38 protein-coding genes (2 of these 38 running past the window's edge) are annotated in these 57671 nt (G+C 60.0%); 32 read left to right on the plus strand and 6 right to left on the minus strand.

What is annotated here, in order from left to right; genetic code table 11:
* Positions 1–93, plus strand: a protein-coding gene (locus CFB47_RS03740; RefSeq protein WP_089460453.1) for an IS3 family transposase; it begins 1130 nt to the left of the window's first position. Within the gene, positions 1–93 belong to an annotated coding region that runs on past the window's edge; the region does not span the whole gene.
* A gap of 104 nt (positions 94–197) precedes the next feature.
* Here the strand turns inward: CFB47_RS03740 and CFB47_RS03745 are convergent.
* The 4 genes from CFB47_RS03745 to CFB47_RS03760 form a co-directional block, all read right to left on the minus strand.
* A complete protein-coding gene (locus CFB47_RS03745) occupies positions 198–1625 on the minus strand; it encodes a mannose-1-phosphate guanylyltransferase/mannose-6-phosphate isomerase (RefSeq protein WP_089460454.1) in 1428 nt (475 codons plus the stop codon).
* A gap of 122 nt (positions 1626–1747) precedes the next feature.
* Positions 1748–2560, minus strand: a complete 813-nt coding sequence (locus CFB47_RS03750; RefSeq protein ID WP_089460455.1) for a mechanosensitive ion channel family protein — start codon at positions 2558–2560, stop codon at positions 1748–1750.
* Between the two features lie 254 nt (positions 2561–2814).
* Complete coding sequence (locus tag CFB47_RS03755; RefSeq protein WP_089461339.1) at positions 2815–4827, minus strand: capsular polysaccharide biosynthesis protein; 2013 nt, start codon at positions 4825–4827, stop codon at positions 2815–2817.
* A 27-nt stretch (positions 4828–4854) separates the two neighbouring features.
* Complete coding sequence (locus tag CFB47_RS03760; protein ID WP_089460456.1) at positions 4855–6006, minus strand: glycosyltransferase family 1 protein; 1152 nt, start codon at positions 6004–6006, stop codon at positions 4855–4857.
* 451 nt (positions 6007–6457) lie between these two features.
* Between CFB47_RS03760 and CFB47_RS03765 the strand changes: the two genes are divergently transcribed.
* From CFB47_RS03765 to CFB47_RS03845, 17 genes are all read left to right on the plus strand, one after another.
* Complete coding sequence (locus tag CFB47_RS03765) at positions 6458–7642, plus strand: polysaccharide biosynthesis/export family protein (RefSeq protein WP_089460457.1); 1185 nt, start codon at positions 6458–6460, stop codon at positions 7640–7642.
* A gap of 11 nt (positions 7643–7653) precedes the next feature.
* Positions 7654–8751 (plus strand): hypothetical protein, encoded by a 1098-nt coding sequence (locus tag CFB47_RS03770; RefSeq protein ID WP_256946638.1) that lies wholly within the window; start codon positions 7654–7656, stop codon positions 8749–8751.
* Complete coding sequence (locus CFB47_RS03775) at positions 8741–9535, plus strand: ABC transporter permease (RefSeq protein ID WP_089460459.1); 795 nt, start codon at positions 8741–8743, stop codon at positions 9533–9535. Before CFB47_RS03770 ends, CFB47_RS03775 begins: the two co-directional genes overlap by 11 nt.
* Before the next feature lie 8 nt (positions 9536–9543).
* A complete protein-coding gene (locus CFB47_RS03780; protein ID WP_089460460.1) occupies positions 9544–10197 on the plus strand; it encodes an ABC transporter ATP-binding protein in 654 nt (217 codons plus the stop codon).
* A gap of 260 nt (positions 10198–10457) precedes the next feature.
* Entirely contained in the window at positions 10458–16022 is a 5565-nt protein-coding gene (locus CFB47_RS03785) for a glycosyltransferase (RefSeq protein ID WP_089460461.1), read from the plus strand.
* A gap of 128 nt (positions 16023–16150) precedes the next feature.
* Entirely contained in the window at positions 16151–18397 is a 2247-nt protein-coding gene (locus CFB47_RS03790) for a glycosyltransferase family 2 protein (RefSeq protein ID WP_089460462.1), read from the plus strand.
* Positions 18398–18417: 20 nt separating this feature from the next.
* Positions 18418–20799, plus strand: a complete 2382-nt coding sequence (locus CFB47_RS03795; RefSeq protein ID WP_256946639.1) for a glycosyltransferase family 2 protein — start codon at positions 18418–18420, stop codon at positions 20797–20799.
* Positions 20800–20846: 47 nt separating this feature from the next.
* Complete coding sequence (locus CFB47_RS03800; protein WP_105749888.1) at positions 20847–24506, plus strand: glycosyltransferase; 3660 nt, start codon at positions 20847–20849, stop codon at positions 24504–24506.
* A gap of 79 nt (positions 24507–24585) precedes the next feature.
* Entirely contained in the window at positions 24586–25545 is a 960-nt protein-coding gene (locus CFB47_RS03805; protein ID WP_218829421.1) for a phytanoyl-CoA dioxygenase family protein, read from the plus strand.
* A gap of 1144 nt (positions 25546–26689) precedes the next feature.
* Complete coding sequence (locus CFB47_RS03810; protein ID WP_256946640.1) at positions 26690–28327, plus strand: hypothetical protein; 1638 nt, start codon at positions 26690–26692, stop codon at positions 28325–28327.
* Between the two features lie 654 nt (positions 28328–28981).
* Positions 28982–30187 (plus strand): capsule biosynthesis protein, encoded by a 1206-nt coding sequence (locus CFB47_RS03815; protein ID WP_179258916.1) that lies wholly within the window; start codon positions 28982–28984, stop codon positions 30185–30187.
* Positions 30180–30971: an SDR family oxidoreductase gene (locus CFB47_RS03820; protein WP_089460466.1), complete on the plus strand. Its 792-nt coding sequence runs from the start codon at positions 30180–30182 to the stop codon at positions 30969–30971. Before CFB47_RS03815 ends, CFB47_RS03820 begins: the two co-directional genes overlap by 8 nt.
* Positions 30968–32497, plus strand: coding sequence for an LTA synthase family protein (locus tag CFB47_RS03825; protein ID WP_089460467.1), 1530 nt, complete (start codon positions 30968–30970; stop codon positions 32495–32497). The genes CFB47_RS03820 and CFB47_RS03825 overlap by 4 nt, the downstream gene beginning before the upstream one ends.
* Before the next feature lie 3 nt (positions 32498–32500).
* Entirely contained in the window at positions 32501–40114 is a 7614-nt protein-coding gene (locus CFB47_RS03830) for a type I polyketide synthase (protein WP_089460468.1), read from the plus strand.
* On the plus strand, positions 40111–41028 hold the full coding sequence (locus CFB47_RS03835; RefSeq protein WP_089460469.1) for a UDP-3-O-acyl N-acetylglycosamine deacetylase: 918 nt from the start codon (positions 40111–40113) through the stop codon (positions 41026–41028). The genes CFB47_RS03830 and CFB47_RS03835 overlap by 4 nt, the downstream gene beginning before the upstream one ends.
* Positions 41029–41092: 64 nt before the next feature.
* Positions 41093–42421: an aminotransferase class I/II-fold pyridoxal phosphate-dependent enzyme gene (locus tag CFB47_RS03840; protein WP_089460470.1), complete on the plus strand. Its 1329-nt coding sequence runs from the start codon at positions 41093–41095 to the stop codon at positions 42419–42421.
* On the plus strand, positions 42418–43092 hold the full coding sequence (locus CFB47_RS03845; protein ID WP_089460471.1) for an N-acetyltransferase: 675 nt from the start codon (positions 42418–42420) through the stop codon (positions 43090–43092). Before CFB47_RS03840 ends, CFB47_RS03845 begins: the two co-directional genes overlap by 4 nt.
* 24 nt (positions 43093–43116) lie before the next feature.
* Here the strand turns inward: CFB47_RS03845 and CFB47_RS03850 are convergent, their stop codons facing one another.
* Positions 43117–43950 (minus strand): class II glutamine amidotransferase, encoded by an 834-nt coding sequence (locus tag CFB47_RS03850; RefSeq protein WP_089460472.1) that lies wholly within the window; start codon positions 43948–43950, stop codon positions 43117–43119.
* Between the two features lie 210 nt (positions 43951–44160).
* Entirely contained in the window at positions 44161–44490 is a 330-nt protein-coding gene (locus tag CFB47_RS03855) for a carboxymuconolactone decarboxylase family protein (protein WP_011351062.1), read from the minus strand.
* Between the two features lie 128 nt (positions 44491–44618).
* Here CFB47_RS03855 and CFB47_RS03860 point away from each other — a divergent pair, with 128 nt between their 5' ends.
* The 14 genes from CFB47_RS03860 to CFB47_RS03925 form a co-directional block, all read left to right on the plus strand.
* Positions 44619–45566, plus strand: a complete 948-nt coding sequence (locus tag CFB47_RS03860) for an AraC family transcriptional regulator (RefSeq protein ID WP_089460473.1) — start codon at positions 44619–44621, stop codon at positions 45564–45566.
* A 103-nt stretch (positions 45567–45669) separates the two neighbouring features.
* Positions 45670–46113 carry an inner membrane protein YiaA gene (yiaA, locus tag CFB47_RS03865; protein ID WP_089460474.1) on the plus strand — a complete coding sequence of 148 codons (444 nt, stop codon included), beginning with the start codon at positions 45670–45672 and terminating at the stop codon, positions 46111–46113.
* A 111-nt stretch (positions 46114–46224) separates the two neighbouring features.
* A complete protein-coding gene (locus tag CFB47_RS03870) occupies positions 46225–47289 on the plus strand; it encodes a glycosyltransferase family 2 protein (protein ID WP_089461341.1) in 1065 nt (354 codons plus the stop codon).
* Positions 47290–47354: 65 nt separating this feature from the next.
* On the plus strand, positions 47355–48368 hold the full coding sequence (locus tag CFB47_RS03875; RefSeq protein ID WP_089460475.1) for a hypothetical protein: 1014 nt from the start codon (positions 47355–47357) through the stop codon (positions 48366–48368).
* Positions 48365–49114, plus strand: coding sequence for a hypothetical protein (locus tag CFB47_RS03880; RefSeq protein WP_089461342.1), 750 nt, complete (start codon positions 48365–48367; stop codon positions 49112–49114). Before CFB47_RS03875 ends, CFB47_RS03880 begins: the two co-directional genes overlap by 4 nt.
* Positions 49111–50268 carry a hypothetical protein gene (locus tag CFB47_RS03885; protein WP_089460476.1) on the plus strand — a complete coding sequence of 386 codons (1158 nt, stop codon included), beginning with the start codon at positions 49111–49113 and terminating at the stop codon, positions 50266–50268. Before CFB47_RS03880 ends, CFB47_RS03885 begins: the two co-directional genes overlap by 4 nt.
* On the plus strand, positions 50244–50882 hold the full coding sequence (locus tag CFB47_RS03890) for a phosphatase PAP2 family protein (RefSeq protein WP_256946641.1): 639 nt from the start codon (positions 50244–50246) through the stop codon (positions 50880–50882). Before CFB47_RS03885 ends, CFB47_RS03890 begins: the two co-directional genes overlap by 25 nt.
* Positions 50879–51856, plus strand: coding sequence for a fatty acid desaturase family protein (locus CFB47_RS03895; RefSeq protein WP_089460477.1), 978 nt, complete (start codon positions 50879–50881; stop codon positions 51854–51856). The genes CFB47_RS03890 and CFB47_RS03895 overlap by 4 nt, the downstream gene beginning before the upstream one ends.
* A gap of 888 nt (positions 51857–52744) precedes the next feature.
* Complete coding sequence (locus tag CFB47_RS03900) at positions 52745–53425, plus strand: RNA polymerase sigma factor (RefSeq protein WP_009238814.1); 681 nt, start codon at positions 52745–52747, stop codon at positions 53423–53425.
* Positions 53426–53447: 22 nt separating this feature from the next.
* Positions 53448–54059 carry a hypothetical protein gene (locus tag CFB47_RS03905; protein WP_256946642.1) on the plus strand — a complete coding sequence of 204 codons (612 nt, stop codon included), beginning with the start codon at positions 53448–53450 and terminating at the stop codon, positions 54057–54059.
* An 8-nt stretch (positions 54060–54067) separates the two neighbouring features.
* Positions 54068–55507 (plus strand): caspase family protein, encoded by a 1440-nt coding sequence (locus CFB47_RS03910; RefSeq protein ID WP_009238816.1) that lies wholly within the window; start codon positions 54068–54070, stop codon positions 55505–55507.
* Positions 55508–55651: 144 nt separating this feature from the next.
* Positions 55652–55966, plus strand: coding sequence for a hypothetical protein (locus CFB47_RS03915; protein ID WP_009238817.1), 315 nt, complete (start codon positions 55652–55654; stop codon positions 55964–55966).
* Positions 55967–56006: 40 nt separating this feature from the next.
* The gene (locus CFB47_RS03920; protein ID WP_009277308.1) at positions 56007–57059 is read left to right on the plus strand and encodes a hypothetical protein; all 1053 of its coding nucleotides are present in this window, start codon (positions 56007–56009) and stop codon (positions 57057–57059) included.
* A 110-nt stretch (positions 57060–57169) separates the two neighbouring features.
* A protein-coding gene (locus tag CFB47_RS03925) for a hypothetical protein (RefSeq protein ID WP_009238819.1) crosses the window boundary here: on the plus strand, positions 57170–57671 show its beginning. It continues 713 nt past the right edge of the window; 502 of the gene's 1215 nt are visible here — the first part of the coding sequence; it begins with the start codon at positions 57170–57172; its stop codon lies off the right edge, out of view.

The following is a 57671-nucleotide window of genomic DNA, read 5'->3' on the forward strand; positions in this document are numbered from 1 at the left end:
ATGGTCGAACAGTCGGTGCACATCTACAACCATGAGCGACCGCATACGGCTCTGAAATACAAAACGCCCGATGCGGTGCATCGGGCGTTCTAGTGCCTGGATACTGTCAACCTATTCCAGGACTTGACAGGTGCCGCCGTTACGCGTTGCGATGCGAGATCGGCGCCGGCTGCGCTTTGAGCCGGAAAATGTCCTAGTTACGACGCTGCGCGGCCGTAGGTGTCTTCGAAGCGGACGATGTCGTCCTCGCCGAGATACGAGCCTGACTGGACTTCGATCAGTTCGAGCGGAATTTTGCCCGGGTTTCTGAGCCGATGTGGGGTGCCGAGGGGGATGTACGTTGACTGGTTCTCGGTAAGGATGATTTCTGCATCGCCATTCGTCACAAGCGCCGTGCCCTTCACTACAATCCAATGTTCGGCGCGGTGATGATGCATCTGCAGGCTCAGTTGTGCTCCAGGAGCGACGATGATCCGCTTGACCTGGAAGCGATCACCGGCATCAATGCTTTCATAGGAGCCCCACGGCCGCGGGACACGACGGTGCGTGACTGATTCGAGCCGTCCCGAACGATTCAGTTGTTCGACGACCTTCTTGACGTCCTGGACGTGGTCGCGATGCGCGACCAGGACGGCATCTGCAGTTTCGACTACAACGACATCACGGACGCCGATCGCCGCGACCATCCGGTGTTCCGCACGGATGTAGGAGTTTGCGACAGTATCCGTATAGATGTCGCCGTAAACAGTATTGTTTTGGTCGTCGCGCGCGGCAATATCGGCGAGCGCGTTCCACGAACCGACATCGCTCCAGCCGAGTTCGGGAGCCGCGACCACGGCGGCGCGTTTCGTCTTTTCCATGACGGCGTAGTCGATGGAGATGTCCGGACAAGCGCCGAATGCTTCGATATCGAGACGCAGAAAATCATAGTCCTGCTGCGCGTGATCGAGTGCCGGTGCTGCATGTCGGGCGATGTCAGGGGCATGTTGCGCGATCTCGTCGAGATAGACCGATGCATTCAGCAGGAACATGCCGCTGTTCCAGTAATAGCGGCCGTCATTGACAAATTCCGCGGCACGTTCACGGTCGGGCTTTTCGACGAATGCGTCGACGGCGTGAGCGCCGTTGCCGGTTTCAAGCGCTTCGCCGCGGCGGATATAACCGTATCCAGTATGCGGCTCGTTGGGGGGAATCCCGAATGTGACGAGATGTCCGCGCTTTGCGACCGTGGCCGCAGTGTCGACGGCCGTGATAAATGCCGGCAGATTCTGGACGATGTGGTCCGACGGCAACACCAGAAGCAACGCGTCCGGATCGTCGCGCAACGCGATGCGTGCCGCGATGGCAATCGCTGGTGCAGTGTTGCGGCCGAGCGGCTCCAGCACGATCGCCCGTGGCTTGATACCGGTGTGCTGAAGTTGCTCCGCAATCATGAAACGGTGCGCGTGGTTCGCGACAATGACTGGAGGCGCGACCCCCGGCACTTCGCTCGCGCGAAGGACGGTCTGCTGAACAAGGGTTTGTTCTCCCGCCAGCTTCAGATATTGCTTCGGGTAGTTGCTGCGGGACATCGGCCACAGCCGGCTGCCGTTGCCGCCGCATAGGAGGATCGGATGGAGACTCATGCGGGGATGCCCAGGGTAGGGCGAATGGGTGACGGCTCGGTTGCCGGGGGAGTTATTCTAACAAAGCGGGGTAACGAAAAAGCGTGGCGGGTGCCACGCTTATTTTTCGTCCGGTGCCGCCGTTACGCGTTGCGATGCGAGATCGGGGTTTCGGGCGTCGGGTATTGCGCGTCGCGGAACGTCTCGAGGATAACGCGGTTGGTGTCGCAATACACCTGCCAGTAGTTCTCGGGTGCCGTGGACGGGCGCACGAACAGCAGCGGGCCTTCCGGCGTGAACTGCAGCACACCGACGTCCGGCGCCGGGGCGGTCAGCACGTTCGGGATCTGCTGGATCGACGTCTTCAGGCGGTTGATCGCGTCGACCGCATCGACGCTGTTCGCGATCTTCGCGGTCAGATCGACGCGGCGGTGCGGCGTGGCACTGTAGTTCGCGATGTTGTCCGAGAAGATCTTGTTGTTGCCGACGATCGTCACGATGTTGTCGGCGGTGACGATCGTCGTGCCGAACAGGCCGAGCTCCTTCACCGTGCCCGTGACGCCGCCTGCGCTGATCACGTCGCCGATCTTGAACGGGCGCAGCACCTGCATGAACACGCCCGCGGCGAAGTGCGCGAGCAGGCCGCCCCAGGCGGTACCGATCGCAAGGCCGAGGCCGGCGAGGAGGGCGGCGAACGAGGTCGTCTGCACGCCGAAGATCTGCAGGATCGCGAGGATCAGCAGGATCGTCAGCAGTACGCCGACGACGGAGGTCAGGTAGTCGGTCAGTGTCGGGTCGACCTTGCCGCTGCGGCGCACGACCTTGCCGAGCAGGCGCGTGCCGATACGGATCGCCCAGCGGCCGACGAACCACAATACGATCGCGGCGAGGAGGTTGAGTCCGAAGTCGAGACCGCGGGTCATCAGGAATTGCTGGGCTGTGGCGAGATCGATCATGCGTTCTCCGAAGTCAGGGGTAGAAAGGGCGGCGCATGCACCGGATGGGTGGCGCTTTTATAACCTGAGGTGGGAGGGGCGGGCAACCGGGCTGACATTGGTTGACGTAATGGAAAGCGGGCAGGACGCGTGTGCGTGCTGGCAGCGGCGGGTGCCGGTCCCATGCAAAATGACATCTGAACCGGGTCGAGTAGAAGATGCTTGACGATTCCGTGAGTGCTTATGTCGTCAGGCAGCGGACGTACCGATCGTCGTTAGCGTATCGTTCGATCGCGAAAATATTGCCGCCCCTGCCACCCGGCATAACGTATCGCGTTGCGCGTCCAGCGTATTGCCTTGACGAGCGGGCGGGCGCGGTTTCCGCGTATTTTCTCAAGCGGCCGAGCTGCATCCGGTGCGAGTTGCCGGGCGATTGCTTCAGGCGTTGTGAACAACGAGAGCTGCCAGTCCCAATAAATGGCGTAACGGAGCAGCACTCCCGCCGTCAGCATGTCGAGCGATAGTCGGCGTTCGCGCCACGGCTGTTCCAGCGCATCGTGCGTCAGCCCCCAGCCAGCATAAAAGGGCAGACCATAGGTATGGACTTCCTTCCCACGCATCAATGCATCGAAGCCGGCGAGCGACGAGAGCGTATGCAACTCGTCCGTCACGTCGATCAGCGAAATGAGATCCGCGTCCGCATCGACGATGTCCGCAAGGTGTTCTGCATCGACGAGCCCGGCGCGATTGCCGGACAGTACGTCCGGATGCGGTTTGTAAATGATGAATGCGTCCGGTCGGCGAGCACGCACTTCCTTTAACAAGGCTTCCGATGTGGCTATCGTGCCGGTTCCCAGTCGGATCGACGCGTCGTCCGCAACCTGGCCGGCGACGAGCACTACACGCTTGTCATGAGGGATGTGCCATGTCGGTGCCTGGCGGCCGAGATTGTATTTCGTGAGGCCGAGCCGCACGATGTCCTGCCTGAGCGCTGCCGCGCGCCGCAATTCCGCTCCGTCGAACGTGGTCTGGTTAAGGATGACGGTCAGGTCGCTCGGACGACTCGCGTCGAAATACAGGCCGCGGCGGTCGATGACCTGGCTGCACGGTGGCGACATGTCGGAGCCGAGTCCTGTCGAATGGAGAAAGCCGTCTTCGATCCGGACATGGGCGACGCCAGCGGGCAGGCCTTCGGCTGACCGCCCCCCCCATATCGCCGCGTGTTCGTCGGTGTGGGCGCCGCGCGGATCTGCGATCCAGCGCAACGTTCCGCCTCCCGCCGACAGGTAGGGCGTGGCGTAAGGCCGCTTCCACCACTGGAAGCGCACGCCGGCCACTTGGCTGAGATCCCTGTATCGGTCGGCTACGGCGTGCTGCAGCTCGACGCAGTCGAGTGCAGTTTCGAGCGTGCCTTGTGTGCCGTGTGCCGGGTCAAGGTAGCGCGCGAGCTGAAGGAACGCGGCATCGAATAACGCTGATGCCGAGGGCCGCGCACGGCGCTCTGGCATGGCGGTGTGGTCATGCGTCAGTCCCCAGCCTGCGTAGTAGGGCGTGCCGAACACATGAACAGGGACGCCGGCCAGAAGCGCCGCCATCCCCTCAGATGCACCCACGACATGGATGGCGTCGGCGCGCCGCAGCACGTCCCGCAAGGAATGCGCGACGTCGAGAATCCTTGCATTCCCGTGCAGTGGCGTTTTCGTCGAAAGCCAGTTGCCAGCACCTGCATCGGCGGAACGCAAGATCCAAAGGTCGGCATCGCGGTGCGCTGCACGTGCTGCATCCGCCATTGCAGCAAAATTCTGGCGGCGGAGTGTTGCCGGCGTGCAGATATCGGTATGGGACGTTTCGCGTTCATCGATCAGCACAATGCGTTTGCCACCGCCGGATTCGTGCCATGCATCCGGCAATTCGGCTAGCTGATGGCGAACGTGCAACGCGTCGCTGTCGAGCACGCGGCGCATTAGATCGCGACATCGCCCGTCCGTGTCGGTGACAGGCGTGGCCGCCAGCAGGCGTTCGAGTGCGGCGACCAGTCCACCGCGGGCAACCAGATCCGGCGGAACGCAGAACCACGAAAGAGGCGGAGCGTGGGTTGCGTGCCGGGCGAAGACCGGACCGGGGCATGCGGGGTACACGGTACGTCCGATCGACTCGGACGTTCGGGCAAGCGCGACGCCAAGCCACGAATCGATCCACACGAACGGCGACTTTCCGGTCAGCCAGCCGATCATGCGTTTGCCGCGTGCGGTTGCACTTGCGTCGAATGACCGGGATTCGGACGTCATCGAGTGCTCAGTGGGTGTCGGAATCATTTACCGGAGCGAATCGAGGAAGCCATCGATGCGATCGAAGTGCTCGGCCCAGGTCGGTGCTCGAAAGCGCTCGATCCGCGTGAGCTGACTCGCCCGCTCGCTGCTGTCCGAGCGAGCGTACTCGCGAATCCGTGCAAGCCATCCCGGCCCGTCGAGCGGGTCGAGATAATCGGGAATGTCCGATGCAATCTCGTGAAAGACCGGCAAGTCGCTGGCGAGTACCGGCACGCCCAACATCAGTGCCTCGACGAGCGGCATCCCGTAGCCTTCGGCGAACGATGGGAAGATGAGCGCTCGTGCATGTTGCAACCACGCATGCAGTCGTTCGTCGCTGCAATCCGATTCTTCGATAACCGCACCGCGAATCGTTGCGCAGCGCTCCAGCATATCGACGACGTTCTCGCATTCCCAGCCGCGCCGGCCGATGACCACGAGCTTGGGGGCGGTTTCCCCCATCTGTTCGACCAGGCGCCGCCAGACATGCAAGATGAACCAGTGGTTCTTGCGCGGCTCGATCGTACTGAGCATCACGAAGTACGGGCCATCGATCGGAGCCGGGCTCGGTGGATGAGGTTCCACGGCAGGTGCGAGTGGAGCGACGACGACTGGCGGGAGCGGCAGCGACGCTTGCCGGGCCTCGTTCGCCAATTCGTCGTAGGTCGCCTGTGAATTGCTGATCAGGCCACTCGCATGTCGGAGTGCTGTATGGATGCGGGCACGATGCGATGCGTCCACGCCAGGGCGGCAATACTCCGCGTGGGTTAGCGGAATGAGATCGTGGACCATGAAGACCGAGCGCGCGTTGCGTTGCGCCATCGCCCGGTAGTAACGGGTGAACTCCATCCCGTTGTGACTTGTATGCAACAAAATTGCGCGATCGAATTTTACCGATCGAAGCCGGTTTAGCAACGCAGAAGCAATTATTCTGCGCAGCGCCCATCGGTCGCGATCGGACGACAGTAGCAGCGAGAACATCTTCTGCGAGTGTTTTTCCGTCAAAACGGTGGAAAAACCGCGTTCGCTCAGGACTGCGCGTGCACGGTTCCCATATCGGCGGATGTAAGCCAGTCCAACTCTGTCTACCCCGGTGGGGATCAGGCCGTCATAAAATCGGGTGGCAAGACGAGTGACGTCTAGAAGTATTTTTGTCACGCAGGTGCAATGTGGTTGTGCGTACGGAAATGAAAAATGTTTCCGTTTGCCGAAGCCCGATGGCTCATGCAACAATTCCGCCGGGTAATTCTATGGCATCTCGGATGGCGGGACAATTCGCGCGTGTGCGTCTCGTGTGCGCGTCTGTCGATCAGCCCAAATGCCGAGCGTGCCAAATAATTGATGCTAGATGTCAGATTTACCGATCCGCTCGCAGCCTTGCGCGCGGTCGCAATGGATCATTGAACCCGTCCCAGTTTGCGCCAAGCCGGCCCACGTTTTAGCGTGGCAAGGGATTGGCTGCGCGAAAACAAGGGAGGCTCGACTGCGAGAAGTCGAGGAACCGCGAGGTGGTCTACCGGTGTTTCGGACACGTCACGCCGGTAAGTTCTCCGGTACATCTTACATTGTGCGGTAAAATCCGGCGGCCTTTGAATGACTGGATTGTTAAATGCAGAGTTTAAAACGCAGTGTATGGTTGGCTGCTGCCATCGGCGGCACCATTGGATTGGCTGCGTGCGGGGCCATTCCCACGTCCGGGCCGAGTCGTTCCCAGATTAATGCTAGTGGTGCGGGCACAAATCAAGTCAGTACGCAAGGAATCCAGGTCGTCGATGTGACCGATCAGGTAGCGCGGCAACTTTACGCGGGCCGCAAAAGTACGGATTTTGCAGCGACATTAGGTGACAGTTCGGCATTTCAGCAACAGTTGGGCGTGGGTGACGTGGTCGAGGTGTCGATCTGGGAGGCTCCCCCTGCGACTCTGTTTGGCGGTGGCACGAGTGATGTCCCGACGCCCAGCGGTGTACCGACTGGCGCGCGGCTGACCAAATTGCCGACGCAGGTGATCGACGGCAACGGCAACATCCATGTGCCGTTCGTTGGCGCTATCAAGGCAACGGGCCGTTCGCCAAGCCAGTTGCAAGCCTATATCGCAGCGCGTCTCAAGAATATCGCGCACGACCCGCAGGTTCTCGTGCAACTGGCGCGGAACGAAACCTCATATGTCACCGTTGTGGGAGACGTATCGAGCAGCACGCGCATGCAATTGAGCGCGCGCGGAGAACGCGTGCTCGATGCGGTTGCCGCGGCCGGCGGTGTGAAGCAGCCGATCAGCAAGACCATGATCCAGGTGACGCGCGGCGAAACCGTCGCGTTGGAGCCTCTGGAAACCGTGATCCGCGATCCACGCCAGAACGTGCCGCTCAAGGCGGGTGACGTCGTCACCGCAATGTTTCAGCCCTACAGCTTTACTGCGTTTGGTGCAACGGGCAAGAACGAGGAAATCAATTTCGAGGCGCAGGGTATTACGCTGGCGCAGGCATTGGCGCGGGCGGGTGGCCTGCAGGACTCGCGTTCAGACGCACAGGGCGTGTTCATTTTCCGGCTGGAAGATCATCAGGCACTCAACTGGCCCAACCAACCGGTGCGAACGACTGCAAACGGCAAAGTCCCGGTTATCTATCACATCAATTTGAAAGACCCGGATTCCTTCTTCGTGGCGCAGAGCTTCATGATGGACAACAAGGACGTGCTCTACGTCTCCAATGCGCCGGTGTCGGAACTGCAGAAAGTGCTGAACCTGGTGTTCTCCGTGGCCTACCCGATCGTGTCTGGCGTGCAGACGTTTAAATAATTATGAAATTTATGAAGCGTATTAGCCGTTTGTTTTTGATAACGGTGGTCATTCCAACCAGCATTTCGATTATTTATTTCGGTTTAATTGCCAGTGATCAATACACGTCGGTCAGTAGCTTTCTAATTCGTAGCCCGCAGCAAACTAATGCTGCCGGATTGGGGGGGATATTGAAGGGGGTTGGGGGATTTTCTCAGTCCGATGGCGATGCATACACGGTTCAGAAGTACATTCTTTCTCGTGATGCGATGATGGTGCTGGACAAGGAGCAGCATATTAAATCTGCCTTCCAGAAAGCGACGATCGATTTTGTCAATCGTTTTTCGGTTTTTGGCCTGAATGACAGTTTTGAGAAATTTTATATCTACTATGGTAAGAACATAGTGGACGCCAAGGTCGAGGCCGAGTCTCCGATTGTGACCCTGAGCACCAATGCATATGATGCTCATCTTGCATGGAGTATGAACAAGCGACTATTGGAGCTTAGCGAGCAGATCGTCAATCAGATGAACAAGCGTGCCCGGGCCGATTTAATCAATACCGCTCAGCACGATGTTGATCTGGCCAAGGAAAATGATCGGATTGCCACACTAGCTCTGGCGCACTACCGGAATACGGCCGGCGTGATCGATCCCGAGCGACAGTCCACGATCCCGTTGCAACAAGTCGGAAAGCTGCAAGATGACTTGATTTCTACCCGCGTACAGATTGCTCAGATGGAGCGACTGTCGCCGAGCAATCCGGGATTGCCGACTTTAAAGGATCGCGCCAAGTTGCTGCAGCAGGCTATTGACCAGGTAAGCCAGCGTGTTGCGGGTGCGCAAGGTGCATCGCTGGCTAGCAAGGCTGCTGAATTTCAACGTCTTACGCTGGAAAAGGAAGTGGCCGATAAGATTCTTGCCGGCGCAATAACCTTGTTGGATCAGGCGCGAGTCGAGGCTGAGCGCAAGCAACTTTACCTGGAGAGAATTTCCGAACCCAGCCTGCCAGACTACGCAATGAGTCCGCATCGTGGGCGAGCGATTCTCGCTACATTCCTGCTCGGTCTGATTCTCTGGGGCGTATTGACCATCGTTATCGGTGGGGTGAAAGAGCACTATGACCGTTGAATATCGACCTCCGACATTCTGGGAGCAACTGCGTATCCAGGGCCGGGTTATCTGGGCGCTGGTCATGCGCGAGATGATTACGCGCTTCGGCAGAGAAGGGCTCGGCGTCTTGTGGATCATGGCAGAGCCAGCCATGTTTGTGGTCGGTGTGATGATCATTTTCAGTCACACCGAAACGAAGGCTAAATATTCCGTAGCCGAATATCTAGCTGTCAGCTATCCCACGTTGTTGTTCTGGCGGAATGCGACGGGGCGCGTTCTCAAGGCGATTGAATCAAACCGGTCGTTGCTGCATCACAAACCGATTCGTCCGGTCGATATTCTCTATTCGAGAATTATCCTTGAATTTGCGGGAGCGACAGCCTCGTTCCTGGCGTTGTACGTGGTATTGGTTGTGATCGGTATTTGTCAGCTTCCTGCTGATATGCTGAACATGATTATTGGATATTTTTTGATAGTGTGGTTCTCATTCAATTTTGTGATGACCATGGCTGCATTGTCTGAGTTGAGTGACTCGATAGAGCGAATTTCTCATGTGATTCTTTATCTGATGATTCCGTTTTCAGGGGTTTTTTTACCGACCTACGCATTGCCGCCGAAAATTGGGGAGCTGTTGACCTATTTCCCGCTGATTGATGCCGTTGAATTTTTTCACCACGGCTATTACGGAGATCGTATGCATACCCTGTACTACATGGAGTATACGGTGGTGGTGTTGTCGTTCTTCACATTGTTCGCACTGTCGATTACTCACTTCGCCATTCGGCGAGTGCAATTGAACTGAGGCGGGCCATGATTGAGCTACGCAACGTCACCAAGCGTTATGCGATCCATCACGGGCGATCACAACGGGAAATACTCAAGGGCGTCAACCTACGAGTCGAGGCTGGAGAGCGATGGGGCATCCTAGGACGTAACGGTGCAGGGAAGTCCACGCTGATCCGTATCATCAGCGGTTCGGACCGTCCGCATTCTGGGGACGTCATCAAGAATATGTCCGTGTCCTGGCCTCTGGCATTTGGCGGCACATTTCAGGGAAGCCTAACGGGTAAAGACAACGTTCGTCTGATTTCCCGCGTGTATGACGTCGACTACCGCAAGACGCTAGAACTGGTCGAGGATTTTGCCGAACTGGGGGCGTATCTCGACGAGCCAGTTAAGTCGTATTCATCAGGGATGGCTTCACGGCTGGCGTTTGCCATATCGATGTCTATCGAGTTCGATTGCTTTCTGATCGACGAGGGTATGTCGGTGGGCGATCATCGATTCCATCAGAAATGCAATGTGGAGTTGTTTGAAAAACGAGGCGATCGAGCCATGATCATCGTCGCTCACCAGACAGATCTGATCCGCAACCATTGCAACCGCGCCGCGGTTCTCGAGGACGGCGTACTTAGAGCCTGCGAGACGGTCGAGGAGGCGATTCAGATTTACGAGTCGATGTAGAGAACGACTGTTGTCGTGAGGTGGCGATGTCGTAGATCGTTGAATGCAAACTTGTGCTTGTTATGCGGAAGTTCGGTAGTACCTGTTCGTTGCACTGATTTTCGAAGCTGTAGCTTGGTATTGATGTAAGAGTTGTAAGTGGTGGATTGATTTTTTATTGGTTACATGGGCGTGCTGCTGTGTGGTCCGGCAATGAGAGTAATGCTGGATTTGCGCGTGAGGCAATTTTAAATTTTGATGGGCGTTTGATCGAGGGTCGTATGGAAAAGATTAGTTCAATTGGGGATTTCTATTTATATTGCTCGAACTATTCTTATGTCTCGTTTGACGTCTTTGATACGCTGATCCGGCGCCGGTTGCTCAAGGTCAACGAGGTGCACGACACGGTCAGCGCGTACGCGCTTGCTCTGGTGGGCCGTCGCAAGGACAGCAGCCCGTTCGATCTTACCTTGCTGCGATATAGAATGTCGGACTCTCTGAAGAGCTTCGACGGCGGGGGTACGCAAGAGCCGCTCATCGAAGACGTCTGGGATCGCATCATCGCTCAATATGTGTCGGACAAAGTCGAGCGCGCACGGATCGTCTCAAAGATCGTCGATTTCGAGGTGTCGATCGAATCATCCAATCTCGAGTTGATTGACGGCGCACGGGATCTGCTGGTTAAGCTCAAGACCAGTGGCAAGGTAGTGACTGCTATTTCGGACATGTATTTCTCGCGGTCCGTGATGGAGAAGATTCTCGGGAATCTCGGGATTCTCGATCTGTTTGATCACGTCTATATCTCGGCGGACAGCAAGCTGACCAAGCAGACAGGCGATTTGTTCCGCCAGGTTCTGAGCGATCTGGCGATTGAGCCATGCCAACTGCTGCATGTTGGCGACAATCCGCATTCTGATGTCGCGATGGCAGAAAAGGTGGGGATGGATTGCGTGCTGGTCGAACAGCACCACTTGCTCGAACTGAAAAGGCCCGCATACGGTCAGCGTGTCCGGATCGAAGAAGAGGTCTCGGATCTACTGAAGCTTCATTTGATATCGCTTCTGCTCGATGCCGCGGACAATCGTGTCGAGCATCTCTATTTCATGGCCCGAGACGGTTGTGCAATCAACGATTTTCTCGCAGCGTGGGATAGCGGTTTCGTGCATGACTTCCTGGGTGTGCCAACGCACAGCAACCTGTACCTCAACCGGCTCTTGTCATGTTGGGGGGGGGTCGATTTTTCGGGTGACTGGCTGATTCAGGCCATCGGGTTGGTGTTTTGGCTCAACCATGGAGAGGCATCACCCAAGGAAATGTGCGAGCGGCTGGGCGTCAAAGCTATCCCGGCAGCCTTCGGAACAGAGCTTTTGCGCGCCGAGTACGATACATTCAGGGTGGCCGATATTTTCATTGAAGCCGGCTTGAAGGAGCAGATCAAGGACGCGATCCTTGGCAAGCGACACGACCTGATTCGCTACCTTCGCGACATCGGATTCTTCAAGCATAAGAATGTTGCATTTTCGGATGTGGGCTATTCGGGTACCGTCCTGAGAGATCTGAACAGCCTGTTCGTGAATCATCTGCTTGGCGAGGCAGTGGGCGTGCCGCCGGCCATGCATCTTCATCTTGTCGCGACCAACGGCAACTACGCGTCAAATCAATCGCGTGCTTATCCCTTTGTGCGTTTTTCGCCGCAGGTGGTCCTGCCCGTCGAGAAGCTGCCAGTGCCATTGCTCGATTCATTTGCATGGCTCGAATTCTTTTTCAAGCATCCGACGCTCAAGCCTATCCTGAAATTCGTCGAGCGTGAGGGGCAATTGCATCCCGAACTCCGGCATGACGAATCGAGCAAGACGCTGACTCCGTCACAACGGGTTGTTAGCCACGCAACGGCGCGCGACGAGGACATCGTGTTGCTGTGGATGGCGGCCGTCAACTTCCAGGGACAGCTGACGGATGCGGTAATCCACCGGTTCGCGCATCCTGACGTCGAGACCGTTGCACAGATGTCCGATGAGGTTTTCGAGTTACATTCGGTCCAGGGGGATCGTCGGTCGATCCTGTTGCGGATTCCCAATGGGAGCGTTGAAGCGATTTCACTCGCGGCCAAGAAGGGCGACTATTGGATTCCCGGATCGATCGTAGCGTCCCGAACACCCGTCGCCGCGCTTGTGCCGGTGGAACCGACTGTCGTGGCCGGACGCAATCTGACTGGAAGGTTGCTGGACTTGATTCGTGGTCGCAAATCCGCGTCGAACACTTCGCCGCTGGAATTTGATCCGAAGTTCTATCGGGCGTTCTACCCGGATCTTCGTCAATTCAATGACAATCAGGCACTCTGGCAGCACTTCTTTTCGCACGGAAAACGAGAAGGGCGCGTCGGAACTTATCAGGCGCTGGTTGATAAGCTTTCGACGGAATGTGGTCTGATTCCTTCGGATTTCGATGCCCACGCCTATTTGCGGTTGAATCGTGATGTTGCCGCGCACGTGGATACTCCCGAACGAGCGCTGGATCACTATATGCGTTCGGGACGCAACGAGGGGCGTATCTATCGATGGACGAATTCCGATCTGGCACGGGAATTCGATGTTTTGCTGGCGTCAGGCGTGGTCGTCCTCGACGGTGACGAATTGCGTGACTGGAAGCAAGGCGAGACCGTTCTCGACCTGTTCCTGCGGCGGCACGGCTTGCGTCAGGCGCCATGGATCGATGAAATCGATGTCGCGGAATTTCGCGCCCTGCATTTCGAATGGGCTGGCCCCGTTCGAAGCAAGGCGGAGTGCATCGTGGCCCTTCTTGAGCGCGGGCTCGCGCATCAACCGCATCTGTCGTTGACGAATCCCTTCGATCCCGAGTTTTATCGGCGACAGCTTGCGTCGCCGCAGCAGCGTTCTTCCGCCGAACTGTATTGGCATTACCTGTCGGAGGGGGCCGCCCGTGGACTGGCGCCATCGGAAATCGCCGCGTTGCGGCGGATTTGGGGGCTTTCGGAGTTCCCGGAGAGCTTCGACTACCGGGGTTTTGCCGCAAGTATCGGTATGTCCGGGGACTCGCTGGAGCGTACAGATGTGTTGAGCCGCTTCATCGATACGTTGGGTTTGCAGCGCTTGCAATTTGTGTCCGGTCCCGAGGCCGGACACTTTACCGAATATCTTGCTAATCGCGCTTGGCGCGTATACGGGCATCTCGATGAGGCCAGGGCCTTGTTCGAGGCCGCGCTGGAGGTATCAGCCAATCCCGGGCGCATTCATCATCACCTTGGCGATCTTGCACTGCAGTCCGGGATGAAGGACTTGGCGCTCCAGCACTTCCGTCTCGGTATCGAAAAGCCGAGTACCGATCGCTGGAGTTTCATCAATGCAGCTAACCTGCTCGTCGAGCGGGGCGACTATGTCGCAGCCCTGAGTATTCTTGAAGAAGGCAAGGAACGTTGGCAGCAACGGGCGCCGTGGCGTCGTGTTCGCGATCGTGCGTTGCACATGCGAAGCCGCGCGGTGTTGAACCAGGTCATTCACCGTCGTCCGGGATCCCTAAATCTCGCGGTAGCCGATCGGCTGTACGAGGACCTCGCATCGACGACGCCTACGTCAATGAAGCTTTTGCCAGGAGGACGGGGGGCACTTGTATTGACGATGCGACCGGCTTCGTCGGCGCGATGGGATCGCGCAGTCCTGGATCAGGTGACGGTCTACGATCTGCTGTCGATCGAACAGGGGGATTATTTCGCGGCCTTGCTGACGCACGAGACGGTGATTTTCCATGAGGTGCCGTTCACCTCCGAGGTCCTGCAGGCGATCGCGCTGGCTCGTAGTCTGGGACGACGGACCGTGGCATGGATCGGTGACTTTGCGGAGTGGGAAGGACTACCGCTCTCATATTGCGAGTGGAACGATGCCGGCGCCAATCCGTCACCACTCGGCCTTGAGCAATTCCCGGAGATCATGCTGCCGGCGCGTTACTGCAACGATGTGGTGACGACGATTGCCGGTTGCGTTCCGCTGCTTGAGCGGGTCGCAACCGATGCGAGCGTCCGGCTGGTGATGCAAGACGGTCCGATGGCACTGGAGATCGACCGCAAGCAGCAACTGGTGGTGGTTGTGCCAGCGAACGATATTCCCGTGGCCGACATGCGGGTGCTGGCTGGGAGTCTGCGAGATACCGTCCGGGCTCATCCGGAAATGCGCATCCTGATCGATCAGCGTCTTGCCGCCCGCGAGGAGCTCAGGGACGTTGCAGGGCGCTGGTCTGTGTTGCCGGACAACATCACCTTGTCCTCGCTTGCCAAGCTCATCGCCAATGCGGACCTCGTCATCCAGATCGCGCGGAACCCGTTGCTTCAGTTCTCCGTATCAGCCGAGGCGCGTGTTCACGGCGTACCCGCGTTGGTATTGCGCGAAACCGTTCCAGCCGCGAAGCTGACGAGACGAGGGGTACACGGAACAGCCGCATCGTCGCGGGCCGAACCGAAGGCGTCGGACCTGAGTTCTCAAGGCGACCTTGTCGCCAGGATTGGGGCGGCTATCCGTGCCGGTCGGGCGGAACCGGAGTTCCCGTTGCGGAAAGAGCGGGTAGCCGAAAAGCGAGTGAGCGCACCGACGGCCCACGCGCATCGCATCATGTTTGCCAACGTGTTCTTCGCGCCTCAGGTCATTGGTGGCGCGACGCGCGTTATGAAGGACAACATCGATTTTTATTTGGACCATCATGACGACGAGTTCGAGCTGGCAGTGTTCTGCGCCGACGAGCAGAACGATCGCAATAGCGAATGGCGAATCGATGGGTATCGCGGCATCCCAGTGTTCCGGACTGCCACCCCGCAGGAATTGAATATGGACTGGCGCGCCGCGAACGAGATGGTCACGGCTCGCTTTGCGGCGGCTGTTCGAGCGTTCAAACCCGATCTTGTGCATATCCATTGTCTGCAACGATTGGGAGTGGGCGTGGCTGAGGTTTGCCGTTCATTGAATATTCCCTATATCGTGACGCTTCACGATGCATGGTGGTTGTCCGATTATCCATTCCTGACAGACGAAAACGGTCAGCCGGCCGTGCTGAGCGAAGACTTCCGCGTGCAGCGGCAACTGGCTACGGTGAGCCCAGACGTATCGCTGTTGCGCGCCGACCGATTGCGTAGAGCTCTTCTTGGGGCACGCGAGCGGTTCGCCGTATCGCGCAGCTTTGCAAAGCTCTACGAATCGTGTGGGATCCCGTGTCGGTTTATCGAGAACGGCAGTTCGCGGATCGTTCCTGCGCCGCGAAAGCCCATGCTTGACGAGCGCGTGCAGCTGTGCCACATCGGCGGGCTGGAGCATCACAAGGGGGCGTACTTGATCGAAGCCGCCTTGCGGAACAACCGATACAGCAATCTGCAATTCACGGTCGTGGATCTGGGGCGTGAGGCGGGCGACGAAACGCATACGTTCTGGGGCAATACGCCGGTCACCATTACCGGCAAGATGTCGACCGCGCAAATTGCGCGGTTCTATGCCCAGATGCACGTTCTAATCGCGTCGTCCACCTGGCCGGAAAGCTATGGCCTAGTGACACGCGAAGCTCTGGCGCACGGACTGTGGGTGATTGCGAGTGATCTCGGGGCAATGGCTGATCCGGTCGTGCCGGGATCCAACGGGTTCATTATTTCGGTTAGTGACACGAAGGATCTTGCTCGTGCGCTTGCGACAATCGACGCCGCACCGCAGATCTATCGGCGGTCGCCGCAAACGCAGATTCGACTGAGAACGGCAGATGAACAATCTGCCGAACTGGTGGATATCTATCGCACCATGCTGCAGCGCAAGGCTGTTGCTGATGAAGATGACGCAATGTTGGGCGAGTGTGCATAGCCAGGAAATCCGGTGCCGTGAGCTTCGCATGTGCGCGCCTGCTCGCAGGCGTGCTCATGCGAGCAGGCGCGGTGCCCCTGTTCCAGCTGGATACCGAATTTTCCTGAGCAATTTCCTCGATATAGCCTATGTTTGACTTCAATGCGCTGCGACTGAGTTGGCGGGAGTCCTTTCTCGTCAATTTGCAGGATACGCAAACGGGCGCATTGGAGCCTCCGAGCGGTGTTTATCGCCTCGACGTGCGATTACTGGCGGGGTGGTACATGATCGAAATCCTCCTGTCCGGTGAAGCGGCGCAGCAACAGGTTCGGTTGGTCGTGCGCGCGGTGTCGTCGACTGATTCCTTTGGGATGGTGGTTAGTACGCGTCACGTGAGTAAGCGACTCATTCGCATTCCAGCAGGCGGTCAGATCGAGATAGATCTCGGCGATCGACCGATCGGGCGGATCAAGACGTTTCGCCTTGCACGTGTGACGTCCCGGTTCGCGCGTTCGCGTATGACCTCCCGACTCCTGTCGCTGCATCCGAAGTACAAGCCGTGGGGTGACGACTATGGGTTGCAAGACGTTGACCATAGGTATTCCGATATTCGACAACTATGGCGTGATTATTGCTGCCTGTTTGACGAGTCAGTGTCGCTGGTGAGCTATCAGGACTGGGTGAGCTGTTTCGATGCGCCGAATCTGGCGGTCTACAAGGCGATGCAGGCTCACTTCCGTTGCTTTACTGTGCGCCCGGTATTCGCAATTGGCATCGAAGTGACCGAGCCCCATTCACCCCACTGGGAAATGACGCTCCGCTCGGTTGTCGAGCAGATCTATCCTCATTGGCAACTGGTCATCGCCGACCTGCGATCCGGCCAGGATCGCGCGCCGCTGCTTTCACCGGAGTTTCGCGCAGATACACGCATCCAGATCATTTCAGGTGCATCAAAAGAGGAAGCCCACATCGCGGCCGAGCGGGTGCTCGCGGAATGCGGTAGCTGGATCATGTTCGTCGGTCAGCACGACATGCTTCCCAAACACGCGCTGTACGTGCTCGCTGACGCACTCGAACGGACGCCCGACGTTGACATGATCTACTCGGATCAGGATGACATCGACCAGTGCGGTGTCCGACATAGCCCGTGTTTCCATACTGACTGGAACGAAGATCTGTTGCTTTCGTCCGGGCGCTGCGCGACCCTCGGCGTGTACCGGACAGAGGTGTTTGTTGCGACCGGTGGGCGGGATGCCTGTCAAGGGAGTGCGTCGCGCTACGACATGACGTTACGGTTCCTGGCCCATACAAAGTCGGACAGAATGCTGCACGTTCCGCGGGTGCTTTACCACCGTCGTGCAGAGCCTGCATCGGCACGAGATCCTATCGCGCAACATCATGTGAATGATGAGCATCAGCAAGCCATCGAGCGGCATCTTGCCAGGACGGGCGCAAATGCGAGCGTTTCGGCGACGCCGTATGGTCATCGCGTAAAGTACGCCGTGCCAGAGAATCCGCCGCTCGTTACACTGATTATTCCTACTCGCAACGGATTCTCACTGCTCAGTCGCTGTGTCGACTCGATTCTCGAGAAGACCTGTTATCGTCCTTTTGAAATCATCATTGTCGACAACGGGTCGGATGATCCGGACACACTGGATTACATGACGCGGGTCGTCCGTGACCATGGTGTGCGCATTCTCCGTGATGACAGCCCGTTCAACTATTCCGCGCTGAACAATCGTGCCGTCGAGATGGCGCTTGGAGAATTTGTTGCACTTGTTAATAACGACATTGAAGTGATTGACGGTGAATGGCTCGATGAGCTGATGGGCCATGCTCTTAGGCCTGAAGTCGGTGTCGTCGGCCCGAAACTGCTCTACACGAACGGCACCATTCAGCATGCGGGAGTCGTTATGGGGCTCAGCGGTTGTGCTGATCATCTGTCGCGTGGCCTCGGTCGTGACGAGCCGGGGTATATGGCGCGTGCGGTCTTGACACAATCGCTGTCGGCAGTGACGGGTGCATGCCTCGTAGTTCGTCGATCCTTGTATCGTCAATTAGGCGGTCTGAACGAACGTGATCTCAAGGTCGCATTCAACGATGTCGACTTTTGCTTGCGAGTCAGGCAAGCCGGTTATACCGTAGTTTGGACGCCACATGCCGTGCTGTATCACCACGAATCCGCTACGCGTGGCAGTGACGACACCGCAGAGAAGATCGCCCGAGCAGCCCGCGAAATTGAATACATGCGTCGGCATTGGGGGGACCTGATATCGAATGACCCGGCTTATAACCCCAATCTGTCACTCGCCCGGTCCGATTATCAGTTAGCGTGGCCGCCACGGATTCCTCCCCTTATGCATCTGACGCGCCGCGTACCGACAGGCGACTGATCTCTTTGGAGTCGGGCGTCTTGCAAGCTGTCTGGCAGATTCCGCTTCGTACCGACCTAGTTGTCCATCACGTTCACGCATTTCGTCTTCTGATAATCATGATGGATTTCTTCTTGTCAATTCTTCGCCGGACCGTATCGTTCAAACTGAATCCGGTTCGGGGTCTCGTCCGATCTGACTCGCGGCCGCAAGAATGGATCTCTACTGAAGAGGCTCCCGTATTCGATCTTGAACCGGCGGACGAAAAAGATGCGATTCCGACCGGCTGGATCCACATCGAGTCGAAATTGATGAGAAAGGGGGGACAGCTGGTCGCCCGGCTTTGTTTCGACGCCGGGACGGGCTTTTCGGATGCTGAATCTTTCGTTCTTCCTGTCACTCGAGTCGGCAAGGTTTCGCATATCGTTCGGCTTCCTCGAAATGTTCGCAGCCTGCGCTTGCAGCCCCTGCGCGGAGAAGGGGTCGTGGAGGTGGTTTTTTTTCGCATCACGAAAATATCCCGTGTCGAGAAATATTTCAGGATGGTCGAATGGGTGGCGGGAGATATCCGCAAATTCAAAGGCACAATGCAGGCGAAGAAATATAACCTAACCTGGATGCGCTTGCTGAGAGATTCCGAGGGTGCCTACGCAGATTGCGCGAATTTAAGATTCCATTCATCGCCGCCTGATTACGCTTCGTACGTGCGTGAATTCGATACGCCGAACAAGCGGGATATTGTCGCAATCAAACAGCATTTGGCTGTGTTTCGGCAACGTCCAATAATTTCCGTTTTGATTCCAGTGGGTAAGGCATCCGTCGCTTGGGTGAAATCGTCCGTCCAGTCCGTGATCGAGCAGGCTTACGTGAACTGGCAGCTATGCCTGACGGCAGATCATTCGACAGACAGCGAAATGATTTCGTACCTGAAATCCGTACCTGGGCAGGACAGTAGGGTAAAGGTGGCTATTGGGCAGACTGATTGTCGGTTGACTGCGGAATTAAATCTCGCTCTGGAAATTGCGGCCGGTGAATTATCAATGGTAATTTATCCGGGTGATTTATTGTCGCCATATGCCTTATATTTTATAGGTGCGAAATTAAATGACTCGGTAAATCTCGACTTGATATATTCAGATGAAGATGAGATCGATGAGAGCGGTGCGCGCAGACAAGCATACTTCAAAAGTGATTGGAACCCTGATCTCATGCTTTCGCACGACATGATTTCCCATCTTGCTGCTTATCGAACTTCTCTTATGCGCGCCATTGGAGGGTTTAGAGCCGATTTTGAGGGAGGGCATGATTATGACTTTGCGCTCAGGTTCACAAAGGCAAGCAAGGCATCACGGATCGCTCATATTTCACGAGTACTCTATCATCGTCGCAGGAGTAGGAATCCCGCGTTCGGGAGCATCTACGCGGAAGAGGTCGTGTGCGAGGCACAGGAGCGAGCGCTGTCCGACTATCTGAATGATATGCCGGGAGCGATAGCTTCTCGAGGGAATCTGCGCGGCACCTATCGAGTCAAGTATCCGATTCCCACGCCGATGCCCAAGGTAAGCATCATCATACCTACTAGGGACGGCGGGCCGCTATTGAAGAAATGTGTTCAAAGTGTCCTGCATAAAACTGATTACAGTAATATTGAATTGATTATTGTGGATAATCAAAGCAATACGGACGAGACAATTGATTATCTGCGTGTGATAGCGGAAAGTGGAAGGGCAAAAGTGTTGACGTACGATTTGCCATTCAATTATTCATCAATCAATAATTTTGCGGTTGAGCATGCCTCGGGGGAGATACTGTGCTTCTTGAACGATGACGTCGAGGCGATTTGTAACGATTGGCTGAGCGAAATGGTCTCTCAGGCGCTGCGCCCCGAGATCGGCATCGTGGGCGCCAAGCTTCTCTATCCTGATGATTTCATTCAACACGCGGGAGTCGTGATCGGTATTGGAGGGTATGCAGGACATGTCCACAAGCTGTATCCGGCAACGCATCCTGGATATGCCGGGCGAGCGGTCCTTGTCCAGAATCTTTCGGCGGTGACTGGCGCCTGTATGGTGATGCGTCGGAGTCTGTTTGGAGCGCTTGGAGGGTTTGACGAGAGGAACCTCCCCGTGGCATTTAATGACGTGGATTTGTGTCTTCGCGTGGGCGAGGTCGGCTACCGGATTCTATGGACGCCATATGCGATCTTATATCATTACGAATCCTATAGTAGAGGTGATGATCAAGCCTCGCCGGAGAAGCGCGCCAGATTTCAGCGCGAGAAAGAATATATGATCGCCCGTTGGGATATAAGTAATTTCTCAGATCCGTATTACAACGGAAATCTGACGCTGGACAGAGAGGATTATTCGCTTGCAAATTTCCCTAGGGTGAATAGTCCGTGGCGAAATTTATCGAAAATCTGAAGATTTTTAAATGCTGCGGTGTGTGTCATTGATTCGGGGGGGGGGCTGTGAAATTGGCGGAAAAAATCCTATATAAAATATTTTCTCGCTGGCTTGGGCGAGGGTTTGACGCCGACTTTTATTTGTCTAACTATGGTGACCTAGGAGGGTTGCAGAGTAGGTGGCAGGCCCTAACACATTATGTCAGATTCGGAAAGTATGAGGGGCGCTTCCCGAATGAGGTCGCCTATCTCGAGAATGCCAGAGAAAAAAAATGGGATTTGGGTGACGGATTTGATATCGTTGCATATAAGTTTTTCAATAAAGATCTAATTTCTGTATTTTCCAAGGACGAGGATTTTTTTCGGCACTATTTACGGCACGGTCGAAAGGAAGGGCGGATTATTCGATTTGACGCAGAGCGTTATGGCACCAATATTATTCCGCGCGAGGAGAAGTGGAGAACGCTATTTTCGATGCCAGAATTCATTGCTCGTTATGGTAATATTTGCGATGAAATTCTTGAATCACGTGCGGCTGCACTCGATTTGTTTTGGAGTCGTGGTGTCGAGGAGCTTTGGTCGGTTAGCTTTGAATATGAGTTTGACGCCGAATTTATACGTGAAAGCGGAGAAATGCGTGCTCATCATCAAAAATCTGACACCGAATTGTATCGAATTTGGTTGACTGAGGGTTTTCCGGCAGGCATTGCTCCTAACGAGCGGATTTTTCTGGCCTCCTATCTTGCCGGTTTGCCTTTTCCGCTTGATTTTGATTGGCGTGCCTTCATTAAAAAGACAGGCATGGCTAGCACAACGACTCGGAGCCAGGCGCTTCTCGCGCTTTTCGACGAGCCTGCTCATCGGATCGTGGCGCACATCGACTCGTTGGGAAAGGATGCGGCCTGGCTGCTGCATTGCATCGGTCGCCGAGCCATGGCGCACGGAAATTGCCATAAGGCCATTGCCGTCTTGACACACGCTGTTGCGATTGTGCCGGGAGTGGAGACGCTTTGCCTTTTGGGCGACGCTTATCGTGAATCGGGAGCATTCGATGACGCTCTGGGTGTCTATCTTGCTTCCATAAATAGGGATCGTGCACCTCTCTCGGCTTTTCTGCATGCCGCGACGATTCATGCGTCGCGCCAAGCGTTTGCTGATGCCTTTGAGGTTTTGCGGAAAGCACATCCGATATGGCGGCAAAAGGTGGAGTTCGGCCATAAACTTCAGGACATCATTCAACGCTATTTCGAGCATCGGAGTACTCAAGTACACGCGTTGTATCGGGAAGCGGCAGAACACCATTTCGATGCTACGTTACGAAAGAAGGCAGATGATCTACTCACCGAAACTTTGAGTGAAATCCAAGCACTCTATCTTGAGATGGATAGTTTGCCCGCATCGGTGGGGGGGGATCCGGACGGACATGTCGTCATCCTGGCTAACGATGATCTGAAGCAGTGCACCCACTATCGGATTGAACAGAAAGCTTTGCAGTTTGAGCGGGCTGGTATCCCGGTGAAGATTTTTTCTCACTCAGACACTCAAGAATTTCTCGGCAGTCTGATTGGAGCTCGGGCTGCGATTTTTTATAGAGTTGCGGCTGTTCCAGGTATATTGCGTGCGATTCTGCACGCGAACCTGATGGGGTTGAAGACGTACTACGAGATCGACGATCTTATTTTTGATTCCAGTTCATATCCCGATCCTTTTTCGTCTTTCGAAGGGCAAATTTCGCTTACTGAATATACTGGATTACAGTTCGGTGTTCCTTTGTTCCGCTATGCCATGGCGATGTGCCAAGGCAGTATCGCGTCGACCCCGGCCCTGGCTGAAAGGATGCAGGCAATAACAATCACTGACGTCAATACCGTCATTCGAAATGGTCTCGACAATCGGAATGATGTTGCGATTTCGATGGGGGCCAATCCGATCCATCGTGAAAACGGTAGGGTCCGTGTCTTCTACGGATCTGGTACTAAAGCACATAACGCGGATTTCAATACGCTGGTGGCGCCTGCAATGTTGGAGTTGATGGTGCGTCATCCACAGGTCGATCTGGTGATCGTCGGTCATCTCAAACTCAGGTCGGAATTAAATGAAATGGGTGCGCGGATCATCACCTATCCGATCATTGCGGACACTGGAACCTATTGGTCGGTGCTGGCCAGTTGCGATATCAATCTCGCTGTCCTGGAGCCAGGGGCGGTTGCCGACTGTAAAAGTGAGATCAAGTGGCTCGAAGCCGCGATTCTGCAAATCCCTTCCATCGTCAGCGGAACAAGAACATATCGAGAGGTCATCAAGAACCGCGTGGACGGATTTCTCGCGGATTCTGCGCTCGAGTGGCAGGTAGCTTTGCAGGAATTGATAACTAACCCGCGTCTGCGTGAGCGGGTAGGCGCGAATGCTCGCGAGCGGGTCATGCAGGAATATGGTCTAGAGGTTGGCGCACGTGCTGTGCAGGCCGCATTCGGTGGGAGTGGTTACGACACACGATCGCGGGGAGTTCGACCTCGAGTCTTGATCTGTAACGTGTTCTATGCGCCGCAGAGTTACGGCGGCGCAACCCGTGTTGTCGAAGATAATGTGCGGATTTTTGCTGAGCAGTATCCAGACCTCGAGGTGGGCATATTTTGTTCAGAGGACGGAGCGGTTCCAGCTGGACACTTGAGAATGGGTTCGGAAAACGGGATCCCGGTTTATCGCCTATCGACACCCCAGGAAGTGGACATGGACTGGCGGCCATTCAACGAGGCCCATATAGAACCGTTCGAGCGCGTTCTTGATCATTTTCGACCCGATGTCATCCATTTTCACTGCATTCAGCGCCTGACTGCGACGATTGTCGAAGTGGCGCTGGCGCGCAAGATTCCGTACGTGGTCACGTTGCACGATGCATGGTGGATATCCGATAGTCAATTCCTGATCGATGAAGACGGCCTGCTGCGATTGCCTAGCAGGGATGTGCTAGCCGACTGCGCCGGTAGCCGGCACGGCGTTGCTTCAATTGCTCGACGTCAGCGTTTGATGTCGCTGCTATGGCATTCCAGGGCAAATCTGAGCGTGTCGGAATCATTTGCGCGAGTGTACGCGTCAGCCGGCATTTCCCGACTCAAAGTGGTTGAGAATGGCACGCCGAAGATTGAGACGGTTGTCCGTACGCCTCGTCGTGATGGCCGTGTTGCCTTAGGGCTCGTGGGGGGGCGATCTCCTCACAAAGGGGCATCGCTGATCGAGGCGAGCTTGCGACAAGGTGCCTTCAAGAATCTACATTTGACGATGATTGACGGAACCTTGGGAGTGGGTCAGACAATTGACACAATCTGGGGCACCACGCCGGTGACGTTATCCGCTCCCTATCCACAGGCGCAAGTCGCGGACCTCTATTGTAAGCTTGACGTTCTTCTCGCGCCCTCCACTTGGCCAGAGAGTTTCGGACTGGTGACCCGAGAGGCTCTTGAAAGCGGGTTATGGGTCGTTGCTTCCAATCTGGGGGCAATCGGGCAGGAGGTGGAGGACGGCCGAAATGGCTACGTGATTGACGTGAGCTCGACGAAGGACTTGAAGCGAGTGTTGAAAATAATAGACGACGATCCGGAAAAATATCGGGGAGACCCGCCGCCGAGAAGCCGGCCTCTTCGGCGTGTGAATGAACAGGTCGTCGATCTGTATCATTTATATCGGGAAATCATCGCCGGAAAAATTGCTTTCTCTTCAGATTTTTAGTATTGCGAGATGGTTGGTCCCTCCATGATTTTTGAGTTTCACGAAATTTAATTGAATGAAGTAGTTCAGAGGATCATTTGTGAATATAAAAAAGCGCATGTTGCCCGGAATCCCGTTGATTGAATCCCCACTTTTTAATGCTGAGATTGATCAGTCTGAACTGACACCCGAGGAACGTGAGATTGCAGTCGCACTAAATCGAAACGGTTATGCGGTGATCGATTTTCCTGACCCCGAACTGAATGCGCGAATCGCGCGCATTCGTGAGCGGTTGACCCCCCTGTTTTCCGATGCAGGGTCTAGTGCTGATGGCGTGTTCTATGCTGTGGGGCGCATTCAGGACGCCTGGATTAACGATCCGGATGTGAAGGCGATCGCTGCCAATCGTCAACTGATTGAGTTGCTTGGTCGCTTGTATGGTCGACCGGCTTTTCCATTTCAGACGCTAAATTTTCGAGTCGGTACTCAGCAAAAGTTGCACACCGATTCGGTGCATTTCTCTTCAATTCCTCCACGCTTTATGTGCGGAGTGTGGGTTGCTTTCGAAGATATTTCGCCGGATTCTGGTCCGCTCCATCTGGTGCCGGGATCACATAGCTGGCCAATGATTGATAATGCGGTAGCTGGCCGGAGAGGATTTGGGTCTCTTGATGAGTCAGCGCAATTGCCGTATCAGGAAATATGGGATGCCATAATAGAGGAAAAAGGAACCAGCGCGAAAACATTTGAGGCCAGAAAAGGGCAGGCATTAATTTGGTGTGCAAATCTGTTGCATGGGGGGAGTCATCAAGCCAATCCGAATATGTCGCGGTGGTCGCAGGTGACACATTATTTCTTTGATGATTGCATTTATTATACGCCGGCATTTTCAGATGAATATCTAGGGCGTCTACAATTACGCAATCTTGTCAATATTGTGGATGGCGCGCGAAAGCGTAATTCTTACCTGGGCGAGGAGGTGGCAGCGCCGACTCTGTCTGCGAAACGTGAGTCAAAATCTCTGATGCAAAGAGTGAGAAAATTGATCGGTGTTTTTTGATCGAATTTGTCTGGTCAAATGCGAAGAATTTAAGCTGGCAATTGAATGGGGACGTCTTAAAAGAGGGGGCGAATAATTTTAATGTATGGGGTGAATTTTGTGAAATTTATGGGGGTGTGGGCATCTGTTTCTCGGCCTAGTGGATTTTGTGGTGCAGTGATTTAATATATGTTCGTTGGCGCTCACGGCGCTCACGGCGCTTTGTCGCGTCCGTGTTTTCGACTTTTCCGTCCGGCTGGCCGAGAGACGAAGGTCACATACACGTCGTTAAAAAATGGTTCGTTGCGGCGATTCTCGCAAGATGGAGAGATTCGCATTCGAACTGTCCCCCTCCCCGCCATTCTCACTTGTGGAGTCAACTGGGGCGGAGCGGGCGAGTCGTCCGCATCAATTGCACATATCTCCTTTATTAGTGCTGTTGGTGCGGTCACATCTGTATCGCGATCTTCGATATACGCCAACTGTGCTTGCTTTGACTGAGCAACAGGCTTTCCGTTACACCACCTTCGCTCTAAGCACCACCTTCAACCAGCGACCACGTTGACGCATGCATCGAGCCCACGTGACGACGCGTGGTCGGACGCTATGGCATCGGTCCGCTCATTGCATCGCTCGCCGACCATCAAAATCTTCATGTATGACGCGGCCACGAGAGCGGTCGCGCATTCGTTCTAACGAGCAGTCGGTCTTGGGCGTGATGTTCCCGTTGGTGCCTGAGTCAAATCTATGTACAGCGCGGGTGTGTAGTCATGTAATTAAACGTAAAAATAGATGGCGTCACTGATCGACATCGGTTGAGCGAAGATGTGTACAAGTCGATGAACGCTGTAGGTGCTGCCTTGGGAATCTGATTGTGCGTATCGCCTGTTTCGAAACCGGGCTTCATGTCAAGGCTGCGCGCCAGATATTTCGTCTAACTGTTGTTTCGGTGCTACAAAAATGTGGCTTTTTGTTACATTTTTTTATTTTGTGTCGAGAGATATTTCTCTGTTGTGAGAATGTATGTAAATTGTAAAATTATGTGCATTCAGCCAGCATCTGTAGAAAGCCCGGCTCATCGGATGATCGGATTGCTGCGGTACGGCACGGGGACGAAATCGCGGAGCGCTGCTTTAGCCCGCGCGATAGTGACAATCAAGAGATCATGAGTATCAGCGAAATTTTTCGAGTGCTTGGAACCGACATCACCGAGGGTGGGCACGTTCCAGTCTCTGTGTTGCGTAAACCAAAGATATTGAGCATCGGGGGATGCGTCACCGAAGTTCTCGCTGGAAGAATGAGTCGGTTGGCAGATATTTCGCACCTGTGGCGGGTAAGCGTGCCGTGCTTAATGTCGAAGAAAGTGGATGGGCGCACTTATTTCGAATCGCATGACCATCAATTGTCAGAGCGGATTAATTTTGAGTTGACAAAGCAGGCATTGCGGAAGCTCAAAACAGGTGGGTATGAATTTCTAATTTTCGATCCGACGAGCGATTTTCATAATGATTATTATGAAAAGGATGGTTGTATCATTTCGGACATGGAGGCGGTTGGGCTGGCGCCGGGCTGGAAGTGGCCCGAGGGTTTTTTGGATGATGGATGGATTAAGATTTCGACGAGAAGTTATCAGTATCTCGAGATTTATTTTCATTATCTAAAAAAACTAATCGAGCTGGCTGAGGAAATTGGCCTTCCATTGATTGTTCTCAAGCGGCGGACGTGCGTCAATAAAATTACTATCGATGGTGTGACTGGATTGGGTGATCCCGATTCGATCGAGGTAAATTGGTGGGTTGATCTCCTCTGGAGGAAAATCGACGGCTTGCTGGGGAAGTTGAGTGTTCTCGATCTAAATGGTCGTTTCTCGGTTACGTCTTTCGATGTGCCGTATGGTGAGGGGAAATTTCATCCAATTGAAGAATTTTATGATTACGCGGCCTATAAGTTAATGGGCTTGATGAGGCTGAATGACGACCTGATCTCAGAAGTAATGTTCAATGTTTATAGGGAAAGGGCGAGTCGTCGCCTGGCGATTCATTCCGAGCGAGACGCACTGCTTCAGGAACGTGACAATTTAGTGCGCGAGCGTGACGAACTCGTTCAAGAGCGAGACGGCTTGGTAGGTGCGCGAGACGGGCTGTTTCAAGAGCGTGACGGCTTGATACGCGAGCGCGACGAATTAGCTCAAGAGCGCGATGGTTTGATTTGCGGGCGTGATGTTCTGGTTCGAGAACGTGATATTGCGATTCATGAGCGAGGTGAACTGATTCAAGAGCACGATAGCCTGATTCGCGAGCGAAGCGAGTGGGTTTGTGAGCGAGATGAGTTGGCGCGCAAACGTGAGAGTCTGATTCAAAGTATGAGCGACTTGGAGCGTGATCGAGACGCCCTTCGCCAATCTCTTGAGCGCCTCACGGCTGAGCGGGATCTCGTAATGGCTCGCGAGATCGAAAATGCGCGCATTGCACACGAGTACCACCAGCGAGAGCTGATGGCGCTCTCGGAGGCGCGAGATGTGGCGGTCGCAGAAAATGCTGCTAGCGTAACGGCACTAGGGAGTCTACAGCAGGCATACGGTGAACTCTTGTCTCAACATCATGGACTATCCGTTCAACAGAATCTTCTCTTTAATGAGTTGCGGTTGGAGGGAGGGCCAATGGCTTTGCGTGACGTGTTGCCGCTGGCCAGGGCATGGCGACCGATACTCAAGCGAATCGGGCGGGTCAAGAGATTTTGCCGCCGGTTAGTGGGGCAAGGTAACAATGAGGGGCAGCATCGAAGCGAGTTTCGTGAGCAGTAAAGCTCGCGCGTAAAGTGCGATTTCGTTGAGGAAAAAGCGGCTTGCATCACTAATAATGGTGCAAACAATCAATCACCCGCGAATTTGGCACGAAAGTCGTGGCGAATGATAGGCGCATGAACGATGTCCGTCTGGCAGGGAGGGGTGGCCTGACTTACGAGCAGGCTATTCTCCGACGGGGCGAAACCCTGTGGCACTGCGAGAGCGTCCGAGCGTTGGGATGACGAAGTGCCCCGGGACTTTACGGCACCATCGCCTGGCTCGAGTCGCTATCGTGGCAGCTTGGATTCTCAAGTCAGCCTCGTGAACGGGCGAGGGCGCGAGCATGCGACGCGTATGATACGTGGGGCTGCAAGGAGCGCTTGGTGGCGAGGCCAATTTGGATATCAGCCCGTCGTCCAGCAAGTTCGCCCGCAAAAATGTGGGCGGCTTCCAGTTGAGCGAAGCAGTTTTCGCGACGGCATATGTCGTTTTTTTGACGACGCCGGACATTTCGCATTTGCAATGCAATGCGGTATCCTCCACTCCTCCGGTGCTCGCTACTGCCTCATTCACCCGTCGAATCTGGTGCGTAAGGCCACGTTCATTACACGAATCCTTCGAAAGCATCACGAAAAAGTTCGTGTTTCCTCTGGCTTCCATCCAATTACCTAGATGCCGCGCTCGTTTCTCGTGCTGCAAGGCACTGCCTCGCTTTTTTTCTATCGACTCTCGCGTGCACTACGGAGCAGGGGATTTGCCGTCTACCGCGTCAATTTTTGCGGTGGCGACTTGCTGTATGGTGGAGTAGGGACCGTTCTAAATTACAGCGGCGGGATCGAGGGTTTGCCGCAATGGTATGACGATATCGTGCGGCGGGAGGGAATCACCGACGTCATCATGTTCGGCGACTGCCGCGACATCCATCGCGAGATGCTGGCCGTCTCGACCGCGCACGGCCTGCGTGTCCATGTGTTCGAGGAAGGCTACGTTCGACCGCACTGGATCACGTTGGAGAGTCACGGTGTCAACGGGCGCTCGTTACTGCCGCGCGACCCCGCATGGTATCTGCAGCAACGCAGCGTAACGCCCCCCGCCAAGCAGTGGGAGGCCACGGGCTACAACCTGTACGAGCGTGCTTTCCACGACATCACGTATCGTTTTGCGAACACGGTGTGCTGGCCCCGGTTCCCGAAGTATCGCAGCCACCGGCCGAAAAACGGCTTCTTCGAATACTCAGGGTTGGCCGTTCGGATGCTTCTGCAGCGCAAACATCGACGCGAAGCAGAGATCGTTACGCGCGAGTTGCTCGACAGCGGACGGACTTACTACCTGTTTCCGCTCCAATTGAATTCGGATGCGCAAATCGTCGTGCATTCGTCTTTCGATGGAATTCGAGCAGCGATCAGCCATGTTTTGGAATCTTTCGCGCGATATGCGCCGCAGGATGCGCTGTTGGTGATCAAAAATCACCCACTGGATACCGGGCTGATCGAGTATCGGAATTTTTCGCTTAAAATTGCGCGTGCCGCAGGCATGGAGAATCGGATTCGTTTCATCGATGCCGGCCATCTTCCGACATTGCTTGAACATGCGCGCGGGGTCGTGGTGATCAACAGCACGGTCGGCTTGTCCGCGCTGCATCACAAGCGGCCGCTGGTTGCACTTGGCTCGGCTATTTACAATTTCAGCGGCCTGACCTGGCAGGGTGATCTCGATGATTTTTGGCTTGAAGGCGTGCCGCCAGATATGGATCTCTATCACGCGTTCCTCGACTACGTGATGCATCACACCCAGATCAACGGCGATTTCTACACCCGAACCGGTATTGCGATGGCCATTGCCGGCGCGGTCGCCCGGCTAGAGCGTGCGGATGGCTAAGGCGTCGGTTCGGCACGTCGTTGTCACCGGCGCGAGCTCGGGTATCGGTCGCGCTCTTGCGCTCGCATACGCGCAGCCTGGTGTCGTACTCGGCATCGCTGGCCGGAACGAGGCGCTGCTCGAATCGACTGCCGCGGCTTGCAGGGAGCGCGGTGCAACCGTGATCGTCGGTATCGTCGACGTCCGGGAGCCCGGTCCGATTCGCGCCTGGCTGCATCGCTTCGACGATCAGTATCCGATCGACCTCCTCATCGCCAACGCCGGCGTCGCGAGTACGCTGTCCTCCGCATCAGACTGGGAAGATCTCGACCGTATCACCACCGTCGTCGACACGAATTTCTATGGTGCGATGCACACCATCCTCCCGATTGTCGAACGCATGCGCATCCGCAAGCATGGCCGCATTGCCGCAGTCAGCTCTCTGGCGGCCCTTCGCGGCATGGCTATATCGCCCGCATACTGCGCGAGCAAATCGGCGATCAAGGCTTACGCCGATTCCGTCCGTCCTCTTCTGAAGCGCGATGGTGTCAGTGTCTCGGTCATTCTTCCCGGCTTCGTCAAAACGTCGATGAGCGACGTGTTTCCGGGTGACAAGCCTTTCATGTGGACTGCTGATCAGGCTGCCGCATATATTCGCAGAAAGCTCGATATCGGACGTGCGGAAATCGCGTTCCCCAGTCTGCTTGCATTCGGCATGCGCATCCTGACTGTGCTGCCCATCACGTTGGCCGATGCGATCCTCGACAAGCTTTCGTATTTGCCCGGCAAGGAAGATGTAAATTGACGGGCGCAATCTGGCTCGCGTTCGCCGTTGCGGCCGGCGCTTCGTTTCTGCCGGACCGGATCGCAGTTCCGCGCGCGCCATTGCGGCGTCGCGCCGATGCGCTGCTTTTGCATGTGCTTTCGGTCGTGTTCCTTGCGTCGCTGATGTTGCTCGTCACTGCGCGTCCAATCTTCTCGTCGTCCGTCGCGGTTGCGCTGGTCGGGCTCGTTGCGGTCGTGAGCAACGCAAAATATGAATCCCTGCGCGAGCCGTTCGTTTTTACCGACCTCAGCCTCTTCTGCCAGTTGTTCTCGCATCCGCGGCTCTATCTGCCGTTCCTGAGCGCCGGCAAGATAGTTGCGATCGGCGTAGGGATCGTACTGGTCGTCGCCGGCTATCTCGCCGAGGCGCCCGTCACGCCGCGTCCGGTGCTCGCGCTGGCGGTCGTGGTTGCGTTCACATTCTTACTGGCGCGATACATTGCAGCTCGCCTGCCATTAGTGCTCGACGCAGAGGAAGATCAGCGCCGTCACGGTTTTTTCGCAGTATTCATCGCATACTTGCTGAATGGCATGCGGCCTGCGACGTTCGAAGCGTTCCGGCGCGCGGTCGAAGCGGGACCGTTCGCGACCGGCACGCCGGCGCTGGGCCCTGACGTCATCGTGATCCAGAGTGAATCGCTGTTCGATGTACGACGTATTTCACCAGCGATCACCCCCGCCGTGCTTTCCCATTTCGATCGGGCAAGGAACGAGGCGGTCTGTTACGGCGAGCTTTCGGTGCCGGCGTGGGGCGCAAACACGATGCGCACCGAATTTGCGATGCTGACCGGTCTGGCCTATGAACAGCTGGGCTACGCGCGCTTTTATCCCTATGCTTTTGTGCGTCGCACGTGCGCATCGATTGCACGGCGGTTCGGACTGGCTGGTTACAACACGGTTGCGATTCATCCGTACTACGCTGATTTCTTTGGGCGTAACCGCGTATTCCCGTTGCTCGGATTCGACAAGTTTCTCGATATAGAACACTTCGCCGATGCGCCGCGAGCGGGCCCGTATATCTCCGACGCCGCCGTGCTGGACGGCGTGCTTGCCGAACTGGAAGTTGCACGCGACAAGCCGCAATTCGTGTTCGCGATGACGATGGAAAATCACGGCCCGCTGCACCTGGAGCAGGTTTTGCCTGGGGAATCGTCTTCAAGGCATACTCTGGGCGAGGGCACTTCCTGGCGCGACCTGACTGCATACCTTCGCCATATTGAAAACGCCGACGCAATGATCGGCCGCTTGCTCGATCATTTGCGCGCCAGCGATCGTGAAACAGTCGTTTGTTTTTACGGCGACCACGTTCCCGCGTTACCTCACGTATTCGAAAAGCTGGGTGTTTCCCCACAAACCAGCGACTACTTCATTTGGCGAAATTACGGCACAGATGCTCCCGAATGCCGGAATTTGGCAGCCGAAGAGCTTGGGGCGGCGCTGCTGCATGTGGTACAAGATGACGGAAATCGTACGGAACAGCCGTGCGCATCCGAGAAAGCGACATAAAAGATGAACAGCAAGATTGCAATAATTGGGGTGGCTTGTCGGTTTCCCGGAAGCGCGAACAATCTCGGCGACTTCTGGCAACTGCTGCGCGACGAACGCGACGCCGTCACCGAAATCCCCGCCGACCGCTTCGGCACCGATTTCTACCAGCACCCGTCCAAGCGCGAACCGGGTAAGAGCTACACGTTCTCTGCCGGCGTGCTCGACAACGTCGCCGGCTTCGATGCCGCGTTCTTCGGCATTTCCCCGCGCGAAGCGGCCCAGATGGACCCCCAGCAGCGCCTGCTGCTCGAACTCGCATGGGAAGCGTTCGAGGACGCGGGCGTGCGCCCGGCCGACATGCGCGGCAGCAACTGCGGCGTCTTCGTCGGTGCCGCCAGCATGGATTACGGCAACCGCAACATGGACGATCTGAACGTGATCGATCCATATTCGGCGACCGGCAACACCCTGAGCATCGCGTCGAACCGCGTGTCCTACCTGTTCGACCTGCGCGGCCCAAGCATGTCCGTCGACACGGCCTGCTCGTCGTCGCTCGTCGCACTCCATCAGGCCGTCAAGGCGCTGCAGTCCGGCGAAGCCGACGTGGCGCTCGCGGGCGGCGTCAACCTGCTGCTGCACCCGTTCGGTTTCGTCAGCTTCTCCAAGGCGTCGATGCTGTCGCCGCGCGGCCGTTGCCGCACGTTCGATGCAAGCGGCGACGGCTATGTCCGCTCGGAAGGCGGCGCGTTCGTGCTGCTCAAGCCGCTCGATCGCGCGCTCGCCGACGGCGACACGATCCACGCGGTGATCGCCGGCTCCGGCGTGAACTCGGTCGGCCACACGCCGGGCGGCATCAGCGTGCCGGGCGCGGCCGCACAGGCGTCGCTGCTGCGCAGCGTCTACGCGCGCGCGGGCATCGACCCGCAATCGCTGGCCTATCTCGAAGCGCACGGCACCGGCACGGCGGTCGGCGATCCGATCGAGGCGCGTGCGCTGATCGACGTCGTGTCGGGCGAGCGCCCGGCGGATCGTCCGCTGCTGATCGGTTCGGTCAAGACCAATATCGGCCATCTCGAAACGGCATCCGGCATGGCCGGCTTGCTGAAGGCCGTGCTGTGCCTGAAGCATCGCGCGGTGCCGCGCTCGCTGCACTTCGTCACGCCTAATCCCGGGATCGATTTCAACGGCGGGCGTCTGCGCGTCGTCGATCGCTACATGCCGCTCGACGCGGGTGACGCGCCGCTGACGATCGGCGTCAATTCGTTCGGCTTCGGCGGAACGAACGCACACGTCGTGCTGACGGAGGCGCCGGCTGCAAACGAGGCATCCACGGCCGCGCCCGAGCCGATGCACGCGCAACTGTCTCCGCTCGTCCTGACCGCGCGCAGCGCGAATGCGCTCGGCGCGCTCGCGGGCCGCTATCTGGCGATGCTCGACAACGGTGGCGACTGGCAGGCGCTGGCCGCCGCGGCCGTCCGTCGGCGCCAGTGGCTGGAACATCGCGCAATCGTTGCCCCGGCCGACCAAGCCGAAGGCCGCGCCGCGCTTGCGGCACTGGCTCAGCCGGCAGCGGAAGGGCTGCCGGCCTGCGTGGCAACCGGTCAGGCGCCGGCCGAAGCGGTCCGCACCGCGCTCGTCTTCTCGGGCAACGGCTGCCAGTGGGTCGGGATGGGCAACGAACTCTATGCGGAGAACGCCGTGTTCCGCGCGGCGCTCGACGAAGTCGATTCGCTGTGGTGCGCCGATGGCAGCCCGTCGCTCGTCGACGTGATGCGCGGCGGCCCGAGCGCGGAATGGCTGGCCGGCGCGGGCGCCGAATGGCTCGCCGCGACGGAGAACGCGCAGCCGCTGCTGTTCGCGATCCAGGTCGGCATGATTCGCGTGATCGACGCGCGCGGGATGCGTTACGACGCGGCGATCGGCCATAGCGTCGGCGAGATTGCCGCGGCGTGGGTGACGGGCGCGCTGTCGCTCGCCGACGCGGTTCGCGTAATCAAGATCCGCAGCCGCGCACAGGCGATAACACGCGGCAGCGGCCGGATGGCGGCCGTCGGCATCGGCGACGCGGCGGCGCGCGAACTGATCGCGCGCCACGGGCTGGCGCGGCGCGTCGAGATCGCAGGCATCAACAGCCCCGACGCGGTGACGCTCGCGGGCGAGCTGCAGGGCTTGCAGGCGCTGGAGGCGGCGCTGCGCGGCAGCGGCAAGTTCTTCCAGATGCTGGATCTCGACTACGCGTTCCACAGCAGCCACATGGACCGCATCGAGCCGGTCGTGCTGGCCGAACTGGCGAGCCTGAGGCCGCAGCCGGGCAACGGCACGTTCGTGTCGACCGTGACCGGTGGCGCGCTGGCCGGCACCGAGCTCGATGCCCGCTACTGGTGGCGCAACATTCGCGAGCCGGTGCGCTTCGGCGACGGCATCACGCATCTGATCGAGCAGGGCGTCCGGCTGTTCGTCGAGGTCTCGCCGCATTCGATCCTGCGCACGTACGTGAAGCAGGCATTCTCGGCCGCCGGCGCGACCGGCGTGGCGCTGCCGACGCTCAAGCGCGATCACGGCAGCGCGGCGACGCTGCGGCAAGCGATTCTCGCGGCGATCGCGCACGGTGCGAGCGTCGATCCCGACCGCTTCGCGCCGGGCGAATCGCGTGCTGCATTGCCGTCTTATCCGTGGCAGCGCGACCATTTCTGGCTGACGCCGACCGTCGAAGGCTACGGCCTCGTCAACCGTCGTCGCGAGCATCCGCTGCTCGGCTACCGCCTGCACGAGCACGCATTCGCGTGGGAAAACCAGCTCGATCCGGCGAAGCTGCCGATGCTGGCCGATCACGTCGTCGACGGCGGCGTGGCGTTCCCTGGGGCGGGCTACGTGGAAATGGCGCTTGCCGCGGCACGCACCTTCTTCGATACGCCGGATGCGGCGCTCGAAAACGTCGAGATCCGCACGCCGGTGGTATTCCAGCCGCAGCAAGCAAAGCTGTTCAGGCTCGTGATCGAGCCGCGTACCGCGACCTTCACGATCGAGACGCGCGACCGGATGTCCGACGGGGCATGGACGCTGAACGTGACGGGGCGGATGCTGGAAAGCGGCAACACGCTCGGCGAGGCGAGCGTCGTGCCGTCCGACGCGCTCGATCGCCTGCTTGCGTTGCCCGCCGCCGACGGCGACACGCTGTATGCAAACACGGCGGCCATCGGCCTCAGCTACGGGCCGGCATTCCGCTGGGTCCGCACCGTGCGGGTCGCCGCGGACGATGGCGCGGCGCTGGCCGACGTCGCCGTGCCGGCCGCATGCGGCGATGCGCGGGCGTTGTCCGCCTATCTGCTGCATCCGGCGCTGATGGACAGCGGGTTTCATCCGCTGTTCGCACTCCTTGCGGCGCACGCGCGCGAAGGCGAGCATCCGGCTTACGTGCCGGTGCAGATCGGCCGGGTCGATTATCTGCGCGGCGACACGGTCGAGCGGGTGCTCGTGCGGATCGACCGGCACAGCCCGCATTCGATCGTCGCGCATTTCGAATTCCTCGACGCGCGCGGCGCGATCGTCGCGCGGCTCGGCGCATGCCGGTTCCGGCGCGTCGACCTCGTCGGCCGCCGGCAGAACCTGCCCGCGCGCTTCGTCTACCGCCTGGAAGAAGTGCCGCTGCCGGGTGACGTCGATGCAGCTGGTTTGCCGGCCCCCGGCGCGTTGCTCGCGCATGCAGCCGCGCGGCTCGATGCGGCCGGGCACGACGGCCGCCGGACGCAGCATCTGACCGAAATCCTGCCGCTGCTCGACGTGCTGGCGAGCCTCTACGCGCTTCGCGCGTTCGATGCGCTCGGCGCATTCGCCGGCACCTGGCAGCCGGCGGCCGGGCGTGAGGCACTGGCCGAACGTCTTGCCGACATGCTGGTCGAGGACGGCCTCGCTCATCGCGACGGCGCGCTGCTCGTGCGCGACGACGCGGCGTGCGCGGCGTTGCCGCCGATCGACGAGCTGTGGCGCGGGCTGCTGGCCGAATCGCCGGGGCACGTGGCCGAGCTGACGCTGCTCGCGCATTGCGGCGCGGCGTTGCCGGACGTGCTGAATGGCGCGAAGGACGGCGCCCGTTTGCTGTCGCCGACCGGGCACAGCCTGGTCGAACAACTCCTGGCCGCATCGCCGACGTGGCAGCACGTGCATGCGTTGCTGGCCGCGAGCGTCGAGCAGGCCGTGGACGCATGGCAGCCGGCACGCCGGTTGCGCGTGCTCGAGCTGGGCGCGACGGACGGCGACGTGCTGCAGACGCTCGGCATGCATCTCGCGGCCGCACGTTGCGATCACACGATCGCCGCGACTGCCGGCCAACTGGCCGGGTTCGACGCCGATGCGGAAGCGGCGGTGCGCACGGTTGCGTTGCAGTCGGGCGAGCGGTTGTCGCTGGCGGCCGACGAAGCCGGCCCTTACGACCTGATCGTCGCGAACCGCGCGTTGAGCGGCCGGCACGATGTGGCCGACGCGCTGAAGGCAATGCGGTCGTGGCTGGCGCCGGGCGGATTGCTGCTGCTGGCCGAGTCGCGTCGCGGCCGTTTCTCCGACATCGTATTCGGCGCGCAGGCTTCGTCGACGGAAGCCGATGCGCCCGCGCCGCTGGCGCCGGCTGATCTCGATGCGGCGCTCGAACGCGCGGGCTTCGTCGACGTCGTGCGGCACGTCGAGCAATCGCTCGATCTGGACGGCACGCCGACGTTCGTCGTCGCGCACAACCCCGCGAGCGCCGTGGTCGCGCAACGCGGCGAGGATCAGAGCGATCTCGATACGCTTGCACGCAGCGAGCAATGGCTCGTCGTGCACGCACCGGATGCCGCCGGCAGTTTCGGCGGGCGGCTGGCCGATGCACTGGCGCGCGCGGGCTATCCGGCCGATATCGTCGACGTCACGCACGCGGCCGATGCGATCGCGTCGTTGCCGGCCGGCCGGCCGGCGCATGTCGTATTCTGCGCGCCGGAAACGCCGCTCGCCGAATCGGCGACGGGCGATGACCTGATGGCCGCGCAGCGTAACGGCGTGATCGCTCTGGCGGAACTCGTTCGCACGCTCGGTGCGCAGCCGAACGCGGCCACGCGGCTGACCGTCGTCACGCGCGGCGGCGCGCCGTTCGCCGGGACCGCGAATGCGCATCCGGAACAGGCCACGCTGTGGGGCCTCGGTCGCGTGCTGGCGAACGAGCATCCCGAACTCGCGTGCCGCCTGATCGACGTCGATCGGGCGGCGGACCGGATCCCCGACGTGCTGATTCGCGAGCTGACCGGCGCAGCGGTCGAGGAAGAAGTCGTCCTGGGCGCACACGGGCGGCAGGTGCCGCGCATGCTGACGGCCGCGCAGGCCGCGGCCCGCAACGATGGCGCGATCGCGCGTGCGGCCGTGCTCGCGTTCGACGCACCGGGCTCGTTGCGTAATCTCGAATGGTTCGCGTTGCCGGAAAGCCCGCTGGGCGACGACGAGGTGGAAATCGAGCCCGTTGCCACCGGCCTCAATTTCCGCGACGTGATGTATGCGATGGGGCTCTTGTCCGATGAAGCGGTCGAGACCGGCTTCGCGGGCGCGACGATCGGGATGGAACTGTCCGGCCGCGTCGTGCGGGTGGGCAACGCCGTGACGGCATTCGCGCCGGGCGATGCGATGCTCGGCTTCGCGCCGGCTTCGTTCGCGACGCGCGTCAGGACGCGCGCGCAAGCAATCGCACTGAAACCCGAGCGGCTGTCGTTCGAGGAAGCGGCGACCGTGCCGACCACGTTCTTCACCGCGTACTACGCACTCGTCGAACTCGCGCGCCTGCGTCGCGGCGAGCGCGTGCTCGTGCACGGCGGCGCGGGTGGGGTCGGGATCGCCGCGATCCAGCTCGCGCGCCACTTCGGCGCGGAAGTATTCGCGACGGCCGGCAGCGACGAGAAGCGCGAGTTCGTGCGCCTGCTCGGCGCCGACCACGTGCTCGATTCGCGCAGCCTCGCGTTCGCGGACGAGATTCGTGCGCTGACGGGCGGCCAGGGCATCGACATCGTGCTGAATTCGCTCGCCGGTGAAGCAATGGTGCGCAGCATCGATACGCTGCGACCGTTCGGTCGTTTCCTCGAGCTCGGCAAGCGCGACTTCTACGAAAACAGCCATATCGGGCTGCGGCCGTTCCGCAACAACATCAGCTATTTCGGCATCGACGCCGACCAGCTGATGGGGGCGTTGCCGGAGCTGACCGCGCGCCTGTTCGGCGAAGTGATGGCGCTGTTCGAGGCAGGCGTGCTGCATCCGCTGCCGTATCGCGCGTTTCCGGCCGAACGGGCGGAAGATGCGTTCCGCTACATGCAGCAGGCGCGCCAGATCGGCAAGGTGCTCGTGACCTATCCGTCCGGCACGCCGGCCCCGACGCGCGGCGTCACGCGCGCGGGTTCGCTTGCGCTCGATCCGCATGGCACGTACCTGGTGGTCGGCGGCACGGGCGGGCTCGGTTTCGCGAGCGCGCGCTGGATGGTCGAGCGCGGCGCACGCCGGCTGACGCTGGCGAGCCGTTCCGGCGAGCTCGCTGCTGCCGCACGCGAGGAAGTCGAGCGCTGGCGCACGACGCTCGGCGTCACGGTCGATGTCGTGTCGTGCGATGTGACCGACGCCGCGGCGGTCGACGCGATGATCGAGGCGATCGTCCGGCGCGGCAGCCCGCTCAAGGGCGTGCTGCATTCCGCGATGTCGATCGACGATGGCCTCGTGCGCAATCTCGACGATGCGCGCATGGCCGCGGTGCTCGCACCGAAGGTGGCTGGCGCGTGGAACCTGCATCGCGCGACGCGCGCCTTGCCGCTCGACCTGTTCGTGGTCTATTCGTCGGCGACGACCTATCTCGGCAATCCGGGGCAGTCGAACTACGTCGCGGCCAACACCTTCCTCGAGGCGCTCGTCGAACATCGTCGCGCGGCCGGATTGCCGGGCACGTTCATGGCCTGGGGGCCGCTCGAGGACGTCGGCTTCCTCGCGCGCCACGCGGATACGCGCGAGGCGCTGCAGTCGCGGATCGGCGGTGCGTCGATCACGTCCGACGAGGCGATGGTCGCGCTCGAACGCACGCTGGTCGCGGGCGCGGCCGGCGAGGCCGTGGTCCGGCTCGACTGGCACGCGGTAGCGCGCGGGATGCCGGCCGCGAAGGCGCGCCGGTATTCGCTGCTGCAGTCGCACGCGAGCGGCGGCGATGCGCGCGACGGCGGCACGCAGTTGCGGGAAGAAGTGCTGGCGCTGCCGCGCGACGAAGCGATCGCGCTGGTGGCGCGGACGCTGCAGGCGCAGATCGCGCGGATTTTGCACATGACGCCGGACCGCATCGCGCTCGACAAGTCGGTGCTCGACATGGGCATGGATTCGCTGATGGGGATGGAACTCGGCCTCGCGGTCGAGGAAGCGTTCGAGGTCAAGCTGTCGGTGATGGCGATTGCCGAGGGTGCTTCGGTGACGACGCTGGCCGGCCGTATCGTCGATTCGATCGGCGCGTCGACCGATGCGGATGCCGGTTCCGCGACGGATGCCGCGCAGGAGGCCGTCGCGGCGCTCGCGGCGAAGCATGCGATTGACGGCGAAGCGCGCGCGATGCTCGATGCGCGGCAGGCGTCGCCGACGCTGGAGGTCGCGCGATGAGCGCGCCGTCCGGGTGGGCGACGCGGCAGGGCACGCTGGCACGGCCGCTGACGATCGACGGTCACGGGCTACACACGGGGCGCCGGGTGGGCGTGCGGATCCTGCCCGGACGTCCGGAAGAGGGCGTGACGGGCATCGCGTTCCGTCGCGTCGCGCAGGGGCGCACGCTTGCGACGCTGCCGGTCGATCCCGCGCTGCGCCGCGCGCAGCCGCTGTGCACGATGCTGCGCAATGCCGACGGCGTCGGCGTTCGCACGATCGAGCATCTGCTCGCGTCGCTGCTTGCATGCGAGATCGATCATGCGATCGTCGAGATCGACGCGGAAGAAGTGCCGATTCTCGATGGCAGCGCCGCGCCGTGGGTGGACGCCATCCGCGCGTGCGGCCGTGTCGCGCTCGATGCGCCGAAACGCTTCATCCGCGTGCTGCGGCCCGTCGTCGTCACGGATGGCGAGGGTGACCAGCGGCGCGAAATGCGGATCGAACCGGCGCCGCGTTACGAACTGAGCGTGCGCAACGACCTGCGTGGCTTCGGCGACATGCACTGGGATGGGGCGCTGACGCCGGCCGCATTCGCGACCGAAATCGCACCGTCGCGCTCGTATGGCCGCGTGAAGTGGGCCGTGCCCGCGATCGTCGCTGGTTATTTGCGCGGCGTGCCGATCCTGCGCGGCGCGCGGCCGTCATGCACGGCGTCCATCGTCGGCAATCGCGTGCTGGGCGGGATGCGGCTGCCGGAGGAGTTCGTCCGGCATCGCGTGCTCGACCTGGTCGGCGATCTCGCGCTGGCCGGCGCGCCGCTGCTGGCGCGCGTGAGCGCACTGCGGCCGAGCCACGAGATGAATTTCCGGCTGGTCGATGCGTTGCTGGCCCAACCGGACGCATGGCAGTGGGCCGAGTTTCCCGACGCGTGACACCACGCTTTTTCATGATGCGCGGCGTAACATAGCGCCTTTTCGAGATATAGCGAAGGAAGCAATGGCACTGGGAGAGCATCTTCGCCAGCAACTGGCGGCGAAAGCGCTGAAGCGGCAACTGGAGCGCGCAACGGATGCGGCTGCGGCACCGGGCGTGCCGGGCACGCTGGCCGCGCAGACCGCATCGGCGCGCAGCCGCTTCGAATCGATGCCGCAGTATCAGCAGGTCCGGATCATGCGCGAGATGGGCGAGAAGCTGCGCGTCGACTCGCCGTTTTTCCGCGTGCATGAAGGCGTGGCCGGTGCGACGACGCAGATCGGCGGCCGCGAGTACCTGAACTTCGCGAACTACAACTACCTCGGCCTGGCCGGCGATCCGGCCGTGTCGTCGCGCGCGAAAGCCGCGATCGACCGTTACGGCACGTCGGCCTCCGCAAGCCGGATGGTCGCGGGCGAGCGTCCGGTGCAGCGCGATCTCGAGCGCGCGCTGGCCGCGTTCTACGAGACCGACGACTGTGTCGCGTTCGTGAGCGGCCATGCGACGAACGTGACCGTGATCGGTGCGCTGTTCGGCCCCGGCGATCTGGTCGTCCACGATTCGCTCGCGCACAACAGCATCGTGCAGGGCGCGCAGCTGAGCGGTGCGAAGCGGCTGAGTTTCGCGCACAACGACTGGCAGGCGCTCGACGAACTGCTGTCGCGCGTACGCCGCGAATACCGGCACGTACTGATCGCGATCGAAGGGCTGTACAGCATGGACGGCGATTTCCCCGACCTGCAGCGCTTCGTCGACGTGAAGACGCGGCACGGCGCATTCCTGCTGGTCGACGAGGCGCATTCGCTCGGCGTGCTCGGCGCGACCGGCAAGGGCATCCGCGAGCACTGCGGCGTCGCGCCCGACCAGGTCGACATGTGGATGGGCACGATGAGCAAGACGCTGGCGGGCTGCGGCGGCTTCATCGCCGGCTGCCAGCCGCTGGTCGACATGCTGCGTCACCTGGCGCCGGGTTTCCTGTACAGCGTCGGGCTCGCGCCGACGCTCGCCGAAGCGTCGCTGGCCGCGCTCGAGCGCCTGCAGGCCGAGCCGGAGCGCGTCGCGCAACTGCAGGCGCGCGGGCAGCAGTTCCTGACCGAGGCGCGCGCCGCCGGGTTGAACACGGGCACGAGCGCCGGGTTCGCGGTCGTGCCGGTGATCACGGGGAGCTCGCTGAAGGCCGCGCAATGGGCCAATGCGATGTTCGACGAAGGGATCAACGTGCAGCCGATATTCTATCCGGCCGTCGAGGAAAAGGCCGCGCGACTGCGCTTCTTCATCTGCTCGACGCACGAGCCGGAGCAGATCAGCCGAACGGTCGCCGTGTTGTCGCGTCTCGCGGGGCGCAGCGCATGACGCTGGCCGGCGCGTTCGCGCAGGCGGTGCCGCGCGCCGGTGAGCGCGTGCGGTTTCGCGCGGCGAATGCGGGCGACGCGGCGGCATGCGCGCCGCTCGTGTTTGCGTCCGGCGTGGCTGAATTCGGGTTCTTTCTCGGTGAAAGCGATGCACGCTGCATCGCGTTTCTGCAGCAGGCGTTCCGGTCGCGTTACGGGCGATTCTCGTGGCGCCGGCATCGCGTCGCAGTCGCCGACGACGGCACCGTGCTCGCCGTGATGGCGATCCACGACGGGCAGCAGACAATGTTCGACGATGTGCATGTCGTGTGGGCACTGGCGCGCTTCTTCGGCGTGCGCCGCACGATCGGCCAGTTGTTGCGCGGGCTGATCCTCGAAACGGAAATTCCGGCACCGAAGCGTTCGCAGATCCTCGTCGCGCATTGCGCGACCGACGAGCGACAGCGCGGCACGGGGATCTTCAGCGCACTGTTTCGCGATGCGCTGGACACCGGCGCATTGCCCGCCGACGGCAGCCGCGACGTCGTGCTCGACGTGCTGACCCGCAACGTGCGGGCCCGCGCGCTGTACGAACGGCTCGGATTCACCGCGCTGCCGCGGCCGCGTGCCCGTTCGCGCCGGTTGCCGGCCGAACTCGATTCGATCCGGATGCGGCTGTCGCGCCGCGCCTGACGGCGCGAATGACAGCCCGTTGCGCTACTTGTGCCGCGGCCCGAACGGCCGCTGCTGCACATCGGCCCCCTGCGCGACGATCGCCGTGCTCTCCGGTACTTCCTCCCACGCGCCCCGCAAGTCGACGAGCGGCTCGGACACGATCATGAACGCGTCGTCGCCGGCTTCGGCGATGCGCGGGTTGTGCGGATACAGTTCGTGCAGGTGTTTGAACGACGTGCTGTGGAACAGCGAGCGCGATTGCCGTTCGCTCGAATAGCGCACTGCAATGATCCGTTCGCCGTCGGTCGCGCAGATCGTCATGTTGAGCGGGTCGGCCACGCGATGCCGCGCGGCGCTTTCCTCGACCACGCCGACCATCCGCTCGAGCGCCGGCAGCGGCGTCTGCTCGAGGCCGTAGGTCAGCGCGAGGCGGAACATCAGTTCGGAGTCGGTCGAGCCTTCGAGCGTCGGGAACAGCGCGGGATCGACCTTCATCGTCAGGTCGCGGCGGAGCTTGTGGAAATCGCGGATCAGCCCGTTGTGCGCGAACAGCCAGCGGCCGTGGCGGAACGGGTGGCAGTTGGTTTCCTGCACGGGGGTGTCGGTGGCCGCACGGATGTGCGCGATGAACATCCGCGAGCGGATCGCGCGCGCGGCTTCGCGCAGGTTGCGGTCGTTCCATGCGGGATGCACGGAGCGGTAGCGGAACGGGAGTTCGTCGGGGCGCCCGTACCAACCGATGCCGAAGCCGTCGCCGTTGGTGGTCGTCGCCCCCAGCTCCGAATGCAGGCTCTGGTCGATCAGCGAATGCTTCGCGCGGAACAGGACGGTCTCGAGATGAATCGGATTACCCGTATAGGCGAGCCAGCGGCACATGGAGCGCTCCTTCACGATGGATCGTTCGCAGCATGGTAGCCGACTTCGCGGCGCATCCGTGCCCGGGCGCACGCGGCCAGTCATTCGGGCAGGTAGGCTGGCCAATCTTCATACATCGGTTGCCTGCACGGATACGCGATACGCAACCCCGCGGCCATGCAGCCGATGCGGCCGGGCGCCCCCCTGACGGCGGCGCCGCGGCCGTCAGGTTCACTCGCCGAGCGCGTCCATCACACGCGCCGAATAGACGAGCGCCGCACCCGCGTTCAGCGCAATCGCGACGCCGAGCGCTTCCGCCACTTCCTCCTTTGTCGCGCCATGCTTGGCCGCTTCCGCGGTGTGCACGGCGATACAGCCGTCGCAGCGCGTCGTGACGGCGACCGCGAGCGCGATCAGTTCGCGCGTCTTCGCGTCGAGATGGCCCGTCTTGGCGCCGGCGCCTGACAGCGCCTTGTAGCCGGCCAGCGTATCGGGCGACAGCTTGGCGATCTCGCCGATGCGCGTCGAGAGTTCCTTCCGGTATTCGTTCCAGTTCAGCATGATGCGTCCTTTCGAGTAGGGGTGAGGAGGCGGCGGGTGCCGCGATCTCGGGCGATGCAGGGCTATTCTGATCGCTCGCGCTGAGGGTTTCGATACGCTAGAGTGTCAATTTTTAGCGCAATCGTCTCATGGATGCGTTGAGTCAACTCCTGTCGCTGGGCCGCAGCCATGTCGAGCTCGACGTGCGCTGCCTGCTCGACGGGCCGTTCGCGATGCCGCACGACCCGCTGCCGTCCGGCGAGGCGGCGTTTCACCTGGTGCTGGCTGGAACTTGCCGGCTGCGTACCGCGGACGGGCGCACGCTGCAGCTCGCCGACGGCGATTTCGTGCTGCTGCCCGCGGGTGGCGCGCACGACCTGCTCGACGCCGGGGCCGGCCGATCGCGGCCAGCTGCGGCGCTGCGCGAACAGGGCGCCGGCGGCGGCGCGGTGTTGCCGGTCAAGTCGAATCTCGATCCGGCCGAACCGGGCGGCGCGAGCGTGGACCTGCTGTGCGGGCGGTTCGTCTATGCGCGCGGCGCGGGCGAATTGCTGATGCGCACGCTGCCGCACGTGCTGCATGTCGGGTTGCGCGAGGCGTCGGGGTTCGCGCCGCTGCAACTGCTGACGAGCGTGCTGCGCACCGAGGCGTCGAACGGGCAGCCGGGCGCCGGCGCGATCGTGAATGCGCTGGGCCAGGCGCTGCTCGCGTACGCGTTGCGTGCATACGGGCGGGGGGCGCGCGTACCGTCCGGCTGGCTGGCGCTGGCGGCCGACGCACGGCTCGGCCCGTCGATCCAGGCCGTGCTGCAGGCGCCGGAAAAACCGTGGACGGTCGAGTCGCTCGGCGAGGCCTCCGCGATGTCGCGCGCGACGTACGCACGGCATTTCCGCGAGCGGGCCGGGATGAGCGTCGGCGCATTCGTCGCGCAGATCCGGATGATGCACGCGTGCGCGCTGCTGCAGGATACGCAGCGCGGGCAGGCGGAAATCGGCCAGGCGGTCGGCTACCAGTCCGAGGCCGCCTTCGGCAAGGCGTTTCGCGCCGTGCTCGGCACGACGCCCGGGCGCTGGCGGCGGGCGCAGCGCGGCATGTAAGACTGCAAGCGACGCTGTCGTGGCACGCGCCAAAGCTGCTACCATGCGCGAAACGCAGTTCAACAAAAACGATTTCGAACAAAAAGAAAGAGAGGGCAAAGCAATGAACCAGACCACCATCCAGCAGCCGTCGTTCGCGTTCGTGGCCGCGTCGTGGGCCGCGCTGCTCGCCGGTTTCGCGGCATTCCTGATCGGTCTCTGGAACGCCGGCATGCAGCTCAACGAGAAGGGCTACTACTTCACCGTGCTGGTGTTCGGTCTCTATGCGGCCATCTCGCTGCAGAAGAGCGTCCGCGACCGCGCGGAAGGCATTCCCGTCACCGGCATCTACTACGGCCTCAGCTGGATCGCGCTGCTGCTGTCGATCGCGCTGCTGGTCGTCGGCCTCTTCAACGCGACGCTGCAGTTGAGCGAGAAGGGCTTCTACGCGATGTCGTTCGTGCTCGCGCTGTTCGGCTCGGTCGCCGTGCAGAAGAACACGCGCGACCTGCAGAACGCGAAGCCGCGCTATTCCGACGCCGAATCGGCGCCGTCCGTCCAGGAGTGACGGCACGCGAAGCGGGCGCCGTTCAGGCCGCCCGTTTTGCGACGACGGTCGCGGGCTCCCCGCCCATTCGTTTCATCCATGCCGGTGCGCATGACGATGGAGATATTCCGGATGCCAGACTTCACAGAAACCACGCGGCATACCCGTGCGGCTGCGCGTGCCGTGGCGGCGCGGGCAGCGTTCGTGCTGGAGACGAACAACCTGCGCGGCGGCGCGGGGCTCGTGCAGGCCGTCGACAGCCTGAAGCGCCTCGTCTCGGCGCTGTCGAAGCAGACCGTCCCGCCCGCGGCACTCGCGCAATGGATCATCACGCACGACGGGCTGCCGGCCGATGCGTGCCACGAGATCGCCGCGCTGGCCGGCCGCCCGATCGACTTCGTCGAGATCGGTGCGAGCACCGGCTACTACGACGCAAAGAACGACGGGTTCGACCGCGTCGACGCGGCCCGTTGCGACATCGTCGTGTTCGGCGATGCCGATTGCCGGCCGGCCGACGACTGGCTCGAGCACCTGCTCGCACCGTTCGCGCGCGAAGCCGGTGACGCGCCCGCAGCCGTGGCGGGGCGCACCAGCTATGCGCCGAACGTGCTCGGCGTCGCGCTGACGTCGATCGATTTCATGTATTTCCCGAGCCCGCTGCGTGACGGTGCGACGCGCAATTTCTACGCGAACAACGTCGCGTTCCGGCGCGACGTGTTCGCGCAATTCCGCTACGAGCCGCTCGACGGCGTCTATCGCGCACATTGCCAGGTGATGGGGCTGCGGATGCAGGCAGCCGGCGTGGCCGTCGAGTTCGCACCGGCCGCGCACACCGAACATCGGCTGCCGGACACGCAACGCGAATCGCTGAAGCTGCGCTGGATGCGTGGCGAGGACAGCGTCGGCCTGACACCGTATCTCGTGAAAGCGTACCTGCCGCGCGGCTGGCAGTGGCTCGGCCGCAGCGGCCCGCTCGGCCCGTTCTGCGTGATGGCGATGCGGCTCGGCTACAGCCTGCGCGCGCTGAATCATCAGCAGTTGCCGCGGCTTGGCGTCGTCCGCTATCTCGCGGCCGTCGGCGTCACGATCGCGGCGTCCGCCGTCGACACGCTCGGCGCACTCGCACGCGGTTTCGGTCTCGCCGGGCGCGCATCGGCCCGGCGCGATCTTGAAGCGCTGTCCTATCACCGTCATTGAACCGGCGCCGCGCATCACGCGCGGCCACGACACGCCGACATCCGGCATCCATCCTGACCACGACCATGTCCACGCTCGCCACCCGTGTTGCCTGCCTCGCCTTGTTTGTCGCCAGCGCTGGCGCCCATGCCGCGCCGGTCGATCACGCGGGGCGCGGGATCTACCACTTCGCATCGCAAAGCGGCTGCCCGTTTACGAACGCGGCCGCCGCGGACTGCAATCGCGTCGCGCTCGATGCGCCGGACGTTCACGCGAGCATCGACACCGATGCGCACGCGATCGTCTTCTCGAGCGATGCGACGCGCCGCACGAAGGACGTGCTCGGCGACGTGCTGCTGCAGGGCACGGGCGTTGACGGCGAAGGCCGGCGCGTGCCGTTGAGCGTGCACGTGCTGCTACGTCGCGACGGCGCGAAATGGGACCGCGACGTGTACGTCCATGCGCCCGTGCACGGCACGTTCACCGAAGTCCGGATCGATCCGTATCGCGTGCGTGTAAAGGAAGGCGAGGGCGAGCGTGACGTGCTCACGCCGGACGAAACGCTGGCGCTGTTCGCGCATCCGTCGCTTGCATCGCGTCTCGCGCGGCATCTCGTGAAGGTGAGCGCGACCGATCCGAAGCAACCGTTCGCGGACGACATCACGATTGGGCTCGGCGTCGGCGGCCTGACGAAGTCGGTCGCGCGCGCGAGCTTTGCATCGAACGCGCCGCACGATGCCGACGTCGATCGCGCGCTCGCCTCCGGCACGTGGACGATTCGCTTCGATGCGCTGAGCAATCACATTCCGGTGTGGGTCGCCCGGCGCGAGCTGTTCCTGTTCGGCCTGGACGGCAGTGCGCTGGTGAAGGACATGCTCACGCGCGGCTTCAGGAAGAACGACCGGATCGAATTCGGTGCGCGTGACGGTAATGGCTATCTGCGCGTCAACGGTCGCGAGGAAGCATTTGCGGGTGCAGCAGCATCCGCGCACGCGTTCATGCAGGAAAGTTTCATCGGCCTGATCCTCGGATGGCGTCGCGATCCGGGCGCTGCGGCGGCTGCGACGAAATCCGCGTCTGCACGAGGCGAGCCGGCATGAGCGCGGCAGGCGAACTGCCGGCGTCGCCGCAGGCAGCGCACGATGCACGCTTCGATTGTCTCGAGGCGCCGGTGCCGCGCGGGGCGGCGTGGGTGCGCGCGTACCTCGTCGATCGCCTCAAGCGGGCGGCGATCCGGCGGTTGCATCGCAGCGTGCATGGCGAGCGCTGGGTGCTGCGCATGTACCTGATCGGCGAGGAGGCGACCGAGTGCGCATTGCACGAGGACTGGACCGGACAGCCGCCGGACTGGCTTTCACCGCGGATCGAGCAGCACCTCGCGGACGAGCGTCGTCACGCCGCGGCGTTCACCGATGCGCTGCGCGAGCGTGGCGTCGCGCCGTCGACTGCACCGCATGAGCCCGACTGGTTGAGCCGGCGCAAGATCATGCGATGGCGCCAGCTTGCGCGGCGACATGCACCGCATTTCTCGCAAGGCGTGCTCGTGCCGGCCTATGCGACGGGCCTGTGCGCGGAACAGATGGCGATGCGCGTGCTCGCGCGTCACTGCGCGACGATCGGCGATGCCCATCCGTTGTACCCGCTGCTCTCGCGCGTGCTCGCCGACGAGATGCGGCATGTCCGGCTCTGTTCGGACACGCTGCGCCGTCTGGTTGCACCGTCCGAGGCGGCGCATCTCGCCGCGTTGCTGAACGAGATCCGCGCGATCGAGGCCGGTTTCGGCGTGACGGGTGCGCTGGCGATGGTCGCGGCCGGCTGGTTCCAGTCGCTTCGTGCGCGCGCATGATGCCGCGCATCGTCTATCTCGCGACGGCCGACGCACGCGGCCACCTGATGCGCGCGCAACTGCTCGTGCATGCGTTGCGTGCGGCCGGCGCGCAGGTCGACGTGCTGACGACGTCCGATGCGGGGCAGGCGTTCCTGGCTGCGTTCGACATCGACGCGGCCGTGCTGTCCCGTCACTACGCGGTGCAGTTCGACGAACGGCAGAACATGCTGCGCGACGCGACCGATCGCAATGTCGCGCACTACGTGTTCAGGCCGACGCGCATGCTGCGAGACATCGTGCGGCTGCGTGCGATCGTCCGCGATGCCGATCTCGTGATCAACGACTCGTTTCATCCGGCGCTGCTGTTCATGGGGGCGTTGCCGGGCTGGCGGCGACGCATCGTCCACGTGTATGGCGGCAGCCTGCGCCGCGCTTTGACCGCGAATTTCGACGCACGGCTGCCGCGCGCACTGGCGCGTGCATTTGCACGGATCGTCGACTGGCAGATCGATTCGGCGCGGTGCTGCATCGAACACGACTTCGCGTACGATGCCGCCAATGACGTCCGGCGATCGCGCACGCATTGCCGTCTGCCGACGCCGGTGCCGATCGTCGCCGGGCAACCCGCTTCGGAACCGGCTGCAGCCGCCATTTATCTGAACCCGCACTTTCGCGATATCGCGCTCGCCGATGCGTTGTCGGCCGGCATGCGCGACGCTGGGCTCGCCGCCCATCGCGTGGGTGAGGGCTACGCCGGGCACGACGGCTGGACCGGCGTCGACGCCGACTGGGTGACGCGCGCCGCCCATGCGCCGCTGATCGTGTCGGCGCCCGGCATGGCCGCGCTGTCGATCGCACGCGTGTATCACCGCCCGATCCTGCTCGTGCAGTCCGACCAGCCCGAGCAGGCGAGCAACGCCGCGCGCGCCGCGCAACTGCAACTCGTGCATCGCGTCGTCACGTGGCGCGGCGACGCGGCCGCGTTCCGGCGGGAAGTCGGGCAGGCTGCAGCCGAACTGATGCGCCATCCCGGTACGCGGGCAGGGACGATCGCCGGCCGCGAGCATGCACGTGCGCGCGTCGACGCATGGACGTCGCGCCTCCTCGCGTTGCTGCCGCATGCGAAGGTGGCCGATGTGGAGACACGATGCGAGGCGCCGGCACCACGATGAATTCGCTGTCGTTTCGTGACGATCGCCGGCCCGATATCCGGCAGATGCTGGCCGCGACGTTCGGCATGGCAGCCGGCCTCGCGATCTTCTTTCTGCTGGAGCGCAGCGTCACGCCGCGCTTCGTGTTTGCCACGTCGATCGATGCGCGGATTCCGTTCATCGCATGGTCGTGGTTCGTCTATGTCGGCTTCTTTCCGTTCGTGATCGCGCTTGCCGCGTATGCGCGGCCGCCTGCGTTCGCTGCGTTCAAGGAGGCCGTGCTGATCGCGTTCGTGCTCGGTGTCGCGTGTTTCGTGCTGTTTCCCGAAGCTGTGCCGCGGCCCAACGTCGCGGAGATCGGCAGCACGTTCGTGCGTCACCGTCTCGCACGCATGTGGCAGCTCGATCTCGCGGCCAATGGTTTTCCGAGCCTGCATGTCGCGGTGACGTGCATTGCCTGCCGGATGCTGACGGACCGGCGACGGCTCGTGACCGTGGCGATCGGCCTGCTGATCTGCGCGTCGACGCTGACGCTCAAGCAGCATACGGTCGTCGATGTGCTGGGCGGCGTGGCCCTCGCGATGGTCAGTGCGCTGTGGGTCGAGCGGCGCTCGCTGCGCGGGAGGCTCGCGTGACGGATGCCCCTGTTCATCAGGCCGGGCCGAATGCCGAGCTTGCGCGGTTCGTGCCCGATCCCGCGCTGTTTCGCGTGAGCGCGCTACGTGTGGGTGCGGCGTTGGCAGGCGACTGGCTGATGATTGCCGTCGCATTCGCGGTGGCGATCGCGTTTGCGCATCCGCTCGTGTACGCGTTGGCCGCGATCGTGATCGCGCGCAGCCAGCTTGCGCTCGCGGTCATGATGCACGAAGGCGCACACGGTTTGCTGGCGCGGAACCGGTGCGTCAACGACGCGCTGGGCCAACTGTTCGCGGCCGGCCCGCTGTGGCTGTCGCTGCGCACGTATCGTGCCGGCCATCTGAAGCACCATCGCGCACCGATGGAGGAGGACGATCCCGTCGCGCTGCTGTTCGGCGTGCACGACTATCCGGTGACGCGCGGGCGGCTGATCGGCCGCCTGCTCGCGTACGCATGCGGGATCGGCTACGTGACGAGCGTCGTGAAGCTCGCCCGCGGCGAGTTTGCGCATGCGTTGCCGAAGGTCGGGAAGTCGCGTGCGTATGTCGCGTGGGAAGTCGCGTCGATGCTGGCCGGCAACGGTGTGCTGTTCGGCGCGCTCGCATGGGCTGGACATCCGCTGCTGTACGTCACGTTGTGGATCGTGCCGTCCGTCACGCTGCTGCCGCTCGCCGGGCAGGTGCGCGCGATCTTCGAGCACGCGGGGCTGCCGGCCGGTGCCGACCAGAGCCGCAACGCGCGCACGATCGTCCGGCGTTCGTGGCAGACGTTCCTGTTCGGCCCGCACGCGATTCATTTTCATATCGAACATCACCTGTTCGCGCGGATGCCGTTCCATCACCTGCGGGTCGTGCATCGGCAGCTTGCCGAGCGGCAGTTGCTGCCCGACGGCAATCTGTACGCGGGATACGGTGGCGTGCTGCGCGACGTGAGCGTGCGCTGTCCGGTAGCGGAGTCGGGAGGGAGCGGCTGAGTGTGTCGCAGACATCACCGGGATGCCGCGCGCGATACGGATGCGACAGACGCAAAAAAGCCTCCGCTTGGGAGGCTTTAATTTGCACTATCGAAGATAGTTGGTAGGGTGGGAGGGACTCGAACCCTCGACTCTCTGATTAAAAGTCCGTTCCTCGGGCGTCTGCGCCAACCCCTATGACGCTCGGAGCGCGCACCTTGCCCAGCCAAAAACGCCAAGAAAGCGCGGAATATTAATCCAAATTTCGCCTATTTTCAGCAAGATCGCACATCTTCGCGAAATGGCAATAGTCCTGGCAAACCACACGAATCCCGTCTACTGCCCGCAATCTGTGGCAAGAAATAAGAGGATGACGACCTCATTTGTAGCCTATGCGTAGCCTAAATTCGCGGTTTTTGTAGCCTGGAATTTGCCTTGAAACGCGGTATCGCCAGGAAAGCCTTGCCAGTAGGGCCTCTGCGATCAGTGCCAACCAGCGGACAACAGTGGCAAACAGTGGACAACAGGTCCGTTGGACTGTGCATTTGTAACCAAATGTTATGTATAGTGTTCTGGTCCGACTGAGCTGACGCTTCGACGAGCTTCAGTTCGGGGGAGCGGCCACGAGCGTGATCGACCGACGTTACGAGGCAAATTTGCTATGCGAACCCCGGCCGTGCCGCGATGTAGTTCGAACGCGGCCAAAAAAACAACCGAACTTTTTTGTGTCGCGTGCATAGATAGAGATATGAGCCGAGGCATGTAGAGGGCTCTTGCCATAGCAGGGGGGATCTGACGCCGTCGGTTCCGTCGTCAGCGTGTCACGGGGCCAAGCAGCAAAGAAGAATTCATCGGCAGGCGTATCAGATAGAAATGGTGCGACTGCAATAAATTTGTAATGGACCAACAATGCTGACGCAGCAGCCCAAGCGCCACGCCATCCGCGACATCGATGATTTCATCCGAATTCTGCATGGGGATCCTCGCTATGCTTTGGCATTTCGTAATGAAGCCGAGCGGCACATCACATTGAAGCTGCGCCGCAAGTTTCTGCGCAGCTCCTCCGAGATAGTGGCTGACGCGTTCAACACCGCACTCGTAAATTTTTTGCAGACCAAGACCTTCTCTGCCCAGGCATTCTTGGATGGGCAGCCTTCCCAAGGGTGGTCGGCTGAAGAATTGGCACACAGCAAACTCGGTGGTTATCTCTACATGGGTGCAAAGAACGCGCTCATCCAGTCCTGGCGTAGGGCAGGCAAGAATGAAATCGCCTTTGATGACGAGGACGATCAAGACACAACTGACAGTGCTGCTACCAGCATCAATCTGAAAAATCTGGCGGATACGTCGCTGTTCAGCGACCCGGATGCGGCCTACGAGCACAAGACCATGCTGCAACGCTTACTGGACTGCGTGGGCAAACTGAGCGAAACCTTGCGCACGACCATGGAATTTTTCCTGGACGATTGCTCGATGGAGGTGATTTCAGAGCGGCAAGGCATAAACGTTGCCACGGTCAAAAGCCGCCTGCACGCTGCGCGCAAACTGGTTGTCGAGTGTGGTCGTAAAGGTGTGCCCAATCATGTCTGATGACCGTGTACTGGATTACCTCATGAGCATGAATGGCGAGCGCGAAGGCGCGGGAAGGCGCGCGTTCGAAACTGAACTGACTCAAACCCCAGCATTGCGGCAGGAGTTGGAGGAGTGGCGTTTGCTGGGTCAGGCACGCCAGTTGAAATACAACGAGTCCGTGCGGACCAAGCGCGATAACGCTTTTCTGCAAGTATTGGGACGCTTTGCCCAGGACCTGAACGCTAAACCATCACATCTTGCGGGGCCGAATAATTCCGTATGGAGGCGATTGTGGAAATGGATCTGGCCCGGTCCTGTTAGCCCCCTGCTCCCGCTGGGATGGGCGCTAGCTGCGGCCATGTCCATGCTGGCTTTGCAGTGGCGCACGGTCGGCGTGGAAAGCACCCTTTTAGCCACACGCGGCGGCGAGAACTTGTGTCCGAGGCTGTCTATTTCCCTGCCCGATGCCGTCACTGCAAAGCGGCTGAGGGATGTGCTTGCGCAATACAACGTGCATTTGATTTCTGGTCCTGACGACGACGGGCGTTTTGTGCTGAGTGCGCCGAGGAGCTCCTCGCTTTATGACGCGGCCAGAGTCCTGGACGTCGCTTCCGCAACGCAGTTGCCTGATGCGGTCTGTCCTCGTCCATGAGGTATGCAATGTATCGACTTTTTCTAAAAAAGGTGTTGCTGCTTGCGGCATTGATGATGGCAAGCACTTTCGCGCAGCTTGTCCACGCGGCGAATGCTGTCGATATCAAGCACCGCTACGCATTGGTAATAGGCAATGCAAAATACAGCGTTCCGGCCAACGTCTTGCTCAATCCTGTGAATGACGCAGCGCTTGTGTCGGATGCGTTGCGCAAGCGGGGTTTCCAAGTAACCAGCCTCATCAATCAAAGCAGAGCACAGATGGAGAAAGCGGTTGACGACTTCGCTGGTCGGGCCGAAGGTGCGGATTTAGCGCTGGTGTATTACGCAGGCCATGCCGTGGCAATCGACGGGATCAATTATTTGTTTGGCGTCGATCTCGGCATGCCACTGAGCGGCGTGAACATTAGTTTGGCTCAGCAAAGCGCATTAAGCATGAAGGTCATCTTGATGGCGCTCAATCGCGCCAAGATTCGAGCGCGACTGCTGGTTCTCGACGCATGCCGGGTCAACTTGACTCGCGGGGCGGATCAAGCTGGCTCCTTGGCGAAAGTGGTACCAGCCGGAGGGGAGCTCATCGCTTTTTCGACTCAGCCTGGCGCTACGGCGGAGGATGGGTTTACTCAGGGCGGCCCCAAAAACAGTCCCTATGCTTACTACTTTTCATCCAGGTTGCAGGCGCTATCGCCAGACGAGCCCGTTGAGAATTTCTTCAAGCAAGTCACTGGCGACGTGCAAACAGTAACCCAATATCGACAAATACCCAGTTATAGCGCCAGCTTGGTTGGTGACGTGACTTTTGTCAGCTACAGGAATACTACAACGGCGGCATTCGGCTCAGTTGGCGTGATGATGGAACAAAGGCGTGGGGTCGATCCGGCACTTAGCAAGAACATGCTCTGGATGCGTCTGGACGATTGGGCCATTGATATCGAGCGATCAGCGCGTAATGCGGACGCGCTGGAATTGAAATCCATGCGCGCAAGGGCTGAGATGGGGGATGTCATGGCGATCACCGAGCTGGGCATGATCTCAGGCTTGGGAAAAATTGTGCCTAAGGACATGGTCGAAGCAAAAAGGCGCTTTGAGCAAGCGGCAAAAATGGGGTTCCCCTTGGCCAAGACATATCTGGCTGCAATGCTTTGGCTTGGTAAAAACACGCCGGCCGAGATTGCCCGGGCCCGTGTCGAGGCGGAGCCGCTCCTGCGGGAAGCATGGGATGGAGGTTCACACCGAGCGGCGAGGCAACTTCTTTGGGTACAGAATCTTCTGGATAAACAACCCAACCCGGTCGATTTGAAACGCTACAACGACGAAACATATGAGTATGTCAGGTTAGGTGGTGATCCCCTGAACATGAAGATGCAAAAAAATGGTATTTGTCCCGCGGACATGTCGGTGCGTGAATGCATAATTGCCCATCCTGAAATTCCGATTAATGAAATATAAGGGGAATATATTGTGCAATTTTTTCTGTTATCTTTGATTGGTGCTTGACGGGAATCAACTGCAATGGCGTGCGGTAGGGTTTAATTGCATGCCATTGTATCAATAATGTAAAAATTATCAGCGAACACAACGGAGAAGTTACCCATGAGAAAAACCACAACAATTGCGGCGTTATTTCTACCCCTTTTTCTGGCGGCATGTGGTCAAAAGCTAAGTGGAACCTACGCGTCCGTCTCCCCGCAAGGATTGGGGAATGCTTTGGATGGAGCCGTGATTTTGGAATTTGAGTCGGGTGACAAGGTGGTCATGAAATCACCATTCGGCTCTACAGAGACCAATTATTCCGTGGACGGGAATAAGCTCAAAATTGCAGCCAATGGGCAGAATATGATTCTTGAGATTCAGGATGACGGGAGTATTGCCGGATGGCCTGGTGGCATGCTCTTGAAGAAGAAATAAAGTAACCAAGATACTAATAATTGAGTGGGGATAAGTCGATATGAAAAATTTCATACTTGCAGCAATGGTTGTCGGCGCACTGGCAGGTTGTAGCGATAAACCCCGTGGCCCGGTTGAGGTTCTAGGGAAAACGTACATGGTGGCTAGCACCGCCACGCAGGTGGAATTCACCAACAAGGACACGGCGACGGCGACGGATCTCAGTACGGGCAAGCATCAAGAGTGGAAATACACATTGCAAGGTGATGTAATGACGATCACCATGCCGTGGGGAAATGGTCAGCCTCGCACATTCGACCTGCATCGCAACGGGAATGATTTCTCTGGTGATCTGTCGATAGCGCCGAAATCTCCAGCCGATGATGCTCGGATCGAAAAAATCAAGCAACAGGAACAGGAAAAAAAAGCTTCAGAAGAACGCTCGAGCCCAAAGGGATCCCCCTCTGACAAATCAGCTTATGCAGCCATTAAAGACATAGGCGATGAGAATAATGAATGGTACGTCTGGACGGCAATGGCGTGGAACGCAAAAGATCAGAACGATGAATCCAAGCTGGGCATCCTTTCGCGGGTCTGGTACAGCACGAACGATAGCTTCGCACGTCAGGCGGTAAAGGACAAAGAGCTCGTGCGTATCAACAAAAAATTGGATGACGTCAAGAAGATCGACTACGTCGCGGTCAGCGAAAGCAAGGGGGACCCTGATTTCGTCTCATTCGATACCATTTCGGACAAAGCTGGCTACGACTTCGACAAAAAGGGATTCCGAGTTATCGGAAGCATATGCGCCGGAAATCTCACGTCACTCGGAGGGAAGTCTGGTGTTCGCTATAGATTCATTGGTGATGGGCCAATCTGCTTCTTGCCTGTTGCCGATGAAGAGGCTGCGAAGAAGATAGAAGCGCTGCGCTCGACATCTCAATCAGGAAGTCTGCGTATTGCGACTACCGTGTACTCGAAGATCGCTGGGATGAATGGCGCAGAGTTGCAGCTTGTGCCAGTAGGCGCCGATTACGCCGTCTACAAGCGCTCCTACAAGCCCAACACACCGGATGATCTGATCGCTACCGCGAGCTATTGGCCGTACAAGTAACGAAGACAAATCCATTACCACGCCTGAAAAGGGGGCGACTCTGCGCAACCCTCTCAAGAGGGTTGCTCGATTGGCGCGCCCTTAAACCACACTCGCCATAAGCCCAATATATGAAAACCGCCTCGGCATACAAAGCAAAGACGCGTTCTCTCTCCGTTTCAAACATCCTCGCTCTCAGCACCATCATGGTCGCCTTGACGGCGTGCGGTGGCGGCGGAGATGGCAGCGGCAGCAGCAGTACGTCGACGTCGGGGGGCTCGACCACGACCGCACCCCAGCAGGACGCGGTCAGCCAATCGTCGGCGGCTCTCGTCGCCCAGACCGGCGCAACCGCCGTGCCCGGTACGACCTCGACCGCGCAGGCATTCGATCTCACGGCCGACATCGGCGACACGTGGCGTGTTGTGCTGAACCAGGATGGTTCATTCACGATCAAGGTGTTGTCGACCCAATATGGCCTGAGCGACATCTCGGGCACTTATACCCAATCGACTAGCGGCAGTGTCACCACATACACGGGCACCAGCACGAATGGCAGTTTCACGCTCAAGCTGGATACTCGCACCCGCATCATTGGCGGCAACGTCGTACTCCGCACACGCAACTCCAGCG

This window comes from Burkholderia sp. AU27893, from assembly GCF_002223205.1.
Lineage (GTDB): Bacteria > Pseudomonadota > Gammaproteobacteria > Burkholderiales > Burkholderiaceae > Burkholderia.

What these genes read in the sequence shown, in the direction of transcription:
- CFB47_RS03745 (WP_089460454.1), bottom strand. Translation starts at nt 1,625, where the DNA reads ATGAGTCTCCATCCGATCCTCCTATGCGGCGGCAACGGCAGCCGGCTG.
- CFB47_RS03750 (WP_089460455.1), bottom strand. Translation starts at nt 2,560, where the DNA reads ATGATCGATCTCGCCACAGCCCAGCAATTCCTGATGACCCGCGGTCTC.
- CFB47_RS03755 (WP_089461339.1), bottom strand. Translation starts at nt 4,827, where the DNA reads ATGACGTCCGAATCCCGGTCATTCGACGCAAGTGCAACCGCACGCGGC.
- CFB47_RS03765 (WP_089460457.1), top strand. Translation starts at nt 6,458, where the DNA reads ATGCAGAGTTTAAAACGCAGTGTATGGTTGGCTGCTGCCATCGGCGGC.
- CFB47_RS03770 (WP_256946638.1), top strand. Translation starts at nt 7,654, where the DNA reads ATGAAGCGTATTAGCCGTTTGTTTTTGATAACGGTGGTCATTCCAACC.
- CFB47_RS03775 (WP_089460459.1), top strand. Translation starts at nt 8,741, where the DNA reads ATGACCGTTGAATATCGACCTCCGACATTCTGGGAGCAACTGCGTATC.
- CFB47_RS03780 (WP_089460460.1), top strand. Translation starts at nt 9,544, where the DNA reads ATGATTGAGCTACGCAACGTCACCAAGCGTTATGCGATCCATCACGGG.
- CFB47_RS03785 (WP_089460461.1), top strand. Translation starts at nt 10,458, where the DNA reads ATGGAAAAGATTAGTTCAATTGGGGATTTCTATTTATATTGCTCGAAC.
- CFB47_RS03790 (WP_089460462.1), top strand. Translation starts at nt 16,151, where the DNA reads ATGTTTGACTTCAATGCGCTGCGACTGAGTTGGCGGGAGTCCTTTCTC.
- CFB47_RS03810 (WP_256946640.1), top strand. Translation starts at nt 26,690, where the DNA reads ATGAGTATCAGCGAAATTTTTCGAGTGCTTGGAACCGACATCACCGAG.
- CFB47_RS03815 (WP_179258916.1), top strand. Translation starts at nt 28,982, where the DNA reads ATGCCGCGCTCGTTTCTCGTGCTGCAAGGCACTGCCTCGCTTTTTTTC.
- CFB47_RS03820 (WP_089460466.1), top strand. Translation starts at nt 30,180, where the DNA reads ATGGCTAAGGCGTCGGTTCGGCACGTCGTTGTCACCGGCGCGAGCTCG.
- CFB47_RS03830 (WP_089460468.1), top strand. Translation starts at nt 32,501, where the DNA reads ATGAACAGCAAGATTGCAATAATTGGGGTGGCTTGTCGGTTTCCCGGA.
- CFB47_RS03835 (WP_089460469.1), top strand. Translation starts at nt 40,111, where the DNA reads ATGAGCGCGCCGTCCGGGTGGGCGACGCGGCAGGGCACGCTGGCACGG.
- CFB47_RS03840 (WP_089460470.1), top strand. Translation starts at nt 41,093, where the DNA reads ATGGCACTGGGAGAGCATCTTCGCCAGCAACTGGCGGCGAAAGCGCTG.
- CFB47_RS03845 (WP_089460471.1), top strand. Translation starts at nt 42,418, where the DNA reads ATGACGCTGGCCGGCGCGTTCGCGCAGGCGGTGCCGCGCGCCGGTGAG.
- CFB47_RS03850 (WP_089460472.1), bottom strand. Translation starts at nt 43,950, where the DNA reads ATGTGCCGCTGGCTCGCCTATACGGGTAATCCGATTCATCTCGAGACC.
- CFB47_RS03855 (WP_011351062.1), bottom strand. Translation starts at nt 44,490, where the DNA reads ATGCTGAACTGGAACGAATACCGGAAGGAACTCTCGACGCGCATCGGC.
- CFB47_RS03860 (WP_089460473.1), top strand. Translation starts at nt 44,619, where the DNA reads ATGGATGCGTTGAGTCAACTCCTGTCGCTGGGCCGCAGCCATGTCGAG.
- yiaA (WP_089460474.1), top strand. Translation starts at nt 45,670, where the DNA reads ATGAACCAGACCACCATCCAGCAGCCGTCGTTCGCGTTCGTGGCCGCG.
- CFB47_RS03870 (WP_089461341.1), top strand. Translation starts at nt 46,225, where the DNA reads ATGCCAGACTTCACAGAAACCACGCGGCATACCCGTGCGGCTGCGCGT.
- CFB47_RS03875 (WP_089460475.1), top strand. Translation starts at nt 47,355, where the DNA reads ATGTCCACGCTCGCCACCCGTGTTGCCTGCCTCGCCTTGTTTGTCGCC.
- CFB47_RS03880 (WP_089461342.1), top strand. Translation starts at nt 48,365, where the DNA reads ATGAGCGCGGCAGGCGAACTGCCGGCGTCGCCGCAGGCAGCGCACGAT.
- CFB47_RS03885 (WP_089460476.1), top strand. Translation starts at nt 49,111, where the DNA reads ATGATGCCGCGCATCGTCTATCTCGCGACGGCCGACGCACGCGGCCAC.
- CFB47_RS03890 (WP_256946641.1), top strand. Translation starts at nt 50,244, where the DNA reads ATGCGAGGCGCCGGCACCACGATGAATTCGCTGTCGTTTCGTGACGAT.
- CFB47_RS03900 (WP_009238814.1), top strand. Translation starts at nt 52,745, where the DNA reads ATGCTGACGCAGCAGCCCAAGCGCCACGCCATCCGCGACATCGATGAT.
- CFB47_RS03905 (WP_256946642.1), top strand. Translation starts at nt 53,448, where the DNA reads ATGAGCATGAATGGCGAGCGCGAAGGCGCGGGAAGGCGCGCGTTCGAA.
- CFB47_RS03910 (WP_009238816.1), top strand. Translation starts at nt 54,068, where the DNA reads ATGTATCGACTTTTTCTAAAAAAGGTGTTGCTGCTTGCGGCATTGATG.
- CFB47_RS03915 (WP_009238817.1), top strand. Translation starts at nt 55,652, where the DNA reads ATGAGAAAAACCACAACAATTGCGGCGTTATTTCTACCCCTTTTTCTG.
- CFB47_RS03920 (WP_009277308.1), top strand. Translation starts at nt 56,007, where the DNA reads ATGAAAAATTTCATACTTGCAGCAATGGTTGTCGGCGCACTGGCAGGT.